49 protein-coding genes, 1 tRNA gene and 2 pseudogenes (2 of these 52 cut by a window edge) are annotated in these 56723 nt (G+C 72.5%); 31 read left to right on the top strand and 21 right to left on the bottom strand.

Going from position 1 to position 56723, the window contains the following annotated elements; genetic code table 11:
* Positions 1 to 511 carry the 3' portion of a M14 family metallocarboxypeptidase gene (locus tag ACLJT4_RS10910; RefSeq protein ID WP_411122085.1) on the top strand. Its footprint begins 845 nt before the window's first position, so 511 of the gene's 1356 nt are visible here — the last part of the coding sequence; the start codon falls outside the window, past its left edge; it ends in the stop codon at positions 509 to 511.
* Here the strand turns inward: ACLJT4_RS10910 and ACLJT4_RS10905 are convergent.
* Positions 478 to 1539, bottom strand: a complete 1062-nt coding sequence (locus ACLJT4_RS10905; protein WP_411122084.1) for an FAD-dependent oxidoreductase — start codon at positions 1537 to 1539, stop codon at positions 478 to 480. The two genes, ACLJT4_RS10910 and ACLJT4_RS10905, sit on opposite strands and share 34 nt — an antisense overlap.
* Before the next feature lie 370 nt (positions 1540 to 1909).
* Here ACLJT4_RS10905 and ACLJT4_RS10900 point away from each other — a divergent pair, with 370 nt between their 5' ends.
* The gene (locus ACLJT4_RS10900) at positions 1910 to 3868 is read left to right on the top strand and encodes an FUSC family protein (RefSeq protein ID WP_411122083.1); all 1959 of its coding nucleotides are present in this window, start codon (positions 1910 to 1912) and stop codon (positions 3866 to 3868) included.
* Between the two features lie 21 nt (positions 3869 to 3889).
* Here ACLJT4_RS10900 and ACLJT4_RS10895 read toward each other — a convergent pair whose 3' ends face one another.
* The 3 genes from ACLJT4_RS10895 to ACLJT4_RS10885 form a co-directional block, all read right to left on the bottom strand.
* Positions 3890 to 5095: a Cmx/CmrA family chloramphenicol efflux MFS transporter gene (locus tag ACLJT4_RS10895; RefSeq protein WP_411122082.1), complete on the bottom strand. Its 1206-nt coding sequence runs from the start codon at positions 5093 to 5095 to the stop codon at positions 3890 to 3892.
* Positions 5096 to 5560: 465 nt separating this feature from the next.
* Positions 5561 to 7999 (bottom strand): Tex family protein, encoded by a 2439-nt coding sequence (locus tag ACLJT4_RS10890; protein WP_411122081.1) that lies wholly within the window; start codon positions 7997 to 7999, stop codon positions 5561 to 5563.
* Between the two features lie 141 nt (positions 8000 to 8140).
* The gene (locus tag ACLJT4_RS10885) at positions 8141 to 9007 is read right to left on the bottom strand and encodes an SCO6745 family protein (RefSeq protein WP_411122080.1); all 867 of its coding nucleotides are present in this window, start codon (positions 9005 to 9007) and stop codon (positions 8141 to 8143) included.
* Positions 9008 to 9140: 133 nt separating this feature from the next.
* On the opposite strand from ACLJT4_RS10885, the gene ACLJT4_RS10880 reads away from it, so the two are divergent.
* A complete protein-coding gene (locus ACLJT4_RS10880; RefSeq protein WP_411122079.1) occupies positions 9141 to 10100 on the top strand; it encodes a GlxA family transcriptional regulator in 960 nt (319 codons plus the stop codon).
* A 95-nt stretch (positions 10101 to 10195) separates the two neighbouring features.
* Entirely contained in the window at positions 10196 to 10867 is a 672-nt protein-coding gene (locus tag ACLJT4_RS10875; RefSeq protein ID WP_411122078.1) for a DJ-1/PfpI family protein, read from the top strand.
* 34 nt (positions 10868 to 10901) lie between these two features.
* Here ACLJT4_RS10875 and ACLJT4_RS10870 read toward each other — a convergent pair whose 3' ends face one another.
* Positions 10902 to 11672, bottom strand: coding sequence for an enoyl-CoA hydratase/isomerase family protein (locus tag ACLJT4_RS10870; protein ID WP_411122077.1), 771 nt, complete (start codon positions 11670 to 11672; stop codon positions 10902 to 10904).
* A gap of 54 nt (positions 11673 to 11726) precedes the next feature.
* On the opposite strand from ACLJT4_RS10870, the pseudogene ACLJT4_RS10865 reads away from it, so the two are divergent.
* A pseudogene (locus ACLJT4_RS10865) lies at positions 11727 to 12269 on the top strand (ATP-binding cassette domain-containing protein); the annotation flags it as partial.
* A gap of 472 nt (positions 12270 to 12741) precedes the next feature.
* On the opposite strand, the gene ACLJT4_RS10860 reads toward ACLJT4_RS10865, so the two are convergent.
* From ACLJT4_RS10860 to ACLJT4_RS10830, 7 genes are all read right to left on the bottom strand, one after another.
* Positions 12742 to 13650: a radical SAM protein gene (locus ACLJT4_RS10860; RefSeq protein ID WP_411122076.1), complete on the bottom strand. Its 909-nt coding sequence runs from the start codon at positions 13648 to 13650 to the stop codon at positions 12742 to 12744.
* Between the two features lie 523 nt (positions 13651 to 14173).
* Positions 14174 to 14380 (bottom strand): hypothetical protein, encoded by a 207-nt coding sequence (locus ACLJT4_RS10855; protein ID WP_411122075.1) that lies wholly within the window; start codon positions 14378 to 14380, stop codon positions 14174 to 14176.
* A gap of 96 nt (positions 14381 to 14476) precedes the next feature.
* Complete coding sequence (locus tag ACLJT4_RS10850) at positions 14477 to 15652, bottom strand: helix-turn-helix transcriptional regulator (protein ID WP_411122074.1); 1176 nt, start codon at positions 15650 to 15652, stop codon at positions 14477 to 14479.
* Between the two features lie 1387 nt (positions 15653 to 17039).
* On the bottom strand, positions 17040 to 17915 hold the full coding sequence (locus ACLJT4_RS10845; RefSeq protein WP_411122073.1) for a P22 phage major capsid protein family protein: 876 nt from the start codon (positions 17913 to 17915) through the stop codon (positions 17040 to 17042).
* 24 nt (positions 17916 to 17939) lie between these two features.
* Positions 17940 to 18338: a hypothetical protein gene (locus ACLJT4_RS10840; protein WP_411122072.1), complete on the bottom strand. Its 399-nt coding sequence runs from the start codon at positions 18336 to 18338 to the stop codon at positions 17940 to 17942.
* Complete coding sequence (locus ACLJT4_RS10835) at positions 18338 to 18700, bottom strand: helix-turn-helix domain-containing protein (RefSeq protein ID WP_411122071.1); 363 nt, start codon at positions 18698 to 18700, stop codon at positions 18338 to 18340. The genes ACLJT4_RS10840 and ACLJT4_RS10835 overlap by 1 nt, the downstream gene beginning before the upstream one ends.
* An 877-nt stretch (positions 18701 to 19577) precedes the next feature.
* The gene (locus ACLJT4_RS10830; RefSeq protein WP_411122070.1) at positions 19578 to 21176 is read right to left on the bottom strand and encodes a recombinase family protein; all 1599 of its coding nucleotides are present in this window, start codon (positions 21174 to 21176) and stop codon (positions 19578 to 19580) included.
* A 133-nt stretch (positions 21177 to 21309) separates the two neighbouring features.
* Here ACLJT4_RS10830 and ACLJT4_RS10825 point away from each other — a divergent pair.
* From ACLJT4_RS10825 to ACLJT4_RS10810, 4 genes and pseudogenes are all read left to right on the top strand, one after another.
* Positions 21310 to 22425: pseudogene (locus ACLJT4_RS10825) on the top strand (ATP-binding cassette domain-containing protein); the annotation flags it as partial.
* 81 nt (positions 22426 to 22506) lie between these two features.
* A tRNA-Met gene (locus tag ACLJT4_RS10820) sits at positions 22507 to 22580 on the top strand.
* Between the two features lie 139 nt (positions 22581 to 22719).
* Entirely contained in the window at positions 22720 to 23307 is a 588-nt protein-coding gene (locus ACLJT4_RS10815; protein ID WP_233656493.1) for an HdeD family acid-resistance protein, read from the top strand.
* Positions 23308 to 23508: 201 nt separating this feature from the next.
* On the top strand, positions 23509 to 24000 hold the full coding sequence (locus ACLJT4_RS10810) for an ATP-binding protein (protein WP_411122069.1): 492 nt from the start codon (positions 23509 to 23511) through the stop codon (positions 23998 to 24000).
* Here ACLJT4_RS10810 and idi read toward each other — a convergent pair.
* Positions 23975 to 24586 carry an isopentenyl-diphosphate Delta-isomerase gene (gene idi, locus ACLJT4_RS10805; RefSeq protein WP_411122068.1) on the bottom strand — a complete coding sequence of 204 codons (612 nt, stop codon included), beginning with the start codon at positions 24584 to 24586 and terminating at the stop codon, positions 23975 to 23977. The genes ACLJT4_RS10810 and idi overlap by 26 nt on opposite strands.
* A gap of 375 nt (positions 24587 to 24961) precedes the next feature.
* Between idi and ACLJT4_RS10800 the strand changes: the two genes are divergently transcribed.
* From ACLJT4_RS10800 to ACLJT4_RS10730, 15 genes are all read left to right on the top strand, one after another.
* Positions 24962 to 26782, top strand: a complete 1821-nt coding sequence (locus ACLJT4_RS10800) for a DUF5941 domain-containing protein (protein ID WP_411122356.1) — start codon at positions 24962 to 24964, stop codon at positions 26780 to 26782.
* Positions 26779 to 27537 (top strand): sugar phosphate nucleotidyltransferase, encoded by a 759-nt coding sequence (locus ACLJT4_RS10795; protein WP_411122067.1) that lies wholly within the window; start codon positions 26779 to 26781, stop codon positions 27535 to 27537. The genes ACLJT4_RS10800 and ACLJT4_RS10795 overlap by 4 nt, the downstream gene beginning before the upstream one ends.
* A complete protein-coding gene (locus ACLJT4_RS10790; protein WP_016574760.1) occupies positions 27525 to 28586 on the top strand; it encodes an iron-containing alcohol dehydrogenase family protein in 1062 nt (353 codons plus the stop codon). The genes ACLJT4_RS10795 and ACLJT4_RS10790 overlap by 13 nt, the downstream gene beginning before the upstream one ends.
* Positions 28564 to 29343, top strand: a complete 780-nt coding sequence (locus ACLJT4_RS10785) for a CDP-alcohol phosphatidyltransferase family protein (RefSeq protein ID WP_275461876.1) — start codon at positions 28564 to 28566, stop codon at positions 29341 to 29343. The genes ACLJT4_RS10790 and ACLJT4_RS10785 overlap by 23 nt, the downstream gene beginning before the upstream one ends.
* A 14-nt stretch (positions 29344 to 29357) precedes the next feature.
* Positions 29358 to 30248, top strand: coding sequence for a glycosyltransferase family 2 protein (locus ACLJT4_RS10780; RefSeq protein WP_411122355.1), 891 nt, complete (start codon positions 29358 to 29360; stop codon positions 30246 to 30248).
* Positions 30249 to 30327: 79 nt separating this feature from the next.
* Positions 30328 to 31257, top strand: a complete 930-nt coding sequence (locus ACLJT4_RS10775; RefSeq protein ID WP_016574763.1) for an ABC transporter permease — start codon at positions 30328 to 30330, stop codon at positions 31255 to 31257.
* Positions 31258 to 31261: 4 nt separating this feature from the next.
* Positions 31262 to 32053, top strand: a complete 792-nt coding sequence (locus tag ACLJT4_RS10770; protein WP_037634092.1) for an ABC transporter ATP-binding protein — start codon at positions 31262 to 31264, stop codon at positions 32051 to 32053.
* A 449-nt stretch (positions 32054 to 32502) separates the two neighbouring features.
* Positions 32503 to 33369: a squalene synthase HpnC gene (hpnC, locus tag ACLJT4_RS10765; protein WP_411122066.1), complete on the top strand. Its 867-nt coding sequence runs from the start codon at positions 32503 to 32505 to the stop codon at positions 33367 to 33369.
* Positions 33366 to 34322 (top strand): presqualene diphosphate synthase HpnD, encoded by a 957-nt coding sequence (hpnD, locus tag ACLJT4_RS10760; RefSeq protein ID WP_411122065.1) that lies wholly within the window; start codon positions 33366 to 33368, stop codon positions 34320 to 34322. Before hpnC ends, hpnD begins: the two co-directional genes overlap by 4 nt.
* Before the next feature lie 100 nt (positions 34323 to 34422).
* Positions 34423 to 35892 carry a hydroxysqualene dehydroxylase HpnE gene (gene hpnE, locus ACLJT4_RS10755; protein WP_411122064.1) on the top strand — a complete coding sequence of 490 codons (1470 nt, stop codon included), beginning with the start codon at positions 34423 to 34425 and terminating at the stop codon, positions 35890 to 35892.
* Entirely contained in the window at positions 35889 to 37004 is a 1116-nt protein-coding gene (locus tag ACLJT4_RS10750; RefSeq protein WP_411122063.1) for a polyprenyl synthetase family protein, read from the top strand. Before hpnE ends, ACLJT4_RS10750 begins: the two co-directional genes overlap by 4 nt.
* Positions 37005 to 37110: 106 nt before the next feature.
* Entirely contained in the window at positions 37111 to 39150 is a 2040-nt protein-coding gene (gene shc, locus ACLJT4_RS10745) for a squalene--hopene cyclase (RefSeq protein ID WP_411122062.1), read from the top strand.
* Entirely contained in the window at positions 39150 to 39806 is a 657-nt protein-coding gene (locus ACLJT4_RS10740; protein ID WP_411122061.1) for a 1-hydroxy-2-methyl-2-butenyl 4-diphosphate reductase, read from the top strand. Before shc ends, ACLJT4_RS10740 begins: the two co-directional genes overlap by 1 nt.
* A 5-nt stretch (positions 39807 to 39811) precedes the next feature.
* A complete protein-coding gene (gene hpnH / locus ACLJT4_RS10735) occupies positions 39812 to 40837 on the top strand; it encodes an adenosyl-hopene transferase HpnH (RefSeq protein ID WP_016571011.1) in 1026 nt (341 codons plus the stop codon).
* Positions 40838 to 40931: 94 nt separating this feature from the next.
* Complete coding sequence (locus tag ACLJT4_RS10730; protein ID WP_411122060.1) at positions 40932 to 42311, top strand: aspartate aminotransferase family protein; 1380 nt, start codon at positions 40932 to 40934, stop codon at positions 42309 to 42311.
* A 63-nt stretch (positions 42312 to 42374) separates the two neighbouring features.
* Here the strand turns inward: ACLJT4_RS10730 and ACLJT4_RS10725 are convergent, their stop codons facing one another.
* Positions 42375 to 43184 (bottom strand): tyrosine-protein phosphatase, encoded by an 810-nt coding sequence (locus ACLJT4_RS10725; protein ID WP_411122059.1) that lies wholly within the window; start codon positions 43182 to 43184, stop codon positions 42375 to 42377.
* A gap of 274 nt (positions 43185 to 43458) precedes the next feature.
* Here ACLJT4_RS10725 and ACLJT4_RS10720 point away from each other — a divergent pair, with 274 nt between their 5' ends.
* The gene (locus ACLJT4_RS10720) at positions 43459 to 44259 is read left to right on the top strand and encodes an SGNH/GDSL hydrolase family protein (RefSeq protein ID WP_233656501.1); all 801 of its coding nucleotides are present in this window, start codon (positions 43459 to 43461) and stop codon (positions 44257 to 44259) included.
* A 48-nt stretch (positions 44260 to 44307) separates the two neighbouring features.
* On the opposite strand, the gene ACLJT4_RS10715 is transcribed toward ACLJT4_RS10720, so the two are convergent.
* Entirely contained in the window at positions 44308 to 44769 is a 462-nt protein-coding gene (locus tag ACLJT4_RS10715) for an ATP-binding protein (RefSeq protein ID WP_411122058.1), read from the bottom strand.
* A gap of 136 nt (positions 44770 to 44905) precedes the next feature.
* Here ACLJT4_RS10715 and ACLJT4_RS10710 point away from each other — a divergent pair, with 136 nt between their 5' ends.
* The 3 genes from ACLJT4_RS10710 to ACLJT4_RS10700 are packed head-to-tail and all read left to right on the top strand — an operon-like array spanning position 44906 to position 46956.
* Positions 44906 to 45772 carry a helix-turn-helix domain-containing protein gene (locus ACLJT4_RS10710; protein WP_038523381.1) on the top strand — a complete coding sequence of 289 codons (867 nt, stop codon included), beginning with the start codon at positions 44906 to 44908 and terminating at the stop codon, positions 45770 to 45772.
* A gap of 7 nt (positions 45773 to 45779) precedes the next feature.
* Positions 45780 to 46043 (top strand): DUF397 domain-containing protein, encoded by a 264-nt coding sequence (locus ACLJT4_RS10705; RefSeq protein ID WP_016571016.1) that lies wholly within the window; start codon positions 45780 to 45782, stop codon positions 46041 to 46043.
* 10 nt (positions 46044 to 46053) lie between these two features.
* Positions 46054 to 46956, top strand: coding sequence for an SAM-dependent methyltransferase (locus tag ACLJT4_RS10700; protein WP_411122057.1), 903 nt, complete (start codon positions 46054 to 46056; stop codon positions 46954 to 46956).
* On the opposite strand, the gene ACLJT4_RS10695 is transcribed toward ACLJT4_RS10700, so the two are convergent.
* From ACLJT4_RS10695 to ACLJT4_RS10675, 5 genes are all read right to left on the bottom strand, one after another.
* Positions 46929 to 47873 carry an STM4011 family radical SAM protein gene (locus ACLJT4_RS10695; protein ID WP_411122056.1) on the bottom strand — a complete coding sequence of 315 codons (945 nt, stop codon included), beginning with the start codon at positions 47871 to 47873 and terminating at the stop codon, positions 46929 to 46931. The two genes, ACLJT4_RS10700 and ACLJT4_RS10695, sit on opposite strands and share 28 nt — an antisense overlap.
* 11 nt (positions 47874 to 47884) lie before the next feature.
* On the bottom strand, positions 47885 to 49285 hold the full coding sequence (locus tag ACLJT4_RS10690; RefSeq protein WP_411122055.1) for an STM4012 family radical SAM protein: 1401 nt from the start codon (positions 49283 to 49285) through the stop codon (positions 47885 to 47887).
* Positions 49282 to 50088, bottom strand: a complete 807-nt coding sequence (locus tag ACLJT4_RS10685; RefSeq protein WP_275467506.1) for an STM4013/SEN3800 family hydrolase — start codon at positions 50086 to 50088, stop codon at positions 49282 to 49284. The genes ACLJT4_RS10690 and ACLJT4_RS10685 overlap by 4 nt, the downstream gene beginning before the upstream one ends.
* Positions 50089 to 50149: 61 nt before the next feature.
* Positions 50150 to 51307: an STM4014 family protein gene (locus ACLJT4_RS10680; protein ID WP_411122054.1), complete on the bottom strand. Its 1158-nt coding sequence runs from the start codon at positions 51305 to 51307 to the stop codon at positions 50150 to 50152.
* A gap of 109 nt (positions 51308 to 51416) precedes the next feature.
* On the bottom strand, positions 51417 to 52376 hold the full coding sequence (locus tag ACLJT4_RS10675; protein ID WP_411122053.1) for an STM4015 family protein: 960 nt from the start codon (positions 52374 to 52376) through the stop codon (positions 51417 to 51419).
* A gap of 192 nt (positions 52377 to 52568) precedes the next feature.
* On the opposite strand from ACLJT4_RS10675, the gene ACLJT4_RS10670 reads away from it, so the two are divergent.
* Together ACLJT4_RS10670 and ACLJT4_RS10665 are read left to right on the top strand one after the other, a co-directional pair.
* Positions 52569 to 52895, top strand: coding sequence for a hypothetical protein (locus tag ACLJT4_RS10670; RefSeq protein WP_411122052.1), 327 nt, complete (start codon positions 52569 to 52571; stop codon positions 52893 to 52895).
* Between the two features lie 101 nt (positions 52896 to 52996).
* Positions 52997 to 54079, top strand: coding sequence for a DUF6745 domain-containing protein (locus ACLJT4_RS10665; RefSeq protein WP_411122051.1), 1083 nt, complete (start codon positions 52997 to 52999; stop codon positions 54077 to 54079).
* On the opposite strand, the gene ACLJT4_RS10660 is transcribed toward ACLJT4_RS10665, so the two are convergent.
* A complete protein-coding gene (locus ACLJT4_RS10660) occupies positions 54055 to 54966 on the bottom strand; it encodes a carbohydrate kinase family protein (RefSeq protein WP_411122050.1) in 912 nt (303 codons plus the stop codon). The genes ACLJT4_RS10665 and ACLJT4_RS10660 overlap by 25 nt on opposite strands.
* Positions 54967 to 55510: 544 nt before the next feature.
* Between ACLJT4_RS10660 and ACLJT4_RS10655 the strand changes: the two genes are divergently transcribed.
* Positions 55511 to 56723, top strand: partial view of an NAD(P)/FAD-dependent oxidoreductase gene (locus ACLJT4_RS10655; RefSeq protein ID WP_411122049.1) — the 5' portion only. It continues 194 nt past the right edge of the window; only the first 1213 of its 1407 coding nucleotides appear in the window; the start codon lies at positions 55511 to 55513; its stop codon lies off the right edge, out of view.

The following is a 56723-nucleotide window of genomic DNA, read 5'->3' as shown; positions in this document are numbered from 1 at the left end:
CCTGCGCAACACCGTCGGGATCAAGGGGTCCGTCGGGCTCCTCGTGGAGACCCGCGTCGACCCGCTCCCGGGCCGTCCGAGCCGCGCCGCGAACACCGCCGACGGGACCGACCCGGCGCGCACCCACCGCCGCCGGGTGGACTCCCAACTCGCCGGCCTGAAAGGGCTGTTCGCCTTCGTGGACCGGCACCGCGCACGGATCGCGGCGGCCACCGCGGCGGCCCGCACCGCCGGCCTGGCCGACCGCGGCCCGATCTACCTCGGCGGCGCCGACAACGACCCCCCGACCGCGGACCGCATCCTGACCCGCCCGCCGCGCGCCTACCGCCTGGCCCCGGCACCGTTCGCCCGGGTCGCACCGGTCCTGGCGGCGCACGGCGTGCACTGGCGGCGGGACGGCGACGGCGGCGCCACCGTCCCGCTGCGCCAGTCACTGCGCGCGCTGGTCCCGCTGCTGCTGGACGCGCGCGCCGACCATCACGTCGCGGTCGGCACCCCGGTCGACCCCTGAGCCGGCGCGACCTCGGCCCGCACCAGGCGCAGCACCTCGTCCGCGCACCCCCAGGAGACGGTCACCCCCGCACCCCCGTGCCCGTAGTTGTGCACGCACACCGTCCCGTCCGGCAGCCGCTCGGCCGCCAGCCGCACCGCCGGACGGGCCGGCCGTAGCCCCACCCGGTGCGCCAGCACGCGGGCCCGCGCCACCTCGGGGAAGTACCGGGCGCACCGCGCCACGATCGCCGCCGCCACCGCCGGGTCCGGCTCCCGCGACCAGGCCCCCTCCCGCGCCGTGCCGCCCAGCACGAGCCCGAAGGGCTGCGGCAGCACGTAGGCGGTGTCCTCCGCGCCCGCGTCGGCCGCGGTGAACCACTCCGTGACGCCCGGATTCTCCACGATCACCAACTGCCCCTGGACCGGGTGCACCGACGCGTCCGGGACCAACTCCCGGGCCCCGAGCCCGGAGCAGTTCACCACCGCCCGGACGCCGTCGGCCGCCTCCGCCAGGGACGCCACCGCACCCGTCACCACCGCCCCGCCGGCCGCCACCAGCCGCCGTTCCAGATGGCCCAGGTGCACCGGCATGTCCACCAGCGGCGTACGGGCCCGCCACCCCGCGGCACACCCCGCGGGCAACTCCCCGGCGCGGGCCCGCCGCAGCCCGGGCAGTGCGGCATACCAGGCGTCGAGCCCCGCCTCCGGGCCCGCGTCGCCGCCGTCCGCCGCGGGCGCGCTCGCGAACGTGCCCGTCACCAGCCGGGCCCCGGTCTCCGCCGGCCGCCCGGCCAGTTCGCCGAGCACCTCCAACGAGCGCAGCGACCAGCGCACCGCCTCGTCGTATGGCTGGATCCGGTACGGCCAGCACAGGCCGCCGGCCACCGCCGAGGTGGTGTCGCCGGCTGTGTCCCGGGCCACCACCCGCACCCGGTACCCGGCCTCCGCCAGCACGACCGCCGAGGTCAGGCCGATCACCCCGCCGCCGACCACGCATATCTCCGGGGCCGTCGCCCCGCCCGTCGCCACTGATCGCCGTTCCGTCATCTCCGCGCCCTCCTGGGGTCCCGTCGCCTGCTGTCCGTGGTCCCGCCGAGTGCCGGGGCCGTGGTCGGCCCCTCCCTCCTTCCCCGTCCACCCGGCGCCCTGGGTTTCGACGCCTGATCGGCCCGCCGTCCTGCGAACCCATCACGGCCTACCCTCCTCCACCTGTGATCTTGTCCACTTATGATCTTCGCGTAACCCTGCGGAAGCGCTCCGGACAGAACCGGACCGTAGGCTGGAGGGGCCCCCGGTGGACCGGCACCCGCCCCACCGGCCGGGCCCGGCACCGTCGGCCGATGACGCCCCTCGGATCCGCCCGCGACCCCCCGGGGCCGCGCCCCGCATCCCGCTCCGCCATCGCCCGAGGAGACCCATGCCCCGCCACCGGCGCGCCGTCCCCGCCTGGCTCGCCCACCCCTTCCGCTGGCAGCGGCTGCCCGTGCCCTGGGCGGCGGTGGCCCGGGGCGCGCTCTGCGCGGGACCGCTCCTGGCCGCGGGGATCGCCACCGGCCACCCGGCCCCCGGCGTGCTCGTCGCCCTCGGCTCGATGCTGGCGGGCGTCAACGACCGCCCCGGCACCCGGCGCACCGGCGTCGTCCACATCGGCCTGCCCGCGCTGGCCGCGGCCCTCGGCATGCTGACGGGCGCCTCGCTGCGGGCCGCCGGCGCCGGCTGGTGGGTGGTGCCGGCGCTCGCCGCGGTCGGCTTCGTCTCCGGCGCGGGCAGCGTGGCCGGGCCGGTGCGCTCCACCGCCGCCATGCAGATGCTCGCCGCCACGGTCCTCGGCGCGGGCATGCCGCTGCCCGGCGCGCCCTGGGCCAAGGCCCTCGCCGTCCTCGCCGGCTGCCTGTGGCTGCTGCTGCTCCGCCTCGTCCTGCGCACGCCGCGCCCGGCGGGCGGACCGCTGCACGGGGAACGGGCCGCGGTCGCCACCGTCTTCGACGCGCTCGCCGACGCCCTGGAGGCGGTCGGCGGCCCGGGCGCGGAGCCCGCCCGCCGCCGGCTCACCGCGGCCCTGGACCGCGCCGACGAGGCGCTGCGGCTGCGCCGGCTCACCGACCGGTTGCTGCGCCGCCCGCCCCGCCCCGAGGAACTCCTGCTGGCCGAGCGCTTCGCCGCGGCCACCGCGCTCTGCGAGGCCAGCGTCGCGCTGCTGTGGGAGGCACGACCGCTGCCGCCGCGGGTCGCCGCGAGCCCCCGCCGCTTCGCCGCGGCGCTGCGCACCGGCCGACCGCCCGGCCGGCTCGCCGCACCGGAGCACAGCTCCGCCGCCCGCGGCGCCTTCGACCACGCCCTCCTGGACGCCGCCGTCGCCTTCGACCGGGACCGGCCGCTGCCCCGGCCCGCAGCGGGCCCCGACACCCCACCGGAACGCGCCGGCGGCACCCGCGGCGCACTCGGCCCGGCGGGCCGGGACTACGGCCTCCGGGTCGCCCTGTGCATCGGCGCCAGCACCGCGGCGGCGCTGGCGCTGCGCGCCGACCACTGGTACTGGCTGCCGGCCACCGTCACCTTCCTCGTCAAGCCCGACCTGGGGCCGTTGTTCTCCCGCACCGCCAACCGCTTCGCCGGCACCGCCGCCGGGGTGCTGGTCTTCGCGGTGGCCGGGACACTGCTCTCCGGGAGCTGGTGGCCGGCCCTGACGGCCGGTGCGGGCGGGGCGCTGCTGCCGTTCGCCACCCGGCACTTCGCGCTGCAGACCGGGGCGATCACCGTGATGGTGCTCTCGTTCGTGCACGTCGGCGGCGCACCGCAGGCCGCCCCCGAGCGGATCGTGGACACCTCCCTCGCATGCGCGATCGTGCTCGTCGTCGGCCATCTGCCGCGCCTCGCCGATCCGCGCCGCCGGGTCGGCCCGCGGGTCACCGAGGCGCTGCGCAGCACCGAACGCTTCCTGCGCTACGTCCTCGAACCCCGGCCGGCGGCCCCCGCCGACCCCACGGCCGTGGCCGTCCGGCGGCTGGCGCTGCGCCGGGCCGCCTACCGGACGTTGGCGCAGGCCCGGGCCGCAGCGGAGACCGCCGCCGCGGAGTTCCGGCCGTCCAGGGAGCCCGGCCCCGACTGGCTGACCGTGGTCACCGCCGTGGAACGCATCGTCGACGCCGCCACCGCCTGCGCCGTCCGCCTCGACCGCGGCGCCCGGCGCCCGGGCCCGGCGGAGGCCGAGCGCCTCTGCCGGGCGCTCGCCGACACGGCCGACGCGGTGGAGGCGCCCGGCCGCCGCCCGCCGGGCACCCCGCCGCCGGCCCTGCGACCGGTCCCGGACTGTGCGACCCTCACCGACGTCGCCGCCGAACTGGAGCGCCTGCGGGAGTACGCGGCCGTCCGGTGACGCGGGGCGCGCCGGCGCCCGTCACGCGGACGGCGCCGGCACCTGACCGGCACCGCCGGCCGCCCGCCGCCGCATCCCTTCCGCCGCACCGCCGACCAGCAGTGCCACGGCCACCAGCAGCGCGCTCACCCACAGCGGCGCGCGGTAGCCGAAGCCCGCGGCGAGCGCGAGACCGCCCCACCAAGGGCCGACCGCGGCGCCCACGTTGAGCGCGGCGGTCGCGAACCCGCCGCCCAGCGTGGGCGCTTCGACCGCCGCGTAGAGCACCTGCGCGATCAGCGTGGAGCCGACCGCGAACGACAGGGTCCCCTGGACGAGCACCCACCCGACGGTGGCCACCGCGTTCGAGGCCGTCAGCGCGAACGCCGCCCAGCCGACGAGCAGCGCCGCGCCCCCGACGGCCAGCACCGCCCGGGGCCGCCGGTCGGCCAGCCGCCCGCCCGCCGTGACACCGGCGAACGACCCGATCCCGAACAGCGCCAACACCACCGGCACCCCGGCAGCGCCGAACCCGGTGACGCCCGTGACCAGCGGTGCCAGATAGGTGAAGGTGCAGAACGTGGCGCCGTTGACCAGCGCTGCCAGCAGCAACGCCACCCACAGCCGCGGCCGTTGCAGCGCCCGCACCTCGGCCCGGACCCCGGGAGTTCCGGGCGTCCCGCCGGCCGCGCCGTCGCCCGTCGGCCCGGCCGGCACCGACCGCACGAGGGTGAGGACGGCCGGCACCGACACCGCGGCCACCGCCCAGAACGCCGAGCGCCAACCCCACTCCTGCCCCAGCACGGCGCCGGCCGGCACGCCCGCGATGCAGGCCAGCGTCGTGCCGCCCAACAGCACGGAGGTGGCCCGGCCCTTGGCGTCGGGCGCGACCATCGCGGCGGCCGTCGCCAGCGCCACGGCCAGGAACCCGGCATTGGCCAGCGCCGCCACCACCCGGGTGGCCAGCAGCACCGCGAAGCTCGTGGTGACCGCGCCCACGACGTGGACCAGCAGGAAGGCGACCAGGAAGACCAGCAGGGCGCGCCGCCGCGGCCAGCGCCGGCTCAACAGCGCCATCAGGGGCGCCCCGACGATCATCCCGGCCGCGAACGCCGAGGTCAGCGCCCCCGCGGCCGGAACGGACACCTGGAAATCGGCGGCGATGTCCGGGATCAGCCCGGACAGCATGAATTCGGACGTGCCCTGCGCGAACACCGCGAGCGCAAGCACGTAGAGGGCGAAGGGCATCAGAAATCTCCGCAACCACACCGTGGACCGGCACGGCCGAGGAACACCGTCGGCGGGACCGACGGCGCCCGGCGGGACCGGTCGAGGAAGCGGCAGCCCCGGCTACCGCATGGACAAGACCTGCCTCAACGGGCGGTCCGGTGGCGGGAGGAGACCTCGACGTGACGGCGCGGGAACGCGCAGCGGCGCGACGGCGGCCCGAGGGCGGCGTCGCGGCCGGGGAACGGCAGTGCGAGGAGCCACCGGGCGGCGCCCGGTGGCTAGCGTCTTGAGGACTCGGGGCTGGTCACGCTCCGCAGGCTAACCGCGCCCGGCCGGCCCCGTCCACGGATTAATCGCGCCGCGGCGACCACCGGCCCGGCGCGCGAGCGCCCCGCCCGGTTCGGTCCGGGCGGGGCGCTCACCGCGGTGGGTCGGGGCGGGCGGCGGCGCCCTCCGCCCCGACCCACCGTCAGTCCGTTGCGCTCAACGGCCGTCCTTGCCGCCCAACAGCCCGGCCCGCCGCAGCGCGTCCGCCATCGCGTCGTTGACCGGCCCGGCCTCCCGGCCCCCGCCGCGCCGCTCGCCGCCCCGCTGGCCGCCGCCCTGCCGCGGCCGCGGCGCACCGCCCCGGCCGCCCTCGCGCGGGCCCCGACCGCCGCCACCGCCGCCACCGCCGCCGCGCCGCTCGCCGCCACCGGCCGGCGCGGCCTTGCCCGGCTCGTCGTCCAGCCGCAGGGTCAGCGAGATCCGCTTGCGCGGGATGTCGACGTCGAGCACCTTGACCCGGACGATGTCACCCGGCTTCACCACGTCCCGCGGGTCCTTGACGAAGGTCTTCGACATCGCCGAGACGTGCACCAGGCCGTCCTGGTGGACGCCCACGTCCACGAACGCCCCGAAGGCGGCGACGTTGGTCACCACGCCCTCCAGGAGCATCCCCGGCGCCAGGTCGCCGATCTTCTCCACGCCGTCCTTGAAGGTCGCGGTCTTGAACTCCGGCCGCGGGTCACGGCCCGGCTTCTCCAGCTCCTGGAGGATGTCGGAGACCGTCGGCAGGCCGAAGGAGTCGTCGACGAAGTCCGCCGGGCGCAGGGCGCGCAGCACGGTGGTGTTGCCGATCAGCGACCCGACCTCGCTCTGCGCCGCCTGCACGATCCGGCGCACCACCGGGTACGCCTCCGGGTGCACGCTGGAGGCGTCCAGCGGGTCGTCGCCGCCCCGGATCCGCAGGAAGCCCGCGCACTGCTCGTACGCCTTGGGGCCCAGTCGCGGCACGTCCTTGAGGGCCTTGCGGGAGCGGAACGGGCCGTTGCCGTCACGGTGGTTCACGATGTTCTCGGCCAGGCCCGAGCTGATGCCGGAGACCCGGGCCAGCAGCGGCGCGGAGGCGGTGTTGACGTCCACGCCGACGCCGTTCACGCAGTCCTCGACCACCGCGTCGAGCGAGCGCGACAGCTTGGCCTCGGACAGGTCGTGCTGGTACTGGCCGACCCCGATCGACTTGGGGTCGATCTTGACGAGTTCGGCCAGCGGGTCCTGCAGGCGCCGCGCGATGGAGACCGCGCCGCGCAGCGACACGTCCAGGTCGGGCAGCTCCTGCGAGGCGAACGCGGAGGCGGAGTACACCGAGGCGCCGGCCTCGGACACCATGACCTTCGTCAGCTTCAACTCCGGCTGCGCGGCGATCAGTTCGGTGGCCAGCTTGTCGGTTTCGCGGGAGGCGGTGCCGTTGCCGATCGCGATCAGCTCGACGTCGTGCTCCCGGGCCAGCCGCGCCAGGGTGGCCAGCGCCGCGTCCCACTTCTGCTGCGGCACGTGCGGGTAGATCGTCTCGGTCGCCGCCACCTTGCCGGTCGCCTCGATCACGGCCACCTTCACGCCGGTGCGGAAACCGGGGTCCAGGCCCATCGTCGCGCGCGTCCCGGCGGGCGCCGCCAGCAGCAGGTCCCGCAGGTTCGCGGCGAACACCCGGACCGCCTCGTCCTCGGCGGCCTGCCGCAGTCGCAGCCGCAGGTCGATTCCCAGGTGCACCTGCACACGGGTGCGCCAGGCCCAGCGGACCGTGTCCTTGAGCCACGTGTCGGCCGGCCGGCCGCGGTCGACGATCCCGAAGCGGTGCGCGATGGACCGCTCGTAGGCGCTGGGGCCCTCACCGGCCTCGGCCGGGTCCTCGGGCTCCAGGGTGAGGTCGAGGACGTCCTCCTTCTCGCCGCGCAGCATCGCCAGCACCCGGTGGGAGGGCAGCTCGGTGAACGGCTCGGCGAACGCGAAGTAGTCGGCGAACTTGGCGCCCTCCTCCTCCTCCTTGCCCGCGCGCACCTTCGCCGCGACCCGGCCGCGTGACCACATCCGCTCGCGCAACTCGCCGATCAGGTCCGCGTCCTCGCTGAACCGCTCGGTGAGGATCGCCCGCGCGCCCTCCAGGGCCGCCGCGGGGTCGGCGACGCCCTTGTCCGCGGACACGAAGGCGGCGGCGGCCGCGGCCGGTTCGACGGACGGGTCCGTCAGCAGCCCGTCGGCCAGCGGTTCCAGCCCCGCCTCCCGCGCGATCTGTGCCTTGGTGCGCCGCTTCGGCTTGAACGGCAGGTAGATGTCCTCCAGCCGGGCCTTGGACTCGGCCCCGCGGATCTGCGCCTCCAGCGCGGCGTCCAGCTTGCCCTGCGACCGCACGGACTCCAGGACGGCGGTCCGCCGCTCCTCCAGCTCCCGCAGGTAGCGCAGCCGCTCCTCCAAGGAGCGCAGCTGGGCGTCGTCCAGCGTCTCGGTCGCTTCCTTGCGGTAGCGCGCGATGAACGGGACGGTCGAGCCGCCGTCGAGCAGTTCGACCGCGGCCTTCACCTGCCGCTCCTTGACGCCGAGCTCGTCGGCGATGCGCGCTTCGATGGACCCGAGGGTCCCGATGGGCCCAGTGGCTGCCGTCACGTTGATCCTGCCCGCCTTCCAGCGACTTTCCTGAGCCTGCATTGTGCCGCCCCGTGGTCCGCACTGTCGCACCGCCCGGCCGGGAACGCCGGGGTGTGAGAAGACGCACCCACCGCCGGCGCCCCCGTTCCGGGCGAGCGGCTAGTCCCTGGCGAACAGCGTCTGGGGGAACGCCCCGGATTCCATCAGGCGCGCGGTGAAGCCGGCCGCGAGTTCGGTCAACCGGGCCACGCCCGCCGCCCCCAGGTGCTCGTACGGCGCCCGGTCGAGCCGGTCCGTGGTCCGCTCCAGTTCCTTGCGCAGCGCCGTGCCGGCCTCGGTGAGTTCGTCGGCGTCGACCAGCAGTCCGCGTCCGCGCAGCCGCTCCTGTGCGGCCGTCAGCTCCTCGGGTGTCCAGCCGCGGGTTGCCAGGATGCCGCGGTAGCTCATGCCGTGCCCGCTGGCGGCGTGTGAGACCAGGGCCTCCGTCGGGTCCAGCTCGGCGTCGAGCAGCGCCACCAGGTGGCCGTCGCCGCGGTGTTCGCGCAGCAGCGACGCGGCGTGCCAGTAGGCGAGGTGCGGGGTCTCGGGTACCGGGAGGTCGGCGTGGGCGGAGTACAACGGCCGGGCGTGCCGGGTGCAGCCCTCGGCGGCGGTCAGCGCGAGCTTCGCCGCCTCCGCCATCTCCGGGGAGTCCACCGCGTCGCCGAGGAGCCGGCGCAGGGCGGCGTCCACCGCCCGCAGCCTGGCGTCCAGCACGGCCTGCGGCGTGGTGACCGTCCAGACCTGGGGCACGTGCTGGGCGATCAGTTCGTGCTTGAAGGAGTAGAAGGTCGCGGCGATCGTTCCGGCGCCCACCGCGCCGAGCGGCGCGCTCCGGACGGCGAAGTACCCGGCGCGGCCCTCGACTCCCAACTCGGAGAGTTCCGCGGTGAGTTCCGGGGCGAAGTAGTGCGCCGAGTGGAAGGGGTTGAGGGCGTTCTGGCAGTGCCGGCCGGCCCGTTCGGGCAGTGCGCTGGAAGTCGTCATGCGAGCAGGTTACCGACCCGTCGGTATGGCGCCACCCTCGCGGGCGCCCCGAGTGCACCCCGCTCCCCGCATGGCAGGAAAGGTGGGAAACCCGTCATTGCCGCCATCGTGCCGCGCCACCAGGATGGAGGGCATGGAACAGCGCGACGTGCTGGTCGTCCTCTTCGACGGCGTGCAGAGCCTCGACGTGAGCGGCCCGGTCGAGGTCTTCAGCGGAGCCTGCCGCGGCGTCCCCGGCGCCTACCGCATCCGCACCGCCGGCCTGACCGGCGCCCCGGTCCGCACCACCAGCGGCCTGACCCTCGTCCCGGACCTCGCCCTCGACGCCGCCGAGCCCCCGCACACCCTCCTGCTCCCGGGCGGCGAGGCCACCGACCTGCCCGACCCGCGGCTGGTGGACTGGCTGCGCACGCACGCCCCCCGCGCCCAGCGGAAGGTCTCGGTCTGCAGCGGCGCCTTCCTGCTGGCCGCGGCCGGACTGCTGGACGGACGTCGGGCCACCACCCACTGGAGCCTGTGCGCCGACCTCGCCGCCCGCCATCCCGCGGTCCGCGTCGACCCCGAACCGATCTACGTGCGCGACGGCGACGTGGCGACCTCCGCCGGCGTCACCGCCGGCATCGACCTGGCGCTGGCCCTGGTCGAGGAGGACCTCGGCCGCGACCTGGCCCTGTCCATCGCCCGCCACCTGGTCGTCTTCCTGCGCCGACCGGGCAACCAGACGCAGTTCAGCGCCCAGCTCGCCGCGCAGACCGCGGAACGCCGGCCGCTGCGCGACGTCCAACAGTGGATCACCGAACACCCGGCGGCGGACCTCTGCGTCGAGGCGCTGGCCGACCGCGCCGGACTCTCCCCGCGGCACTTCGCCCGCGCCTTCCGCGACGAGACCGGGATGACGCCCGGCCGCTACGTCGACCGGGTCCGCCTGGAGGCGGCCCGCCGGCGCCTGGAGGACACCGCCGACGGCGTCGAGCAGATCTCCCGGCAGTGCGGCTACGGCACCACCGAGGCGATGCGCCGCGCCTTCGTCCGGGTCCTCGACACCTCCCCGGCCGAGTACCGCCGCCGCTTCCGGCCGGCCCGGCTGCCCTGACCGGCCCCGGACCCGCCACCACCGACCACTCTGACCGCCCCGACCGCCCCGACCATCACGGCACACCGCACCACCGAACCAGGAACGAGGTCCCCGTGCAGATCGCCATCCTCCTCTACGACCGCTTCACCGCCCTCGACGCCATCGGCCCCTACGAGACCCTCGGGCTCGTCCCGGACGCCGAAGTGGTGTTCGTCGCGGAACACCCCGGCGTCCACCGCAGCGACAAGGGCTCCCTCAACCTGGTCGCGGAGGCCGCCCTCGGCGACGTCACCGCGCCGGACGTGCTCGTCGTCCCCGGCGGCCCCGGGCAGGCCGCGCTCATGGCGGACGGTCCGCTGCACGACTGGATCCGGGCCGTGGACGCCGGCACCACCTGGACCACCTCGGTCTGCACCGGCTCACTGCTCCTCGCCGCCGCCGGCCTCCTGCGGGGCCGCCGGGCCACCTCCCACTGGCTCGCGCTGGACCTGCTCCCCACCTACGGCGCCGAACCCACGGGGGAGCGGGTGGTCTTCGACGGCAAGTACGTCACCGCCGCCGGCGTCTCCTCCGGCATCGACATGGGGCTCACCCTGGCCGGCCGGATCGCCGGCGACTTCGTCGCCCAGACGATCCAGCTCGGCATCGAGTACGACCCGCAGCCGCCCTACGACGCGGGCGCCCCGGAGAAGGCACCGGCCGACGTCGTCGCCGCCCTGCGGGAGCACGGCGACGTCATCCTGGCCGGGAAGCGGTGGCGGGACGCCGGCACCGCAGTGAACTGACGGAGCGTCAAGAACTACGGCCGGCGGACGCCGCTCAGCCCTCGGGCCACCTGAACCGCGGCGCCCTGCGCTCCAGGAAGGCGGCGGCGCCCTCCGCGGTGTCGCCGCTCTCCCGCGCCTGCGCTGCCCAGAACGCCCCGCGCGCCTCCGCCTCCTCGGGCGCCACGTCCCAGGTCCCGTTGGCCAGCTCCTTCGCCGCGCTCTGGGTCAACAGCGACCGGCTCGCCAGGACGGCGGTGAACTCCGCGACCCGCTTGTCCAGCTCACCCTCGGCCACCACCTCGTCCACCAGCCCGGTCCGCAGCGCCCGCGCACAGTCGATCAACTCGCCGGAGAACAGAAGGTACTTGGCGCCCGAGAGCCCCACCAACCGGACCAGTCGCCGGGTCGCCGACGCCGGATAGGCCACCCCCAGTTTCGCGGGCGTCACCCCGAACAGCGCGCCCTCCTCCGCGAACCGCAGGTCGCAGGCGGCCGCCAACTGGGCACCGCCGCCCACGCAGTAACCCCGTATCGCCGCCACCGTCGGCCGCGGAAAGGCCGCCAACGCCTCCTCCGCCGCCACCGCCAGCCCCTGCGAAGCCCCCGACGGATCCCGCAACGAGCCGATGTCCGCCCCCGCGCAGAACGTCCCGCCGTCCCCGGTCAGCACCAACGCCCGCACCGCGCGGTCCGCCGCGAGCCGCGCCAGCAGCGGCGGCAGCTCCCGCCACATCGCGACGGTCATCGCGTTGCGCTTGCCCGTGTTGCTGATCGTGACGGTCGCCGTACCGCCGCTGACACGCGTCTTCAGACCCGGTTCCATGCCCGGATAGTAGAGCGACCGCCGGGCGCCCGGCCGGATACGATCGGCGGCCTGATGTCAGCAACCCTCGTCGCCAAAGACCTCGCCGCCGGCCACGGCGAGCGCGTCCTGTTCTCCGGTCTCGATCTGGTCGTCGCCCCCGGCGACGTGATCGGCCTCGTCGGCGCCAACGGCGCCGGCAAGTCCACCCTGCTGCGCCTGCTGGCCGGACTGGCCACCCCCGAGCAGGGCGGCCTCGCCCTCAGCCCGCCGACCGCCACCGTCGGCCACCTCCCGCAGGAGCCGGAGCGGCGCGCCGGAGAGTCGGTGCGCGCCTTCCTCGCCCGCCGCACCGGCGTGGCCGACGCCCAGCGCGCCCTGGACGCCACCACCGAGGCCCTCGCCGAGGGACGCCCCGGCGCCGACGACGCCTACGCCACCGCCCTGGAGCGCTGGCTCGCCCTCGGCGCCGCCGACCTCGACGAGCGCGCCGAGGAGACCGCCGCACAGCTGGGCCTGGCGATCAGCCTCGACCAGCCGATGACCACCCTCTCCGGCGGCCAGGCCGCCCGCGCCTCGCTCGCCTCGCTGCTGCTCTCCCGCTACGACGTCTTCCTGTCTTAGTCGGCCCGTACAGGATACGGAAGCCCTGGTCAGCGACGCGAGAGAGCCCCGGCCAGTGCTCGGGGGAAGCGCCAACCGGGGCCGGGGGAAGGGTCCTGCGGGCTACACGCGGGCGCTCTGGTCCCGCAGCTCAGCTAGCCGACGCTGGTACAGGGGGCCGACAGTGTGAGCGCCCCTCTCCCTGCTCGGGGTCGCCTGCTCAATCAGGTGGTGAGCCGCTGCCTTGAGGTGGGCCGACCATGCCAACACGTGCTGTTGCGCGGTCCGCCCGCACTGCTGAGGCTCGCCAGGGAGGCACAGCGGGAGATCGTCCCCGAGCTTGTTCGCGGCGTGCCGAACGTACCGGGCGATGGTCGCCCATTGCTCCTCGGTCCGCTGTACGGCGCTGGCGTTGCCTTCCACGCCCCACGGGCCGAAGTCGTCGCCGTGATCGTGCATGTGCGCGCTCCCTGGTGGTCTCAGCGGGTCAAGCAGGTGTGCCGATCGTAGTCGCCTCCGCGACGGCGTCGGCCTCCCTCGGGTCGCAGTGCCCCACGGACGGGACGCAGGGGCCGCACGGCCCGCACATGGGGAGGAACTGCGGCGGGGTGCACGACTGCGCCCCCGGCCCGTGCACAACCGCGATATCGGCCGTCACGCGGGCCATCTGCTCGCCGCCCCAGATCTCCGCCAACGGAGCCTGGAGCACGTTCCCGAGGGTCAGGAAGCGCCCCAGCACGCACGGCCAGACGCCGCCGTCCGGCCCGATGGCGCACTTCTCGTGGGCGCAGTGCCCGCACAGGTCCGTGACCGTCGGAGCGGCCCCCTCACTGGCCCGGCCGAACGCCCGCGTACGGTCCCCGCCGACCTGCTCCACCCCGAGGTTCAGGAGGTCTTGTAGCCCCTCGCGGGCCCGCTGGTCCGGCCGCACGGTGACGACCCCTCCGCGCAGCGGGATACCTAGGTCGAGCGCCTTCGTGATGTTCGCGCGGGTGCGCTTGTGCGACCCCCGGAGCCTGGTCACCTCGTCGTGCTGCTCGGCCGTGTCGGAGTAGTACGACGTGGCGAGCTTGACCCCGCACGCCTTGAACGTCTCCCACAGCGGCTCGCGGACATGGGTCAGGTTCGAGAACACCTCAATACCCAGCCCCGCCCCGTGCGCGTGCTCGATCAGTTCGGGCAGGTGTGGGTACAACGTCGGCTCTCCGCCGATGAATTGGACGTCCAGCGCGCCGATGTCGGCGAGTTGGTCGATCACGTGCAACCAGTCCTCAACGGTCATAGTGCCGTGAGTCCCCTTGGGTGACGAGTCGGCGTAGCAGTGATCACAGAACTCGTTGCAGAGTCCCGTGATCTCTAACCACGCGAATTTCAGTCGGTTCAGGGCAGCGCTCATCGCAACTCCTTGCGACTATAGGTGCGTTGGACCCCGACCCGGCGCACTCGACCAAGGGTGATCACCGGAACGGGGGTTGACCCCTCCCTCGGCATCCCGACCGTCCAAGCAGGGAAACGCCGAGGGAGGGAGTAGGACCCGCTCCCCGGAACGGACCTCACATCAGCGACGGGGAGCGGGAGTTCAAGGGCGGTCGGGCATCACGGCCCACAGTGCGAGGAATGCCCAGATGATCAGCCACAGCATCGCGGCAGCCAGCTTCACGCCGCCACCTCCGGGCCGTGGTCGGGGTGGCGGGCCAACTCCTCGTTACGGGCCCGGCATCCGTCCCGGTTGCCCGCAGCGCGGTCGTGACCACGCGCCCGCCGCTCGCGCCGACAGCGAGGACAGTTCGCGTCACCAGTGGCGGACGGTATGCCCCACGTCCACCAGCCGTCAGACTCCTCGGGCGGCTCGTCCAGCGTCACCAACTCGGGGGCCGGTAAGGGCGTCGGGGGGCGCCGTTGAAGTCTCGCGGGGGCGCTCACCGTGACTGCCCAACGGGCGTCATCAGCACGAAGGCTTTCGCCCGCTCCCTTTCGGTCGGCTCCCTCAACTCCGAGGGATCAGCGGGCCACTCCGGACCACCCTGGGGCGGGCGGAGCCACACCGCCCCGCCCCGGTCGATCTCGTCCACGACGCCGACCTCGCCGGTCGTCGCCATTACCTTGATCGTCTTGCCGGGCTCCATGGCTCGCCGTCCCCTCGAATCAGGCTGGTCTAGGAAGACCGTCTGACTCTCAAGGCCCGGCAGCAATAGGGAATTTCACTCGGCGTGAACGGGAAGTCACATTTCCGCAGGTAGGTGGACTGCCTCTGCCAGCGTCCGAATCTCAGGCGTCAACGTGCGGCGACGCTTCACCACGCGCCCCAGGATGTCGCGGGCAAACCGCTGGTTCGGCAGCCACTCAGGCGAGTTGCGGTGAACCTCGGCCAGCTTGGCCACCGCCGCACCGTAATTCCGAAGCTCCACATAGGCGTTGCTCACGTCCAAGAGGTGACGGTTCCAGTTGTTAGAGGTTGGCCGCAGGCCGCCAGGGGGTACCTCCCCAGCGAGCCGCAGCACCTCGTCCGGCCGGTTGACGACTGACGCGTTCTCACCTCGCTTGATGGCCACGGTTACCGGGCCGAACGTCCGCAGGAAGTCGCCGTCCGGCGCGTGCTCCCGCCCCAGGACAACAGCGGCTCCGTGGGCGAGCCGTAGCGCGTCCTCGGCGTCACCGGGCCGCCCGTCGCGGACACTCGCCGCTGACACGCGCAGCAAAGCCCAGCCCCACGCCGACAGTTCGTCGGGGGTCGCCCGGGACATGCGGGGCTCCAGATCATCAGCCCACTTCACGGCCAGCTCTCGGGCCTCGCCCAACTTGCCCTGGCGCAGCAGCAGCCAACACAGCGTGTTCACCGTGGCTGCCCCCTCCAACTTGTCGCCGGAGTCGTCCAGCGCGCGATGCAAGGCCGTCTCCGCCGCCTCGAACTGCCGCGTCTGGACCATCAGCCACCCCGCGAGCTGCAAGAGCCGCACGCGGACGCGACGGCCTTCCGCGCCCAGGGCGTCAGCCTCGCGCAGCAGCGGAGGGAGGTACACCGCCAGCTCCGCGAAGCGGTCCCCGGCGAACATGGGCGTAGCGTCCCGTACGAGGGTCTCCACGCCGCGAACGGTCGGCTCCTGGCCCAACTCCCCAGGTTCAGCCGGTGGCCCCATGAGCGTGCCTCTCACGGCCGCCCAGCGGTCCACGGTCGCGCCGTCCGCGTCCGTTTCGTGGACCTGCCCGGCTTGGAGGAACGTCGTCGTCGTGCGCATTGGCACGGCGAGCTTGCGCAGCGTCTCCAGCTTCGTCCGGACCCGGTCGTTCTCGACGTCCTCGACGGTCCGCTTTGAGATGCGGGCCGCCTTCGCCAACTCTGCTTGCGTCAGGCCCGTCCGCTTGCGTGCGGCCCGTACGCGCTCCCCGACAGTGCTCATATCCGCAGGGTACGACCAAGTCCAGCCCGGCCGCAGTAGAGGCAGGTGGAGACCGTGGCCGGGCAACGAAAAGAGGCCCCCGGGACCGGCCGTCAGGCCAGCCACGGGGGCGGGTACTTCACTCGGCCACGCGCTGCGCGCGGGCCCTTCGTCGTCGGTGGCGCGGGTAGGGGCGGACCCATATCCCGCGAGCGTCCTGCACCGCGCCGATCTGTGCCGGGTGGAGGCAATTACGGTCACCCATGGGGCCGACGCGGTGGCGGTCGGCTGTGCGGGTGCCGCCGAACGTCTCGCAGCACACCGGGCAGTGCTCGGGCTTCGCGCCGGTCCAGCTCTTGCCGCACGGGGGATGCGTCGTGGTCGTCGCCATCGGATGTGATCCTCTTTCAAGAGTTTGTCCGCCTAGGGGATTTGAGGCGTCGTCAGTGGCAAGTGAGCCTCGGGCCGGCTGCCGGGCTGGCAGGCCGTCAGATGCCGAAGGCGGCTACGGCAAAGGGGAGTTGTACGAGGTGGAGCCCTACGCGTGCGCGTCGCGCGCTCGCGCCCGCCCGTGTGTGCGCGCGTGCAGACAGCGAGCGAGGGCTCGTCGGCGATGAAACGGCAGGTCAGCGCCGCTACAGAGGGCGACGGAGGGGCCCAGGTGAAAAGTCCCAGACCCGTACAGGGAGGGGGCTGCTATTGGGCCCCGGGTAGGGCTGATCCCCGGGAGGGGTCACCCCCCAGGTCACCCGTCACGCTAAGTCAACTAGCTGCGCCTCACGCTCACTCGCTGCGCACGCTGCGCGGCGCGTCCAACCTGCGTGTGACGCATCATCAATTCAACGCACGCAGCGAGTGAGCGGCGAGCGAATCGGATTCGCAACGCCTTTGAGCGAGCACACTTCACGCGCACACATAAGCCTCGCGCAGCTCGGAGAGTTCAGCGCGTGCGCGGGACGTGAGTTCCAGTGTCTGGTTCAACTCAGCGGCGACGCGCGCAAGAGCGCGTGCGTCCTCGCGGGCGTCACGCCCCAGCGCTGCGCCACCCATTGCCAGAGCCTCAGCGGCGCGGGCCACATGCCGACAGCGAGCCCCGCAGTAAGGGCGGTAGTTCCCGCCCCCATTCGGCCGCGCCTGCCCTCCTCGCGGACAACCATCTCGACGGCACAGCGAGCGCTGACGCCGCGCCACACGCTCACCGGGCCCCTGACCCTGGCCGGGCGGAGTATCCCCCGTCATCGGGTACCCACCCCCTTCACGGGCCCCCCATTCGGGGCCCGGTCGGTATACCGGGGGTGGCGCTCGGCCTCCCCCTGGAGCCTCGCCGCCCACATGTCATGAACGAACAGCGAGGCAGTCAGTGCAGCCGCAGCCAGCCATACGACAAGTGCCGTGTAGGCGGCGGCCATTACGCTGCGGCCTTCAGTGCAACCATGCGGTTGGTATCGAGCGGAGTAGCGCCGACAAAGGTCTTCATCAGGGAAACGGTCTTCTGCTGGTCCATGACGAACTGACGGGCCGCCATAAGCGCGAAGCCGTTGTGGGTCATCGCTGCGGCGTCGGTACCGGCAGGAGCACCCGGGGCGCGGACGGCGAGCGCCACGGCCTCCTCGGTGAACGCGACCGCGCCGCCAGTGATGAACGGCGAGACGACAACCTCAAAGCCCAGCACGCGGCCGAGAGTTCCGTTCGTGATGACCTGCGCGTCACCGGCAAAGCTGGCGTTCTGGAGGCTCTCCAGACCGAGGAACGCTTCCTTCAGCTCGGGGCCGATCGCCAGAATTCGTCCCTCTTCCGGGATCTCACGCTTCGTCATCTCGGCGGAGGCCTTGGCCAGCGCGGCCAGCGGCTTGGCCTTGCTAATCGCCTCGGCCTTGGGGAACTTGGACTTGGAGCCGTCCGAGGCAATTGCCTCGTTCAGCACACCAGCCACGGCCTTCTCGCAGTGCTTGGCGACACCAGAAGCCTGGGGCTGGAGAACCTGACGGCCGAAGTCCCGAATGCCGAAGTTGAGCTGACGGTCGTTCAGCTTGACCGCATTGTAAGCCTCGTCGGTCAGCTTGACCTTGAAGTCGAGTTCGTTGATGTCGCTGTACTTAGTTCCTTCGTCGTCAAGAACCTTCGCGTCAATGACCTGCGGGAGGGTAACAGTGACTTCGTCGCCGACACCGCCATTGAACGAGGTTTCAGCGTCTCGGAAAACCTTGTTGCCAAGTACCGAGTTGGCCTCAAGCAGGCCAATCGAAGTGGCAACGATCTTGTCAATTTCAATCTTGTGAGCCACGGTTGGGCCCCTTTCCATGGTTGGTTACTTCGGGAACTGCTTGCGGATTGCCGCAGCGAGCCTTCGGGGGTCGAGCTGGGGTTCACCCTCGGGCACAGAGCCCTTGCCGGTCTTCACCGTGGGCTCTGGCCGGGCGGCAAGCCCCTGCGGCGCAGGCTTCGCCGCGCCCTGGGAAATCAGCACCGCCAACTTGGCGGCGTTCGCGCTCAGCTCATCGACCGTCGCCCCAGCGAGGATCGAGACGGCCTCTTCGGAAAGGCCGTTGGCCATTCCGGCGCGGAGCCGGGCCAGCTCCAGCGAATCGCCGGTGAGAGGCTTTACCTCCTCGCCCTCTGGGGCGTTGGGGGTGGCCGTCTCTGCGGCCTTGCTCTCCTCGCTGGGCTCCTGCTTGACGTTGCCGTCCTGCGCGGCCTCAGCGGCCATCAGGTGGCCTTACCGGTGTCTCGCTGAACTCGGCGGATACCGGAGACGAGTTCGTCAACGCGGACGGCCTGCACAGCATCGGCGTGCGTGCTGATGACTCGCGCCGTCGGGTCCTTCCTGCGGGTCATCTCCGCGCGGAACAGCGCGGGGAGTTCGCCAGCCTCCTCGGCCTGGCGAACTAGCGAACTGGAAGAGATCCGGAGCGCATTCGCAATGCGTACGAACGTGTCCACGGTGGGGGTTCGGTCGCCGTTCTCGTAACGGTAAACAGACGCGGGAGAGATTCCCGCACGGTCGGCGAGCTGATCAACAGTGAGATTCAGCTTGATCCGCCGAGCACGAGCCTTGTCGGCGTCGTACATAAGGCACCTCCTTGGTGCGGTAGTTAGGGCCTCTCCAAATGGAGAGGCAGAAGGTAAATGGAGAGGGCCGCCACGTCAGCAGTGAAGCGACGTAGCGGCCTTCCTGAGGGCGCTCTTGCGCAGCGCTTCGACCATTTCAGCGCGAGACGGGCGAGGTTGAACACCTACCGACGGCAGGAAGCTAATTCCCCCTAACCGTTGCTGACGGCTCACCAGGGGTCTCTGTGCTTATGCGTCGGCGCGCACCGACCTGCCAGCGTCCACGGCAGTCCGCGAGCGAGGGCCCAGCCAGCCACCGGGTTATCCACACAAGGGAGTTGAAAGGGGTGGCACCCCGCCGGGCCTCGGGCCACCGGGAGAGATCGGTGCGGGCCCAAGCGGGATGCCACATGGCAACCACTCGCGCGCACACGCGCGAGAGTCTGCAAAGGGATTAAGTGGGAGTTGGGTACACGCCCCAGGTGCAGCAGAGGGGCGGCAGCTCGTGGGCAGGGGTGTAGGAGTGTAGGAAATCAGCTACATCCGGCAATTGCTTAGAGGCTCCATAGTCATTGCGGGATGAGGGGTATTTCCTACACTCCTACACCCTCAACTAGAAAACAGCAGGTCAGAGAGTCGGTCGCTGTCTTGTCGCCTTCTCGCTGGTGTAGTTGGGTGTCACGCAACCGCCGTCGCCCGCTTCACGGCCCGGTGCTCCCGCTGACGGCACGTCGCCCCGCAGAAGAGCTTGGGCCGACCGCCGGTCTTCGGCTGCTCTACGTCCCCCCCCCCCACAAGCGAGGCATTCCCTTGGGGCTTTGGACAGCACCCTGGAACGCCAAAAGGGGCCGCCCCGGGGGCTCACCCCAGAACGGCCCCTGTCGGCGGGCAGACGGCCTTACGCGGCCACCTGGTACGCCTTCGTCGCTGGTACCTTGCGGCGCTTCTTCGGCGCTCCCACCCAATGAGCGGTGAGCCGCTTCTCAAGTGGGGTCTTGTCGCCGGGGTGTTTGGCCGGGGCGACGGTGACCCCCTCCAGTGCGCAGCGCAACAACATGCGCTGGTCTGCCAGGGGCGCAGCGGCGAACGCCTCGGCCAACATGACGCCGTCGTGCAGGAGCGACATGTCAGCCTCGTGGGCCAACTGCCGTGCCTCTGCGTCGAGAGCGGCGATCATCTCCGCCAACTCCCCAGACAGACGGTCGTACTTGTCGACGTCCACGGTCCCCTTCACGAAGTGGGCCGTATCGAGTGCGTCGGCTCGCGTCTGCGCGTCGTCCAGCTCGGCCGCGACCTCCTTGCGCCGCTCGTCCTTCTCCGGGTCCTGGTAGGTCAGCCAGCGGCGCGCGATCTCGACAAGGACCGGGTCCCCTGCGGGGAGAGTGGTCACCCGGTGGTGCCACATGCTGACGACGGTGTCGTCGGCCCGCTCCACGAGCGTGTGAATGCCCAGGCACGCGGCCTTGCCGATGTCGGCGTTGTTGCTGCACGAATACTTGCGGCCCGCTCCCCGCATCCGGCCGTCACAGCGACCGCACTTGAACAGCCCCGACAGCAGCGATTGAGCGGCGGGCTTGCCGTGCCCGCTGTGCGTGCGCCGCTCGCCGATGATGGCCAGCGCCCGAAGACGCTCGCCGGGGGAGACGACACCCTTTCCGACCTTCACGGCCTTGCCGTTCACTCGGTACGGCTCGCGGGTCTGCCGGTACTTCCCCGTCCGCTGTCCGGCCTTGTCCAACACCGGTTCCAGGTCGGGTTGGAGGCCCGCCCACGCCGGGGAGCTGATCAGCTTCATGATGTACGAGCCGCGCCAGAGCTTGCCGGAACGGGTGCGCAGCCCTTCGGAGTTCAGAAGCTCCGCGATGTCGAACGGGGTGACGCGGTCCAGCAGCGCGAGAGCGATGCGGCGCGCGGTCGGGTACTCGTCGGCGCGGTGGATCAGCTTGCGCGTCTCCGGGTCGGCGGTCAGCCCGTACGGGGCGACACCACGCCACAGCCCATCGCGCTTCGCTGCGTGGATGCCGACCCCCGTACGGGTGGCGATGTCCTTCGCTTCCTCGCGGGCCCGCTCCGAGAGGATCGCGAACACGATCCGGTGTCCGGGCATCGCGGAATCCAAACCGTCCTGGTCAGCGACCAGCCGCGCCCCCTGCCTCTCGAAGTCGTCCAGGAGGGTCCCCACGTGCCCCATCCCGAGCCGCGAGAGGCGGTCGAGCTTGAAGACGTACAGGTTGCCCGTCGTGCCGCTCAGAACGGCGTCTACGGCTTCAAGGAACACGTCTCGGCGGACGTACCGCTTGCTCGCTGACTTCTGCTCCACCCAGACGTGCCGGACGCGCTTCCCGTCGCGGTGCGCTCGCTCGCGCAGGCGGCGGGCGTGCTCGGCGAGCGTCTTTAGGTTCTCGCCCTTCTTGCTCCGGCGGATGAACAGGTCAGCGAGATCCCGGGCAGGGAGCCCGGCTATGTCGGGGTCGGGCGCGGCCCACTCGTATTGCATGGCGTCGGTCCTCGGTCGTACTCACGCGGTCCCATGCGTTAAGTGGGAGCGGGGGTACAACCCCGTCTCCGCATGTGACCGAGAGAGGGAATCCCCGCAGGTCACAGCCCCTGTTGCGGCTGACCCTGAGAGGTTCCTCCTCGACGAGCCCACCAACGACCTCGACCTGGACGGCCTGGACCGCCTGGAGTCCTTCGTCACCGGCCTGCGCGCCGGCACCGTCCTGGTCAGCCACGACCGCGAGTTCCTGGCCCGCACCGTCACCCAGGTCGTCGAACTCGACCTCGCCCAGCAACAGGTCAACACCTACGGCGGCGGCTACACCGCCTACCTGGAGGAGCGCGACCGGGCCCGGCGGCACGCCCGCGAACGCTACGAGGAGTACGCCGACACCAAATCGACCCTGGAGACCCGCGCGCACACCCAGCGCAACTGGATGGAGAAGGGCGTCCGCAACGCCCGCCGCAAGGCCCCCGACAACGACAAGATCGCCCGCAGGGGCCGGGTCGAGGCCACCGAGAAGCAGGCCGCCAAGGCCAAGCAGACCCAGCGCATGATCGAGCGGCTGGAGGTCGTCGAGGAGCCCCGCAAGGAGTGGGAGCTGCGGATGGAGATCGCCGCGGCGCCCCGGGCCGGCGCGGTCGTCGCCACCCTCCGGCAGGCCGCGGTCCGCCGTGGCGACTTCTCCCTCGGCCCGGTGGACCTCCAGATCGACTGGGCGGACCGGGTCGCCATCACGGGCCCCAACGGCGCCGGCAAGTCCACCCTGCTCGCCGCCCTCCTGGGCCGGCTGCCGCTGGACTCCGGCGCGGCCTCGCTCGGCCCCGGCGTGGTGGTCGGCGAGATCGACCAGGCCCGCGGCCAGCTCTTCCGGGGCAGCGGCGAGACCTCCCTGATGGACGCCTTCCGGGCCGCCGTCCCGGACCTGGCGCCCGCCGACGTGCGCACCTTGCTCGCCAAGTTCGGCCTCAAGGCCGGCCACGTGCTGCGCCCGGCGGGCACCCTCTCGCCCGGGGAGCGCACCCGGGCGGCGCTCGCCCTCCTCCAGGGCCGCGGGGTCAACCTCCTGGTCCTGGACGAGCCGACCAACCACCTCGACCTCCCCGCCATCGAGCAGCTGGAGTCCGCGCTCGCCTCGTACCCGGGCACCCTGCTGCTCGTCACCCACGACCGCCGGATGCTGACGGCGGTGCACACCACGCGCCGGATCGAGGTCGACGGCGGCCGGATCACCGACCGCTCGGTGTGACCGGGACCGATGCGGCCGGGCACCCGCTCCGGCTTTCGATTTGTCTCCGTGGCCGGCACCCCGTAAGCTCATCCGAGTCGACGCGGGGTGGAGCAGCTCGGTAGCTCGCTGGGCTCATAACCCAGAGGTCGCAGGTTCAAATCCTGTCCCCGCTACTCAGAAGGACAGCAGGCCCGGTGCACACGCACCGGGCCTGCTGCCGTGTGTGCCCGAGGACGTCCGCGCTCCCTCTGCCGCCTCCCGCAATCCGGGGTATACCGGGAAAAACGGTCCCTGAGCGAGGAGGCGGCGACGATGAGCGGCAGGTCCAGGTCTTCCCGGCGCAGTCCGACGGCCCGGCTGGGGCGCAGCTTCGGGCTGCTCGCGGTCCTCGGCGTCATCCTCGTGCTGGCCGGCATCGTCGGGTTGATCTACGTGGGCGTGGCCACGCTCACCACGATGCTGCTCTTCGGCTGGTTGCTGCTGATCGGCGGCCTGGTGGGGCTGGCGCACGCCGTCCAGTCCCGGGGGTCGAGCTACTTCTGGCTCGCGGTGATCGTCGCGGCGCTGAACATCGCGGCCGGGGTGGTCGTCATCCGGCTGCCGGACGCGACCGCCGCCGCGCTGACCATGTTCGCCGCCCTGCTCTTCCTGACCGGTGGCCTGTTCCGCCTGGCGGGTGCGGTGGTGGTGCGCGGGGCGCAGTTCGGCTGGACCCTGCTCCAGGGGGTGATCGGCATCCTGCTGGGCGTCCTGGTGCTCGCCAACTGGCCGCAGAGCAGCCTCTACGTCATCGGCTGCTTCTTCTCGCTGGAGCTGCTCTTCGACGGGTTGGGCCTGCTCGCCATGGGGATCGGCGGCCGTCGCGTGGTCGGTATGGTCGAGGACAGCCGGGTGGCTTGATCTTTGCCCTGACCGCGCCGGTTCCGGTGAGGGGCCGGCGGTCGGCCCGGAGTTCCCTGTCAAAACGTGGATTCAAGACGACGGGATGCATCACGAGGGAGATCAATTCCGACAGAATCGACCAAAAGGCGTCGATAGACGCTGACTTGTGTTCAGGAGCCCGGCCCGGACCAGCGCATTCTCAACACTCGTCATGTGAGGATGCCTTCCGGACCCCCTGCCGAACCCCCCGAGGAGCTGACCTCCCCGCTCGCCTACGAAGGTGTCTGGCGGTTCACCGCCCCGGCACTGGAGTCGTCGGTGCCCCAGGCACGGCACGCGGTGCGGGACCTCCTCGTCGAACAGCGCGTACCCGTCGCCGACGACATTCTCGACGGGCTCCTGCTGATCGTCTCCGAGCTGGTCACCAACGCCGTGCGGCACGCCGCGCTGCTCTCCCCGCAGATCGCCGTCCAGCTCACCATCGGCGCCAACTGGCTCCGCATCGCGGTCGAGGACGACCATCCCTACCGCCCCAAGGCCCTGGAGGCGGACGAGGGTGACGTCGGCGGCCGCGGCCTGTGGCTGGTCAAGGTGCTCACCGCGGAGGTGGGCGGGAAGTGCGACGTGACGCACACCGTGGGCGGCGGCAAGGCCATCTGGGCCGAGCTGCCGCTGGCGCCGCTCGCTACCAGCCCGCCGACTGTCCGGTGAGCTCGTGGACCGCCGGCCGCGCCGCGTCCAGCACGGTCATGAACCACGCGGAGAACGGGACCTGCGCGTGCCGCTCGGCGAGCTCGTCCGGCGTCACGAACGCGACCTCGGAGATCTCCTCCGGGTCCGGCGCCGGCTCGGACCGCAGCAGCCCGACGAACAGGTGGTTGTACTCCTGCTCCACCAGGCCGGAGGCCGGGTCGGGGTGGTTGTAGCGCACCGTTCCGGCCTCGGCCAGCAGCGCGGGCGCCGCGCCCAGCTCCTCCGCGGTCCGCCGGGCCGCCGCCGCGAACGGCGTCTCGCCGGGGTACGGATGGCCGCAGCAGGTGTTGGACCACACGCCGGGGGAGTGGTACTTCGACAGCGCCCGGCGCTGGAGCAGCAGTCGCCCCTTCTCGTCGAAGAGGAAGACCGAGAACGCCCGATGCAGCTGCCCGGGCGGCTGGTGGGCGGCGAGCTTCTCCGCGGTGCCGATCGTCGTGCCGTCCTCGTCGACCAGTTCCAGCATGATCGGCTCGGCGGCGCCGTCCGGCGCACCCACCGCCGAGGTCCCGGCGGTCTGTCCGTTGGCAGGTGTGATCGGCATGCGCATCCTTCTCGTCGGTCGTCGCGCTCAAGTCTGCCCCACCAGACCGCCGGCAGTGGCAGAGCACCGTGCCGGGTGCCGACCGGCGTCGGGCGTCCGGTAACCATGACCAGCCCCCGCATAACCGGCACCGGGGCCGGCGGCCAGTTGTTCCGGCGAGGCCCGATCCACCATGATGATCGCGGCAGGCGCAGCCGTCGCTCACCCGATCGGGTGGTGAATGCGTGGTGAACGGCCGCATCCCGCGATCGGATAGCCTCTGCCGACGTGCCTCCCGGCCCCCAGGGCCAGGTGTGCCGCACCCGCCGCCCGGGTAGTTCGTGTCGAATGCGGACCGACCGGCGCTGCTCGTCAGCATCCAAGGAGTGAGTTCGTCTGTCGACCGCCATCCTCACCGGTCCGCCGGTCGCCGGGTCGTCGCTCGAGGCCGACCTGCGCGCACTGGGTTTTGACGTCCGCACGGCCAGTGACTCCGCCGGCACCACCGAGCTGCTCGCCGAGGCGCCGGCCCAGGAGCGGATCGCCGTGGTGGACCCCCGCTTTGTCGGCCACCTGCACGCCCTCCGGCTCGCCCTGACCGACCCGCGCTTCCCGGCCGCCGCGGTGCCCGGCGCACTCACCGTGCAGCCCGCGGCCCGCGCCGCGCTGGACCGGGCCGCCGGCCGCATCCCCGTCGGGGCCGGCACCGCGCACCTGACGGACGTGCTCACCGACACCCTGACCGAGGCGCTCGACCGCGCCGACGTCGGACTGCACCGCGTCGAGCCGGGCAGCCTGGTGGCGACCCTCGCGCTGACCCCCGCCCAGCGGGAGGAGGCCCGGGAAGCCGTCGCCGCCGTCGACGAAGAGGCGGTCCGCCTGCGCACCGCAGTGAAGTCCCGCGACGGCTTCTTCACCACCTTCTTCATCAGCCCGTACTCCCGGTACCTCGCCCGCTGGTGCGCCCGCCGCGGCCTCACCCCGAACCAGGTCACCACGGCCTCGCTGATCACCGCGCTGATCGCGGCCGGCTGCGCGGCCACCGGAACCCGCGGCGGCTTCGTCGCCGCCGGCGTGCTGCTCCTGCTCTCCTTCGTCCTGGACTGCACCGACGGGCAGCTCGCCCGCTACTCGCTCCAGTACTCGACGCTGGGCGCCTGGCTGGACGCCACCTTCGACCGCGCCAAGGAGTACGCGTACTACGCCGGACTCGCCCTCGGCGCGGCCCGGGGCGGCGACGACGTCTGGGCGCTGGCGCTCGGCGCGATGATCCTCCAGACCTGCCGCCACGTCGTCGACTTCGCCTTCAACGAGGGCAGCGAGTTCGAGGGCGGGGCCGGTGGCGCCGGCCCGGCCGTGGGCCTGTCCGACCGGCTCGACCGGGTCGGCTGGACCGTCTGGGCACGCCGGATGATCGTGCTGCCGATCGGCGAGCGCTGGGCCATGATCGCCGTCCTGACCGCGCTCACCACTCCCCGCATCGTCTTCTACGCCCTGCTGGTCGGCTGCGCGCTGGCCGCCTGCTACACCACGGCCGGCCGGGTGCTGCGTTCGCGCACCCGCCGGGCCCGCCGCACCGACCGGGCCGCCCGCGCGCTCGCCGACCTCGCCGACTACGGTCCGCTGGTCGAGCTGCTGGCCGGCGGCGGCCGGGGCCGGGCCCGCACCGGTTCCCTGCTCGCACCCGCTATGGCGTTTCTCTCGTCCGCGGTGCTGCTGGTGTGGGTGATCTCCCAGCCGGACCCCGCCTCCTGGCTCACCGTCGGCGTCGCGGTCTGCTCCGCGCTGCTCGCCGCCGCGGCACTGGCCCGCCCGCTCAAGGGCGCCCTGGACTGGCTCGTCCCGCCCTTCTTCCGGGCCGGCGAATACCTCGTCGTCCTGGTGCTGGCCGCCCGCGCGGACGCCCACGGGGCGCTGCCCGCGGCGTTCGGGCTGGTCGCGGCGGTCGCCTACCATCACTACGACACGGTCTACCGCATCCGCGGTGGCGCCGGGGCCCCACCGCGGTGGCTGGTCCGGGCGACCGGCGGGTACGAAGGGCGGATCCTCGTGGTCACCGTCCTCGCCGCCCTGCTGCCCGCCACAGGTTTCACGATCGCGCTCACGGCACTCGCTGGGGTCCTGGCGCTGCTGGTGCTCGCCGAGAGCATCCGCTTCTGGGTGGCCGCGCACAATCACGGTGCACCCGCCGTACACGATGAAGGAGAACCCGCATGATCGGCCTCGTGCTGGCCGCCGGCGCCGGACGGCGTCTGCGCCCCTACACCGACACCCTGCCCAAGGCTCTGGTGCCGGTGGGCCCTGAAGGGGACGGAGAGGCGACGACCATCCTCGACCTGACCCTCGGCAACTTCGCCGAGATCGGTCTGACCGAGGTCGCGATCATCGTCGGCTACCGCAAGGAGGCCGTGTACGAGCGCCGGGAGGCGCTGGAGCAGAAGTACGGCCTGAAGATCACCCTGATCGACAACGACAAGGCCGAGGAGTGGAACAACGCCTACTCCCTGTGGTGCGCCCGTGACGTGATCGCGGCCCACGACTCGGTGATCCTCGCCAACGGCGACACCGTGCACCCGGTCTCCGTCGAGAAGACCCTGCTCGCCGCCCGCGGCAACGGCCAGAAGATCATCCTCGCGCTGGACGCCGTCAAGCAGCTCGCCGACGAGGAGATGAAGGTCGTCGCGGACCCGGCCAAGGGCGTCCAGAAGATCACCAAGCTGATGGACCCGGCCACCGCGACCGGCGAGTACATCGGCGTCACCCTCATCGAGGGCGCGGCCGCCGCCGAGCTGGCCGACGCCCTGAAGACCACCTTCGAGCGGGACCCGGACCTCTACTACGAGGACGGCTACCAGGAGCTGGTCAACCGCGGCTTCAAGGTCGACGTGGCGCCGATCGGCGACGTCAAGTGGGTCGAGATCGACAACCACGACGACCTCGCGAAGGGCCGTGAGATCGCATGCCAGTACTGACCCGCCTCATTCCGTCCCCGGTCGTCGTCGACATCAGCGCCGGCGCCCTGGACGACCTGGCGGGTCTGCTGGCCGACCAGCGCATCTCGGCCTCCGGCAAGCTCGCCATCGCGATCAGCGGCGGCTCGGGGGCCCGGCTGCGCCGGCGACTGGCCCCCGCCCTGCCGGGCGCCGAGTGGTACGAGGTCGGCGGCGGAACCCTGGACGAAGCGATCAAGCTCGCGGACGCCATGAAGAAGGGGCACTACGACGCGGTCGTGGGCCTGGGCGGCGGCAAGATCATCGACTGTGCGAAGTTCGCCGCGGCGCGCATCGGCCTGCCGCTGGTGGCGGTCGCGACCAACCTGTCGCACGACGGGCTGTGCTCGCCGGTCGCCACCCTCGACAACGACGCGGGCCGCGGTTCGTACGGCGTGCCCAACCCGATCGCCGTGGTGATCGACCTCGACATCATCCGCGAGGCCCCGGTCCGCTTCGTCCGCTCCGGCATCGGAGACGCGATCTCCAACATCTCCGCGGTGGCGGACTGGGAACTGTCGCACCGGGAGACCGGTGAGGCCATCGACGGGCTGGCCGCGGCCATGGCCCGGCAGGCCGGCGAGGCCGTGCTGCGCCACCCCGGGAGCGTCAGCGACGACGCCTTCCTCCAGGTGCTGGCGGAGGGCCTGGTCCTGACCGGTATCTCGATGTCGGTGGCCGGCGACAGCCGACCCGCCTCCGGCGCCTGTCACGAGATCAACCACGCCTTCGACATCCTCTTCCCCAAGCGGGCGGCGAGCCACGGCGAGCAGTGCGGCCTGGGCGCCGCCTTCGCCACCCACCTGCGCGGCGACCGGGAGACGGCGGGGTTGATGGTCGAGGTGCTCCAGCGCCACGGCCTGCCGGTCACGCCCGGCGAAATGGGCTTCACCGACGCGGAGTTCGTGCAGGCCGTCGAGTTCGCCCCGAAGACCCGTCCGGGCCGCTACACGATCCTGGAGCACCTGGACCTGTCCACCGATCAGATCAGGGACGCATACGCCGACTATGCCGAAACCATCAGTAGCTGAGCTCCGCCCGGTCGTTCACCCCGAGGGCGTGAAGGACCGGCGCAGCGGAGAGCACTGGGCCGGCCGCCTCTACATGCGGGAAATCTCGCTGCGCTGCGACCGGTACCTGGTCAACACCCGGGTCACGCCCAACCAGCTGACCTACCTGATGACCGTCTTCGGTGTGCTCGCGGCCCCGGCGCTGCTGGTGCCGGGGATCTGGGGCGCCGTGCTGGGCGTGGTGATGGTCCAGCTCTACCTGCTGCTCGACTGCATCGACGGCGAGGTGGCGCGCTGGAAGAAGCAGTTCTCGCTCGGTGGCGTCTACCTGGACCGGGTCGGTGCCTACCTGTGCGACGCCGCGGTGCTCGTCGGCTTCGGCCTGCGCGCCGCGGACCTGTGGGGTCCCGGGCGGATCGACTGGCTCTGGGCGTTCCTCGGCACCCTGGCCGCCCTCGGCGCGATCCTGATCAAGGCGGAGACCGACCTCGTCGGCGTCGCCCGCCACCAGGGCGGACTGCCGCCGGTCAAGGAGGCCGCGGCCGAGCCGCGTTCGTCCGGGCTGGCGCTGGCCCGCAAGGCGGCGGCGGCGCTGAAGTTCCACCGGCTGGTCCTCGGCATCGAGGCGTCCCTGCTGATCCTGGTCCTGGCGATCGTGGACGCGGTCCGCGGTGACCTGTTCTTCTCGCGGCTCGGTGTCGCGGTGCTGGCCGGCATCGCGCTCCTGCAGACGCTGCTGCACCTCGTGTCCATCCTCGCCTCCAGCAGGCTCAAGTGACCGCGGCGTCCGGAATGCGGCTCGGTGCGGTTGTCCTGACCATGGGCAACCGCCCCGAGGAGCTGCGCGCACTGCTGGACTCCGTCGCCCGGCAGGACGGCGACCCGATCGAGGTGGTGGTGGTCGGCAACGGCGCACCGCTGCCGGAACTGGCCGTGCCCGGACTGGTCGTGCGGACCGTCGAGCTGCCGGAGAACGTCGGCATCCCGGCCGGCCGCAACGTCGGCATCGAGGCGTTCAAGGCCGACGGCACCGACGGCTACCGCGTCGACGCCCTCCTCTTCCTCGACGACGACGGGCTGCTGCCCGGGGCGGACACCGCCCGGCTGTGCCGCGAGGCGTTCGCCGCGGATCCGGCGCTGGGCATCATCAGCTTCCGGATCGCCGACCCGGACACCGGGCTGACGCAGCGCCGGCACGTCCCGCGGCTGCGCGCCTCCGACCCCATGCGGTCCTCGCGGGTGACCACCTTCCTCGGTGGCGCCAACGCGGTCCGCACGGCGGTGTTCACCCAGGTCGGCGGCCTGCCCGACGACTTCTTCTACGCCCATGAGGAGACCGACCTGGCCTGGCGCGCGCTGGACGCGGGCTGGTTGGTCGACTACCGGGCGGACCTGGTCCTGCACCACCCCACCACGGCCCCGGCCCGGCACGCGGTCTACCACCGGATGGTGGCCCGCAACCGGGTCTGGCTGGCCCGTCGCAACCTTCCCGCTCCGCTGGTTCCGGTCTACCTCGGTGTCTGGCTCCTGCTCACGCTCGCCCGCCGGCCGTCGCTGCCGGGACTCCGGGCCTGGCTGGGCGGCTTCAAGGAGGGCTGGGCCACCGCGTGCGGTCCCAGGCGTCCCATGAAGTGGGCTACCGTTTGGCGACTGACCCGGTTGGGCCGCCCTCCCATCATCTGACAAGCTCGTATCTGAGAGCATCAGGCGCGAACCGGGGCGTCGTCCCCGGGAGCGCACCTTGAGGACGAAAGTGTCAACTGTGAGCGAGACTACGCACGACAGTGCGGTCGCCATGAGTGCCCCGCCATCCGCCGACGAAGGACTCACCCCCGTCCAGCGGGCGGAGAAGTACGGACTGGCGCAGAGCGGTGCCCGACCCAGCCTGGCGGAGTACGTCAGCCAGCTGTGGGCCCGCCGGCATTTCATTTCCGCCTTCGCCAGCGCCAAGCTGACGGCGCAGTTCAGCCAGGCGAAGTTGGGCCAGGTCTGGCAGGTGGCGACCCCCCTGCTGAACGCGCTCGTCTACTACCTCATCTTCGGTCTGCTGATCGGCACCCGGAAGGGCGTCCCGGACTACGTCCCGTTCCTGGTGACCGGCGTCTTCATCTTCACCTTCACGCAGAGCTCCGTGATGGCCGGTACGCGGGCGATCTCGGGCAACCTCGGGCTGGTGCGTGCGCTGCACTTCCCGCGGGCCTGCCTGCCGATCTCGTTCTGCCTCATGCAGCTCCAGCAACTGCTGTTCTCCATGGGCGTGCTGGTGGTCATCCTGCTCGCCTTCGGGCAGCTGCCCACGTGGTCGTGGCTGCTGGTGCTCCCCGCGCTGGTGCTCCAGTTCGTGTTCAACACCGGCCTCGCGATGATCATGGCCCGGCTCGGCAGCAAGACGCCGGACCTGGCGCAGTTGATGCCCTTCATCATGCGGACGTGGATGTACGCGTCAGGTGTCATGTTCAGCATCAGCGTGATCCTCCAGGGCAAGCACGTCCCGCACTGGGTCGAGGTGCTGCTCTACGCCAACCCCGCCGCGGTCTACATCGACCTGATCCGGTTCGCGCTGATCGACAGTTTCAAGGCCAGCCAGCTCCCGCCGCACGTGTGGGCGTTCGCGCTGGGCTGGGCGGTGCTGGCGGGCGTCGCGGGCTTCGTGTACTTCTGGAAGGCTGAGGAGCGGTACGGACGTGGCTGAGCAGATGGACGGCGTCCAGCCGACGGAGGCGGCGCAGGAGCGGGTCCCGACCGTGATCGCGGACGAGCTGCACATCGTCTACCGGGTCTACGGCACCGGTACGGGCAAGGGCAGCGCGACGGCGGCACTCAACCGCATCATCCGGCGCCGGCCGTCGGTGGGCGTGCGCGAGGTGCACGCGGTGAAGGGCGTCTCCTTCACCGCCTACAAGGGCGAGTCGATCGGCCTGATCGGTTCGAACGGCTCCGGCAAGTCGACCCTCCTCAAGGCCGTCGCGGGTCTGCTGCCCGCCGAGCGCGGCAAGGTCTACACCCACGGTCAGCCCTCGCTGCTGGGCGTGAACGCGGCCCTGATGAACGACCTGACCGGCGAGAAGAACGTCGTCCTGGGCGGTCTGGCGATGGGCATGTCCCGCGAGCAGATCCGCGAGCGCTACGACGAGATCGTCGACTTCTCCGGCATCAACGAGAAGGGCGACTTCATCTCGCTGCCGATGCGCACCTATTCGTCCGGCATGGCGGCCCGCCTGCGGTTCTCCATCGCGGCGGCCAAGGACCACGACGTGCTGCTGATCGACGAGGCGCTGGCCACCGGCGACCGCGCGTTCCAGAAGCGCTCCGAGGCCCGGATCCGCGAGCTGCGCAAGGACGCGGGCACGGTCTTCCTGGTCAGCCACAACAACAAGTCCATCCGCGACACCTGTGACCGGGTGCTGTGGTTGGAACGGGGCGAACTGCTGATGGACGGCCCGACCGACGAGGTCATCAAGGCGTACGAGAAGGAGACGGGCAAATAGCCCAACCTTCGCAGGAGGCCCCCGCGCACGGTCATGGCGGGGGCCTCCGATCGTGAAGGAATGGTCAACTCTGTGGGATCCGGGAACAGTTGCTGCCCGGACTACGTTGATCGGATCGTTGCCCGAGGCTCCAGTACCCACTCGGACGCGGTCTGGATACACGGCGTAAGCTGTACGGGTACTGAACGGCACAAGTGGTGCAAGTCGGGCAATGTTCACCCGGGCGAGCGACAGGAGCTCGATCGGAGCGCGTCGCTAGCTGCGGCGTGTCCGAAATGGGATGTTTTGGCTTGGCGGTGTAGAACGGGAGACGTGACGGCAATGGCTACTGGTTCGCTCCGGCTCCACAACACGCCGGGTAGCCCCCGGTGAGCCGAGGAGACGAGCAGGCGCGTCGCGCCTTCCTCCGGAGGGTGGCGGTGAGTGGCGGGAGGGACCACACGCGCACCGTGCTCGATCAGGCCGCGCACGAGAACTTCCCGGTCGCGCCGTTCTTCCTGCCCCGCGCCTGGCGCGCCGACCTGATGGCCCTCTACGGCTTCGCCCGCCTCGTCGACGACATCGGCGACGGCGATCTGGCCCCCGGTGGTGGCGACGCCGTCCTCCTCGGCCTGGACCGCGTCCAGTACGACGACCGCCCGGCGCTGCTCGACGCCCTCGAAGCGGACCTGCACCGGGTCTTCAGCGACCGCGCGCCGGGGCCCAAGCACCCGCTGATGCGGCGGCTCGGTCCGACCGTGCGGCGCTGCGGGCTGACCCCCGACCCCTTCCTCGGCCTCATCGAGGCCAACCGCCAGGACCAGCGGATCAGCCGCTACGCCACCTACGGCGACCTGGCCGCCTACTGCGAGCTGTCCGCCAACCCCGTCGGCCGGCTCGTGCTCGGCGTCACCGGCACCTCCAGTCCGGAGCGCGTCCGGCTCTCCGACGCCATCTGCACCGCACTCCAGCTCGTCGAGCACATCCAGGACGTGACCGAGGACCTCGGCCGGGACCGGATCTACCTCCCCGACGAGGACCTGAAGCGCTTCGGCGTCACCGAGGAGGACCTGGCCGCGCCGTCCGGCGGCCCCTCGGTGCGCGCGCTGATCGCCTTCCAGGCGGAGCGCGCCGGCGAACTGCTGGACGAGGGCGCCCCGCTGGTGGGGAGCGTGTCCGGCCGGCTGAAGCTGCTGTTGGCCGGCTTCGTCGCCGGCGGGCGCGCCGCGCTCCAGGCGGTCGCCGCCGCCGATCACGACGTACTCCCTGGACCGCCCAAGCCCACCAAGCTCAGCCTGCTGCGCGAGGTCGGGGCGACACTGCGACGAGAGGGGTGAGTCGGACCGTGGAGGCCACCACACAGATGTCCGCGCCGGTGCTCGCTGCGTACCGCTACTGCGAGACGGTCACCGGGCAGCAGGCGCGCAACTTCGCGTACGGGATCCGGCTGCTGCCGGCCGAGAAGCGGCAGGCGATGTCGGCGCTCTACGCCTTCTCCCGCCGGGTCGACGACATCGGCGACGGTGCCCTGGCGCCCGAGGCCAAGGGGCGTCGGCTGGAGGACACCCGCGCTCTGCTCGCCCGCATCAAGGACGGCCGGATCGCGGAGGACGACACCGACCCGGTGGCCGTCGCGCTCGCCGACACCGCCCGGCGCTTCCCCATCCCGCTCGGCGCGCTGGACGAGCTGATCGACGGGGTGCTGGCGGACGTCCGCGGCGAGACCTACGAGACCTGGGACGAGCTGAAGGTCTACTGCCGTTGCGTGGCCGGGGCGATCGGCCGGATCTCCCTCGGTGTCTTCGGCACGGTACCGGGCGCACTCGATGCCGAACGCGCCCCCGAGTACGCCGATACGCTCGGGCTCGCGCTCCAACTGACCAATATCCTCAGGGATGTTCGCGAGGACGCGGGCAACGGACGGACGTACCTCCCGGCCGAGGACCTCGCCAAGTTCGGTTGTTCGGAGGGGTTCCAGGGCGCGGTGCCACCGCCCGGTGCCGACTTCACCGGCTTGGTGCAGTTCGAGGTCCGGCGGGCCCGTGCACTCTTCGCCGAGGGCTTCCGGCTGCTGCCGATGCTCGACCGGCGCAGCGGCGCCTGCGTGGCGGCCATGGCCGGTATCTACCACCGGCTGTTGACGCGGATCGCCGACGACCCGGCGGCCGTGCTGCGCGGCCGGGTCTCGCTGCCCGGACGGGAGAAGGCGTTCGTCGCGGTGCGCGGGCTCTCCGGGCTCGACGCTCGGGCGATCGGCCGCCGGCAGGCCGAGAGCAGGAGGCGTGGATGAGGTGCCGGACCGCGTACACCGACCCCGGTCCGGCGTCGGCGCGGCGGGCAACCCTTCGCCGGACATCGGCGTCCATGGAAGGTGTGAGGGGGGAGAGCACATGACAGTGGGAGCCACGCTGCCCGGGCGCGCCTCGTCCCGCCCTTCCGGCCGTCCCGAAGGGGCGGCCGCGGTGGTCATCGGGGGCGGACTGGCGGGCACCACCGCGGCGCTGGCCCTGGCCGACGCCGGCCTGCGGGTCACGTTGGTGGAGGGCCGGCCGCGCCTCGGCGGGCTGGTCTTCTCGTTCCGCCGCGACTCCGCCGTCGGTCCGCTGACCGTCGACAACGGCCAACACGTCTACCTGCGCTGCTGCACCGCCTACGGCGACCACCTGGAGCGGCTCGGCGCGGGCCGGCTGGCGCCCCTCCAGGACCGGATGGACGTCCCGGTGCTGGACGCCGGGCACGCCGGCGGCCGGCTGCGGCTCGGCCGGCTGCGCCGCACCGGCCTGCCGGTCCCGCTCCACCTGGCCAAGAGCCTTGCGCTGTACCCGCACCTCTCGCCGGCCGAACGCGCCGGCGTGGTCCGCGCCACCCTCGCGCTCGGGCGGCTGGACCCGGCCGACCCGGCGCTGGACGCCACCGACTTCGGCAGCTGGCTGGGTCGCCACGGGCAGAGCCCGCGCGCCGTCGAAGCGCTGTGGGACCTGGTCGGCGTCGCGACCCTCAACGCCACCGCCGGCGACGCCTCGCTGGGCCTGGCCGCCAAGGTCTTCAAGACCGGGCTGCTCTCCGCCCCCGGTGCCGCCGACATCGGCTGGGCGCGGGCGCCGCTCGGCGACCTCCACGACACCCACGCGGCCGCCGCGTTGGGCAAGGCCGGCGTCCGGGTCGCGCTGCGCACCCGGGCGGCCGCGGTCACCCGCGACGACGCCGGCTGGCAGGTCGCGGTGGAGAACGGCCCGCACGGCCGGGAGACGCTCACCGCGGACACCGTCGTCCTCGCCGTGCCGCAGCGCGAGGCGCACGCCCTGCTGCCCGACGGCGCCCTGCCCGCCAAGGAGCGGCTGTTGGAGATCGGCACCGCACCGATCCTCAACGTCCACGTCATCTACGACCGCAAGGTGCTGCGCCGCCCGTTCTTCGCCGCGATCGGGTCCCCGGTCCAGTGGGTCTTCGACCGCACCGAAGCCTCCGGGCTGGCCCGCACCGCCGGCCACGAACGCAGCCAGTACCTCGCCCTGTCGCAGTCGGCCGCGCAGGCGGAGATCGACCAGCCGGTCGCCGCGCTCCGCGCCCGCTACCTCCCCGAGTTGGAGCGGCTGCTGCCGGCCGCCCGGGGCGCCCGGATCCTCGATTTCTTCGTCACCCGCGAGCGCACCGCGACCTTCGCGCCCGCACCGGGCGTCGGCCGGCTCCGCCCCGCTGCCCGCACCCAAGTCCCCGGCCTGTACCTGGCCGGCGCGTGGACCGCCACCGGGTGGCCCGCGACCATGGAGAGCGCCGTCCGCAGCGGCACCGCCGCCGCCCGCGAGGCACTCACCGAACTCGGCGTCCCCCAGGGCCAGTTGCCTCAGGAGGCGGCATGACCAGGCGTACGGGCGCTCGCACGAGCACCAGCATCGGAAACAGAGGAGAAACCGTGGCTTCCCCGGCTATCGACACCGCGAGCGTCACCGCGCTGCTGGAGCGCGGGCGGACACTCGCCACTCCCGTGCTGCGTGCCGCCGTGGCCAGGCTCGCCCCTCCCATGGACACCGTCGCCGCCTACCACTTCGGTTGGATCGACGCGGAGGGCAACCCCAGCGCGGGTGACAGCGGCAAGGCGGTGCGTCCCGCTCTCGCCCTGCTGTCCGCCGAGGTCGCGGGCGCCGCGCCGGAGGTCGGGGTGCCCGGTGCGGTCGCCGTCGAGCTCGTGCACAACTTCTCCCTGCTGCACGACGACCTGATGGACGGTGACGAGCAGCGCCGGCACCGCGACACGGTCTGGAAGGTGCACGGTCCCGCGCAGGCCATCCTGGTCGGCGACGCGCTGTTCGCGCTCGCCAACGAAATACTGCTGGAGCTCGGCACGGTCGACGCCGGCCGGGCCACCCGCCGCCTGACGCTGGCCACCCGCAAGCTGATCGACGGTCAGGCGCAGGACATCTCCTACGAGCACCGCGAGCGGGTCACCGTCGAGGAGTGCCTGGAGATGGAGGGCAACAAGACCGGTGCCCTGCTCGCCTGTGCGGTCTCCATCGGTGCGGTCCTCGGCGGCGCCGACGACCGCACCGCGGACATCCTGGAGCGGTACGGCTACCACCTCGGCCTCGCCTTCCAGGCCGTCGACGACCTGCTGGGCATCTGGGGCGACCCGGAGGCCACCGGCAAGCAGACCTGGAGCGACCTGCGCCAGCGCAAGAAGTCGCTGCCGGTCGTCGCCGCGCTCGCGGCCGGTGGGCCCGCCTCCGAGCGGCTCGCCCGGATCCTGGCCGCCGACGCCAAGAAGAGCGAGACCGAGATCGCCGACTTCACCGAGGAGGAGTTCGCCTCCCGCGCGGCGTTGATCGAGGAGGCCGGCGGTCGAGAGTGGACCTCCGAGGAGGCCCGCCGCCAGCACGCCACCGCCATCGCCGCACTGGACGAGATCGACATGCCGGAACACCTCCGCGGGCAGCTCGTCGCGCTCGCGGACTTCGTCGTCGTACGAGAGAGATGATGACCATCAACACGCTATAGATCGCAGTCGCCGGCCGACGCCGTCCGGGCGTCGGCCGACGGAATCCCTGAGCACGCATTGACAGTTCACTGCAGAAGGGGAAGCCATGACAGCGACGACCGACGGCAGCACCGGGGCCCTGCCGTCCCGGGGCTCCTCGGCCACCGATGCCGCCGACGAGACCGCACCCGCCGGCCCGGCCGGCAGACCGACCCCCGCCGTGCTCACGGTCACGGCGGACGCCGCGCGGGAAGCGACCACCCGCGCCACCGACTACCTGCTCTCTCTCCAGGACCCCGCCGGCTGGTGGAAGGGCGACCTCGAAACCAACGTCACGATGGACGCCGAGGATCTGATGCTCCGCCAGTTCCTGGGCATCCAGGACCCGGAGCTCACCGAGGCCACCGCCCGCCACGTCCGCGGCGAGCAGCGCCCGGACGGCACCTGGCCCACGTTCTACGGCGGGCCCGGCGAACTCTCCACCACCATCGAGGCGTACGTGGCGCTCCGGCTGGCCGGGGACGCGCCGGACGCCCCGCACATGGCGACCGCTGCGGCCTGGATCCGCGAACAGGGCGGAATCGCCGCCTCCCGCGTCTTCACCCGCATCTGGCTCGCCCTCTTCGGCTGGTGGAAGTGGGACGACCTGCCCGAGCTCCCGCCGGAACTCATCTACTTCCCCAAGTGGTTCCCGCTCAGCATCTACGCGTTCGGCTGTTGGGCCCGCCAGACGATCGTCCCGCTGACCGTCGTCTCGGCCAAGCGCCCGGTCCGCCCGGCGCCGTTCGCCCTGGACGAGCTGCACGTCGACCCCCGCAACCCCAACCCGCCGCGGCCGATGGCCCCCGCCGCGAGCTGGGACGGGCTCTTCCAGCGCCTGGACAGGGCGCTGCACCTCTACCACAAGGTCGCGCTGCGCCGGCCGCGGGCCGCCGCGCTGCGCTCGGCCGGCCGTTGGATCGTCGAGCGGCAGGAGAACGACGGGTGTTGGGGCGGCATCCAGCCCCCGGCCGTCTACTCCGTCATCGCCCTGCACCTGCTCGGCTACGACCTCGACCATCCCGTGTTGCGGGCCGGTCTGGACTCCCTGGAGCGGTTCGCGGTCCGGCGCGCGGACGGGGCCCGCATGATCGAGGCGTGCCAGTCGCCGGTGTGGGACACCTGCCTGGCCACCATCGCCCTGGCCGATGCGGGCGTGCCCGCCGACCACCCGCAGTTGGTCCAGGCCGTCGAGTGGATGCTCGGCGAGCAGATCGACCGCCCGGGTGACTGGTCCGTGCGCCGTCCACAACTGCCGTCCGGGGGCTGGGCGTTCGAGTTCCACAACGACAACTACCCGGACATCGACGACACCGCCGAGGTGGTCCTGGCGCTCCGTCGGGTGCGGCACCCCGACCCGCAGCGGGTCGCGGCCGCCGTCGACCGGGCGGTGCGGTGGAACCTCGGGATGCAGTCGAAGAACGGGGCCTGGGGCGCCTTCGACGCCGACAACACCAGCCCGTTCCCCAACCGGTTGCCGTTCTGCGACTTCGGTGAGGTGATCGACCCGCCGTCGGCCGACGTCACCGCACACGTCGTCGAGATGCTCGCCGAGGTCGGGCGGGTCCACGACCCGCGCACCCGCCGCGGCCTCGCCTGGCTGCTGGCCGAACAGGAGCCCAGCGGTGCCTGGTTCGGGCGCTGGGGCACCAACTACGTCTACGGCACCGGCTCGGTGCTGCCCGCGCTCACCGCCGCCGGCATCCCCGCCTCCCACCCCGCCGTCCGCCGTGCCGTCGGTTGGCTGGAGCGGGTGCAGAACGACGACGGCGGCTGGGGTGAGGACCAGCGCTCCTACCAGGACAAGGAACGGTGGGCCGGCCGCGGCGCCTCCACCGCCTCGCAGACCGCCTGGGCGCTGATGGCGCTGCTCGCGGCCGGCGAGCGGGACGGCGAGGCGGTCCGCCGCGGGGTGCGCTGGCTGGTGGAGAACCAACTGCCGGACGGTTCCTGGGACGAGCCGTACTTCACCGGAACCGGCTTCCCGTGGGACTTCTCCATCAACTACCACCTGTACCGCCAGGTCTTCCCCGTGACCGCCCTCGGCCGCTACGTCCACGGCGGACCGGGCACCGGCGGGACGGCCGGGGCACTGGTGGGGGACTGATGCCGAGACGGCCCGTGCCGGATGCGGATCCGCCGCTGCTGGTCGCCTGTGCGCTCGGCATCGAACGGTTCGCGCTGCGGGGCGGTGACCGCGGGGCGGCGCGTTCGCCCGCGGTCACCCTCCGTACCGGCATGGGACCCCAGGCGGCGGAGCGGGCCCTGGCCGCTGCCCTGGGTGCGGGGTCGGTCACCGCGGGTTCGCCCGTGGTGGCCAGCGGATTCTGTGCCGGACTGGCACCGGGGATGCGCCCCGGAGACGTGATCGTCGCCGCGGCCACCCGGGACCACCGGCCCGGCTTCCCCGACGTGCCGTGCCGTGACAACGGCCCGCTGGTGGACTCCCTGCGGGCGCGCGGCCTGCGGGTGCACACCGGACTGCTGCGCGGCTGCGACCACGTCGTGCGGGGTGCCGAGCGGGCCGCGCTGCACTCCGAGGGCGCGCTCGCGGTGGACATGGAGTCCGCCGCGACGCTCCGGACCGCGGTGCACTGCGGCGCCCGCGCGGTCGCGGCCGTGCGGGTGGTCGTGGACGCTCCGGAACACGAACTCGTGCGGATCGGAACGGTGCGCGGCGGGATATCCGCCTTCCGCGTGCTGCGTTCGGTATTTCCTGTTTTCTTTGAATGGCACCGTTCTTTGCCGCTCCCCAGGAGGTGAGCCAGATGGCCATGCCGCTCCGTCAATCCATCCGGGTCGGGACCTATCTGTTTGAACAGAAAGTGCTGCGCAAGCGGGAGAAGTTTCCGCTGATCGTCGAACTGGAACCGCTCTTCGCCTGCAACCTCAAATGCGAGGGGTGCGGGAAGATCCAGCACCCGGCCGGGGTCCTCAAACAGCGGATGCCGGTGGCCCAGGCAGTGGGAGCGGTGCTGGAATCCGGTGCCCCGATGGTCTCCATCGCCGGCGGCGAGCCCCTGATGCACCCTCAGATCGATGAGATCGTGCGACAGCTGGTGGCCCGTCGCAAGTACGTCTTCCTGTGCACCAACGCGATGTTGCTGCGGAAGAAGATGGACAAGTTCAAGCCCTCGCCCTATTTCGCCTTCGCGGTGCACATCGACGGGATGCGGGAGCGGCACGACGAATCCGTCGCGAAGGAGGGCGTGTTCGACGAGGCGGTGGCGGCCATCAAGGAGGCCAAGCGCCGGGGCTTCCGGGTCACCACCAATTCCACCTTCTTCAACACCGACACCCCGCAGACCATCATCGAGGTCCTCAACTTCCTCAACGACGACCTGCAGGTCGACGAGATGATGCTGTCGCCGGCCTACGCCTACGAGAAGGCCCCCGACCAGGAGCACTTCCTGGGCGTGGAGCAGACCCGGGAGCTGTTCCGGAAGACGTTCGCCGGTGGCAACCGGCAGCGTTGGCGGCTCAACCACAGTCCGCTGTTCCTGGACTTCCTGGAGGGCAAGGCGGACTTCCCCTGCACGGCCTGGGCGATCCCCAACTACTCGCTCTTCGGCTGGCAGCGCCCCTGCTACCTGATGAGCGACGGTTACGTGCCCACGTACCGGGAGCTGATCGAGGAGACCGACTGGGAGAAGTACGGCCGCGGCAAGGACCCCCGGTGCGCCAACTGCATGGCGCACTGCGGCTACGAGCCGACCGCCGTCCTGGCCACCATGGGCTCGCTGAAGGAGTCCCTGAGGGCGGCCAGGGAGACCGTCGCCGGGAACCGCGGCTGACGCGACGTGCGGAGATCCGGCGGCACCGGGGCGTTCCGGTGCCGCCGGTCCGGCTGGGGGCGGCACCGAGCGCCGCCCGTGAGGAGAGGACCCCGTGACCGGATTCGACCTGACCGAGCTGCTCGCCGAACGCGGCGCCGAACGCTACGCACTGCACAGCCGCCACCTCAACCACCAGCTGCCGCGGATGCTGCACACCATCGGCTTCGACAAGGTCTACGAACGGGCCGAGGGCGCCTACTTCTACGACGCCGACGGCCGCGACTACCTCGACATGCTCGCCGGATTCGGCGTGATGGGCCTGGGCCGGCACCACCCCGTCGTCCGCAAGGCCCTGCACGACGTGCTCGACGCCCAACTCGCCGACCTCACCCGCTTCGACTGCCCGCCGCTGCCGGGGCTGCTGGCCGAGAAGCTGCTGGCCCACGCCCCCCACCTGGACCGGGTCTTCTTCGGCAACAGCGGCACCGAGGCCGTCGAGACCGCCCTGAAGTTCGCCCGCTACGCCACCGGCCGGCCCCGAGTCCTCTACTGCACCCACGCCTTCCACGGCCTGACCACCGGCTCGCTCTCGGTCAACGGCGAGGACGGCTTCCGCGACGGCTTCGCGCCCCTGCTGCCGGACACCGCCGTCGAGATGGGCGACCTGGCGGCGTTGGAACGGGAGCTGCGGCGCGGCGACGTTGCGGGCTTCGTCGTCGAACCCGTCCAGGGCAAGGGTGTCATCGCCGCCCCGCCCGGATTCCTGCGCGCCGCCCAGGAGTTGCTGCACCGCCACAAGGCCCTGCTGATCGCCGACGAGGTGCAGACCGGTCTGGGCCGGACCGGCGACTTCTTCGCCTACCAGCACGAGGCGGGGGTGGAGCCGGACCTGGTGTGCGTCGCCAAGGCGCTCTCCGGCGGCTACGTCCCGGTGGGCGCCACCCTGGGCAAGGACTGGATCTTCAAGAAGGTCTACTCGTCCATGGACCGGGTGCTGGTGCACTCCGCCAGTTTCGGCGCCAACGCCCAGGCGATGGCGGCCGGGCTGGCGGTGCTCGCGGTGATGGAGGACGAGGAGACCGTCGCCAACGCCCGGCACACCGGGGAGCTGCTGCGCTCCCGGCTGGCCGCGCTCGTCGACCGGTACGAGTTGCTGCACGAGGTGCGCGGCCGCGGCCTGATGATCGGCATCGAGTTCGGGAAGCCCACGTCCCTGGGGCTGCGCAGCCGTTGGACGATGCTGCAGGCCGCGCGCAAGGGATTGTTCGCGCAGATGGTGGTGGTGCCGTTGCTCCAGCGCCACCGGATCCTGACGCAGGTCTCCGGCGACCACCTGGAGGTCATCAAGCTGATTCCGCCGTTGATCATCGGCGAACGCGAGGTGGACCGCTTCGTCGAGGCGTTCACCGCCGTCATGGACGACGCCCACAACGGCGGCCTGCTCTGGGACTTCGGGCGGACCCTGGTCAAACAGGCGGTCGCCAACCGCTGACCGCGCGGCGTGGGGCGGGCCGTCCCGTGGGGGCGGCCCGCCGGCGCGCCAGTCGGTCGGAGGTCAGTCCGTCAGCAGCCGGTCGCGGAGCTGCTCGCGGGTGGCCGGCGAGAGCTTCAGGCCGTCGGCGAGGTAGGTCTCGGTCGAGCCCCAGGTCTCCGCGATCGCGTCGAAGGCGGCCGTGAGGTAGTCGATGTCCGCGCCGAACAGCGGCGAGAGCAGCTCCATGACCTCCGGCGACATGCCGGCCGCGGAGTGGTCGGAGCGGCGGACCTTGTAGCGCCGGCTGGGGTCGTTGGACTTGAGGTAGTCGGCCTCGATGGCGTCCCGCTCGACACCGACGGCGAGCAGGGTGATCGCGATGGACAGCCCCGCGCGGTCCTTTCCGGCGGCGCAGTGCATCAGCGCCGGCACGCTGTCCTCGGCGAGGGCGTGCAGCACCCGGCTGTGGTCCTCGGTGCGGGTGGTGATGATCTCGCGGTAGGTGCGGGCCATGCGGTCCGCGGCCTTGCCGTCACCGAGCACGACCCGGAGCTGGTCCAGCTCGCCGTCCCGTACCATCGTCCAGAATTCCGCCCCGTCCGCGGGGTCGGTGAGCGGAATGTTGACGTTCCGCACCCCGGGCAGCGCCACGTCGGGGCCTTCGAGCTTGATGTCGGAGGCGTTGCGGAAGTCGAAGATGGTGTGCAGCCCGAGGCCGGCGAGGAACGCGGCGTCCGCCTCGGTGGCGTGGGCCAGGTGGCCACTGCGGAAGAGTCGGCCCTGCCGGATGCGACGCCCGTCGACCGTCGGCAGCCCGCCCACGTCGCGGAAGTTGCGCACCTCGGCGAGCTCGGGCTGGGACTGGGGGACCTGCGGCGTCTGCTGCGTCACGGGCGCTCCTCGGGATCGGTCGCCGACGCTGCTCGTCGACGAGGCGGGGCTTCTTCGACGATACGACATGGATGCCGCAGGCAATCAGGTGGCGAGGGCGCGCGACATCGTCGAAACGGCGCGCATCATCCCCCATGTGTGGCGCCTGAGCAGCATTCCGTGACCGATCGTTATTCCGACTTGGACAGAATTTGACCTGGTGGCATTAATCACCTCCCGTCAACCCCTGGTTACGGTGGCGTAGGTCACTTAGGAAGGTGAAGTATGTCCTGACGTGGCAGACGATTCGAAGAACAGCAGCAAGGGCGCGATACGCGCCGTCGGGTCGTACGCAGCCGTCGGGGACAGCTTTACCGAGGGGGTCGGGGATCCCGGTCCGGACGGGGCGTACATCGGTTGGGCGGACCGGCTGGCGGTCCTCCTCGCCGACCAGCGGGACGAGGGGGACTTCCGCTACGCGAACCTCGCCGTGCGCGGGCGGCTCCTGGATCGGATCATCGAGGAGCAGGTGCCCCGGGCGCGGGAGCTCGCCCCCGAGCTGGTGACGTTCTGTGCCGGCGGGAACGACATCCTGCGGCCGGGTTCGGACCCGGACGCGGTGGCCGAGCGCTACGAGGCGGCCGTGGTCGCGCTGCGCGAGACGGTGCCGACGGTGCTGCTGTGCACCGGTTTCGACACCCGGGGGATGCCGGTCCTCAAGCACCTGCGGGGCAAGATCGCCACGTACACCGCCCACGTGCGGGCCATCGCCGACCGGCACGACTGCCCCGTGCTCGACCTGTGGTCGCTGAAGTCCGTCCAGGACCGGCGGGCCTGGAGCGAGGACCGGCTGCACCTGTCGGCCGACGGGCACACCCGGGTCGCGCTGCGCGCCGGGCAGGTGCTGGGCCTCGCGGTGCCGGCCGATCCGGACCAGGCGTGGCCGCCGGAGACCGAGCGGACCGCCGCCGAGGCGCGGCGCGACAACATCCACTGGGCGCGCGAGCACCTGGTGCCGTGGATCGGTCGCCGTCTGCGCGGCGTCTCGTCCGGCGACGACGTCGAGCCCAAGCGGCCGGACCTGCTGCCGCTGTAGCCCTTCATCTGTGCAAGGCCCCGTGTCGCCCCGTGGCGGCGCGGGGCCTCAGTGCGTCGCGGTGCGGTAGGGCAGGTCCGCCCACACCACCTGTCCCCGGCCCCCGTCGTCGGGCCGGGTGCCCCAGCTCTCGGAGAGCGCGCCGACCAGGAACAGTCCGCGCCCGCCCTCCTGGTCGAGGGTGCCGGGTTGGGCGTGCGGCGCGGTCAGGCCCGGCCCGCCCTCGTCGGTGATCTCTATCCGTATGTGCGCGCCGACGACCGCGATCTCGCAGCCGACCTTCTCGCTGTCGGTGTGCCGCACCGCGTTGGTGAAGAGCTCGGTGACCACCAACTCCACGTCGTCGCGCACCTGTTGGGCGGCGCCCCACTCGCGCAGCAGCGAGCTGACGCGCTGGCGCGCCTCGGGCACGGAGGTGCGCCGCGCCGGCAGGTGGAACGCGTCCTGAGGGGACTGGGCGAGGAATCCGCCGCATCGCCCTAACGACGGAGCGTTTTTGTAGGAAGCCACGACATAACTATGTGCGATGTTGCTCACCGTTGGCAAGGATCAGTCTGTAATTTGCAGAATTGAAAGTGCAGTCTGTTCGAGGTGATGACGGCATGACACACTGCTGAGCACTGAAGCTGGTTGGAGGGGATCGGACGTGGCGGACCCACGGTCTGCAGGTGCACCGACCGTCCTACGGGTGGTGCTCGGCAAACGACTGCAGGACCTGCGGGAGAGGGCGGGGCTCTCCTTCGAACGGGCCGCGGCCGCGCTGGACGTGACGCACGCCACGATACGACGCATGGAGAAGGCCGAAGTCGGCCTCAAGATCCCCTACGTCGAGAAGCTGTTGGCGACCTACGGGGTCACCGACCAGAAGGAGATCGACGGCTTCGTCTCGCTGGCCCGCGAGGCCAACCGCCCCGGTTGGTGGCACCGCTTCCGCGACGTCCTGCCCGAGTGGTTCAGCGCCTTCGTCAGCCTGGAGAGCGAAGCCAACCTCATCCGCTCCTACCAACCGCACTACGTCCCCGGCCTCTTGCAGACCGAGGAGTACGCCGCCGTCGTGCTGCGCGCCGGGATGCCGCACGCCTCCCCGGCCGACGTCGACCGCATCGTGGCCCTGCGCATGGAGCGGCAGGCGCTGTTGACCCGCGAGAACGCCCCGATGCTGTGGTCGGTCATGGACGAGACCGTGCTGAGACGGCTCATCGGCGGACCCAAAGTGATGCGGGACCAGATCGCGCGGCTGATGGAGGCCACCTCGATGCCGAACGTCCGGCTCCAGGTGATGCCCTTCGCCGCGGGCCCGCACCCCGCCATGTACGGGCCGTTCCACATCTTCCGCTTCCCGATCCCGGAGCTCCCGGACATCGCGTACGCGGAAAGCCTCGTCGGAGCCGTGTACTTCGACCAGCGCAACGACGTCTCGCAGTACCTGGAGGCCCTGGACCGGATGTGTGCGCAGGCCGCGCCGGCACACACCACCGAGGCCATTCTGGGTGGCTTTCGCAAGGAGATCTGAACCCCCCATGGATCGCATACGTATCTACAACGGCATGCCCGCCAACGAACTGGGCAGCGACGGCTGGCACAAGCCGTGGAGCGGCGGAAACGGCGGAGAGTGCGTCGAGGCCATGCGCCTACGGGACGGCCGGGTCGCGCTGCGCCAGTCCACCGACCCGGACGGTCCCGCCTTGATCTACACCCACCGCGAGATGGTCAGTTTCATCGAGGGCGCGAAGGCCGGCCACGCCGACTTCCTGCTCTCCGCCGCGCCGTGCTCGGCGCACTGAGGGAGGAGCCATGACCGACCAGCACGGCCTTCCCGCGACGGACGCCGACGTTCCGGAGATCGGCCCGTACGCGCCCGGCCCGGACCACCTGGGCTTCGCCGCCGAGGAGATCGACACCAGCCGGCCGCATCCGGCCCGGATGTACGACTACTTCCTCGACGGCTGGGACAACTACGAGGTCGACCGGGTCGCCGCCGACCGCGTCATCGAACTCCACCCGCAGGTGCGCGACAGCGTCCGCGCCAACGGGGCCTTCCGCCAGCGCGCGGTCCGCGCCGTGGTGGCGGCCGGGGTGCGGCAGTTCCTCGTCCTCGGCATCGGCATCCCCACCTCGCCCAACGCCCACGAGGTGGCCCGGCAGGCCGCACCCGAGACCCGGGTGGTGTACGTGGACAGCGACCCGATCGTCGCGACCCACGCCCGGGCCCGACTCGCCAACGCGCCCGGGACCGCCTTCGCCCTCGGTGACCTCCGTGACCCCAAGGCCGTCCTGGACGACCCGGTGGTCCGCGAACTGATCGACTTCGAGCGGCCCGTGGGCCTGCTCATCGGCGGCGTGATCGACTTCCTCGGGGACGAGGACCAACCCGCCGCGCTGCTCGCCGCGTTCGGCGGCGCGCTGCCGGCCGGCAGCCACCTCATCCTCTCGCACGGCACGTACGAACCCTACGAGGGCTACGCGCAAGGCCGCATCGACGAGGCGGCCCGGGCCCACGTGGAAGAGGTCTACAAGAGCGCCACCACCCCGCTCGCGCTGCGCACCAAGGACGAGATCGCGGCCCTCCTCGGACCGTTCGCCCCGTTGGAACCGGGCGTCGTCCGCGTACCACTGTGGCGACCCGACGGCGCCGTGCCCGGACCGATGCAGCTCAACGACACCATCTTCTACGGAGTGGTGGGCCGCAAGGACTGAAAAACCGGCGGCACTCCGGCGCGGTCGGACACCGGCGCCCCCGCAGTGCGGGGACGCACCGGAGTGGGGGTCCGACCGGGTGCAGGGATCCGTTCCAGCACACCACCGGCGAAGACGTCGTACAGCGGCAGCGTCTCCAGGTGGACGTAGCCGATGTGGCAGTCGCAGACGGCCAGCGGGCAGGGGCGCGGGCGGAGCGCCGCGCGGTAGCTCCCGTCGTAGAGGTTGCCCAACTCCGCCCGGACGAAATGGCACCGCCGGACCGTGCCGTCACCGTCCACCGACACCACCGACTCGCCCGTCCGGCACGGGAGTCCGGCGCTGCGGTGCGGATGGCGGCTGTACGGGAAGAGCGGATCGAGCGCCGTCCACGCGGCGGCCTCGGCGTCGGTGTACGCGCGACCCTCCGCGGCGTTGACCCAGAGGTAGACCCCCTCGGGAAGGTCGGCGCGCAGCCTGCGGGCCACGTCGAGATGCTCGGGGAAGCCCACCACACCCACGCTGAAGCGCACGCCCCGACCGGCCAACTCCTCGGTCTTCGCCAGGAAACGGTCGTACGGCGTCTGCCCCGGGTGGAAGGTGCACCACAGGGCGAGCGCATCGAGATCGGCGTCGGCGAGCCACTCCGTGCGGCAACTGAGGTTGGTCTGGATGGCCACCCGCCGCACGTGCGGCAGCCGGCTCAACTCGACCAGGGCGCGCCGGTACCAGGAGCGCACCAGGCCCTCGCCCCACGGGGTGAACAGCACGGACAGCCGGTCGTCCGTCTGCCGCGTGGCCCAGGCCACGAAGCGGTTCAGCGCCACCCGGTCGGCGCGCAGCTGCTCCCGGCTGTCCCGCCGCTTGGCGAACGGGCAGTAGGGGCAGTCGTAGTCGCAGGACGCCAGCGGCCCGCGGTACAGCAGCGTCAAGTCCATCGCGCGGCCCGTCACTTGAGGTCGTAGGCGGCCATCCGGGACCGGACGCCGGGGGAGAAGAGCATCGGGCCGAGCGCGTCGGAGTGCGCCAGCCCCTCGGGGGACAGCCGCAGCAGGTCCGGGCCGGCGGTCCCGTCCAGCCAGCCGCGCGCGGCGAACGCCGCCAGCTCCGCCGGGAAGTCATCCGACGGCGCGGTGCCGAAGCGCGTCCGGTACTCCGCCACCGGCATGCCGGCCGCCTGGAGGACGGACTGCAACAGGTGCCGGCGGCGCGGCTCGTCGCCGGTCATCCGCCAGCCGAACTCGACGCGCGAGAAGTCCTCGACGGTACGGGTGGCGTAGTCGTCGATGAGCGAGCGGATCCGCGACATCCCGACCGCGTAGTCGAAGGAGTAGTGCAGCGCCGCGGTGTAGGAACGGGCACCGCAGCCCAGGCCGATCATGCCGTCGGTCTGGCAGGCGTGGTCGCCGTCCGGGCCCGGGGCGACCGCGGCGGTCGGCGACGGCCCCGCTCCGGTGGCCGGGCGGCGGAACATCCGCATGGAGACCTGCTCGTAGCCCGCGGCGAGCAGGTGGTCCCGGCCGTGGCGGTACAACCGCAGCCGTCGGGCGTCCCACTCCGGGTCGGGCCCGGCGCTCTCCTTGCGGCCCAGTCCGGTCAGCGGTCGCACGTACAGCGGGTAGAGGTAGAGCTCCTCGGGGCGCCAGCGCAGCGCGGCGTCCAGCGAACGCCGCCAACTGTGCTCGGTCTGCCCGTCGATCCCGTAGATCAGGTCGATGTTGAGGACCGGAACGCCCGACTGCCGGATCCGGTCCAGCGCCGCCGTCACCTCCGCCGGGTCCTGCGGGCGGACCGCCGCGCGGGCCTCGGACGCGACGAAGCTCTGGACGCCGATGCTGATCCTGGTCGCCCCGCGCTCGGCGAGCACCGCCAGGCGGTCCGCGGTGGCGGTCGACGGCGACGTCTCCACCGACAGCGGCACCGCCCGCAGGTCCGCCCCCATCCGCAGCTCCGCGATGTCGCACAGCCGCGCTAGCTCCCCGGCGGTCAGGAACGTCGGGGTGCCGCCGCCGAACGCCGCGGACGCGAAACGGGCGTCCGGGCCGAGCGCGGCGCGGACGGCCGTCGCCTGCCGCTCCAGCGCGTCCAGGTACGCCGTGGTCAGCTCACCCGGGGCGCCGATCCGGGTGAAGAGGTTGCAGAAGCCGCACCGCACCTCGCAGAACGGCACGTGCAGGTAGAGCGAGAGCGCCTGCGGCGGCTCGGCCGCCCACAGCTCGCGCAGCGCCGGGCGGTCCGGCAACCGGCGGTACGCGGTCTTGTGGGGGTAGGCGTAGACGTAGCTCTCGTAGGGGGAGACGGGTGCCGCGGCGGGCGCCGGGGACAGCAGGGGCAGTGGGGTGCGGGTCATCGGGCGGCCTCGATCGTGAACTGGGCGTAGGGGACGGTCCACACGGCCTCGTGGCCGAGGCGGTGGCCGGTGTAGCCGTCGTCGCCGTACGTCGTGCCGTGGTCGGAGCAGACGATGGCGAAGCACGGCCGGCGGCCGGCGGCCGCGGCGAAGAGCCGGCCGATGTGCCGGTCGACGTACTCCAGGGCGGCGGCGTGGGTGGCCCGACTGTCGCCGGCCTCGCGGGTGGCGCCCGGCAGGTGGAACCAGTTCGGTTGGTGCAGCGCCGAGACGTTCACGAACAGGAAGAGCCGCTGCTCGGCCGGCAGCCCGGCGACGACCTCCTCCGCCCGGCGCACCTGGGCCTCGAACGAGGTGGGCGAGGCGACGCCGAACTCCGGCTCCCAGTGCGCTTCCTGGAACAGTCCGGGAAGCACCGACCCGAGCGCGGCCTGTCGGTTGAAGAACCCGACCCCGCCGATGCACACCGTGCGGTAGCCCACCGCGGCCAGCCCGGAGACGAGGTCGGGCGCGTCGAACACCCAGGTTCGCGGTGCGGTGGTCTCGCTCCCCGCGAACCGCGCCGCGAACAGCCGCGGATGCCGCCCGGGCGACGCCGGTGTCGGCAGGAAACCGGCGAAGATCGCCTGATGGGACGCGTAGGTGAAGCTGCCGGGGGCGTGCCGGCGCTCCCACCGGCCACCGGGCAGGTGCCGGGCCAGGTGGGGGATCCGGCCGGCCGCGGCGAGCTCCTGGGCCACGTCGTAGCGCAGCGTGTCGAGGGTGACCAGCAGCAGGTCGTGACTGCCCACGATCTCGGTCATGTCCGGTGCGGCGGACGGCGCCTCGGGGGCGGTCGCCGCGTCCGGGGAGCGGGGGGCGGTGTCAGGGGCGTGCACGAGACGTTCCGTTCTTTCCATGCGTACGGCATACGGCGGCGACCTGCGCACCGTAGGTGTCCAGGCCCTCGGCTCCGCTGCCGGGCAGGCCGGTCAGCCGGGGCAGCAGGTCCCCGAAGGCATTCACCTCTCCCACCGCGAACCGCCGCCAGCCCACCGCCGGCAGCAGGTCCACACCCACGCACAGGGTGCGCGGGAAGCAGGCGGCGGCCGCCTCGCAGACCGCGAGGGCGTCGGACCAGCGGGCCCCCGACGCCTCGATCGCGGCCCGCGCCGCTGCGAGGTCGCCGCGCGTCCCGCCCAGGTGGAGGTTGGTCATCGGGGAACGGCTGGTCCGCACCACGGCGTGGGTCGCCCGGCCGGCCACGACCACCACCCGCAGGTCGGCCGCCCGGCCGTGCTGGGCCGCCTTGGGGTACCACCGCTCGATGTGCAGGCCGTCCGGAGCCAACGCGTCCACGAGGGCCGCGATCTGCGGTTCGCGATCGTAGCGGCGCACCCGCAGGGAGTTGAACAGCCGCCCGTCCGCGGCGAGTTCGGCCGAGGTGGTGGCGCGCAGCCGCCCGCGGCCGTCGCCCTCCAGGGCCACCACCCCGGACGCCGAGGAGCCATGCGCCGGCTTGAGGAAGGCCCGCCGCAGACCGGCCGACTCCAACAGCGACCGGACCTCGGCCCACCCCCCGACGGCCGGCGCGGCCGGGCCCGACGTGGGGGACGCCGGCACCGGTACGCCGGCGGCCCGCAGCACCCCGTGGCACCGCCGCTTGTCGAACAGCACCGCCAACTCGCCCGGATCGTCGAGCAGGACGGCTCCGCCCACCGCGGCGGCCCGGGCGATGGTGCGCACCGCCTCGACGAAGCGGCCGTACCACCGCGCGGTGCCCTCGACCGAGGTCGGATCGGCCGCCCCCCGCAGCAACCTCTCGACGTCGGCGTTCTCCCCCGGCGAGTCGATCCGCACGACCTCCCCCGGGGCGAACTCCGCGCCCCCGCGCAGCACCTCCGCCCAGGCCAGCAGCCGGGGCGCGGGCAGCCCCGCGGCGCGGACCGCGTCGACGAAGAGCGTCACCCGACGGTTCTCGGGGTTGCCGACCACGGCGAAGCGGGGCGGGCCCGTCGTGGCGGGCCGGTCGGCGGTGTCCATGGGACCTCCGGGCGGTGGGTGCGGCGGGCCCTGGACGGGCCGGGCCGGCGGTGGTGCGGCAGGCCCGTGGGCCGGCGCGATCCGTGGCGGTGCGGGGCGGCGCCGCGGACTACTCGGTCACCGCGGCGTACCGCCAGACCTGGTCCTCGTCCTGCTCCGCCTGCTCGCTGCTGCCTATGAGCACCTCGACGCCCTGCTGCGCCAGCGTCGTCCGCAGCCGGTCGGCCATCGCGGCGGTCAGGAAGTGGTGCTGCAGGTCGAGCTTCTTGAGGTGGGTGAGCGGCTGGCCGACGAGCAGGGCCTCCGCGCCGCCGTCGGTCAGCGTGCCCATCGACAGATCCAGGCTCTCCAGGCCCGCCACGACCGGAGCCGCGGCTACGGCGGTGGCGATCTCGTCCTGTATCTCGCTGTTCTGCAGGCCCAGGTGACGCAGCCGGGGGAAGCGGGCGCCCGACAGCACTCCGGCCAGGTCGTCGATCTCGTAGTCACCGCCGTACTCCGGCACGCCCAGCCAGAGGACCAGCGACTCCAGCGCGGGGAAGTCGCTCGCGCAGATCCCGCGGACCGCGTCCGCCGGCAGGCCACCGGACTCGAACCGCAGCTCCCGCAGCGACGCGTGGCGCACGGCCGGGAACTCCAGCTCCGAGCCGCCGCGGACGGTGAGCACCTCCAGCGCGGGGAACGCGGTGAGCAGTGGCGACACGTCGGACTGCTGGATCCAGGAGATCTCCGACTGCTCCTGGGCGATGTCCCCGAGGAAGACCGCCCGCAGGCTGGTGAGGCGGTCCTTGGCGGCCACGACGGCCGAGACGACGATCGCGGAGCTCTCGTCGTACGCCTCGCCCCACTGACCGATGACCAGGGCGCGCACGCCGGACAGGTCCACCGTCGAGGTGAAGCGCTGCCAGAGCTCGTCGAAGCTGTCGAAGCCGCCGTCGTCGTACGGATCGAAGGCGAGCCGCCACGCGACCGCCCCGGCCGCGGGGAGTGCGGTCGGGGCGTCGGCGGGCTCCGGGAGCGTGAAGACGGGAAGCCCGCCGAACTCTTCGCTGAACTCGTGAACGGTCATGCCGACATTCCTATCAACCGGCACTGACAACGCCGCCTGAGCCCCTACCCTCCCGGCCTGGCACACAGGGCGTTTTCGCAGCTCAGCGCCGATTGTCAGACCCACCCCGTAACGTTTTCGACAGCTCGCGGAGGGCGGCCGGAGCGCCGCCCCGCGGGTCGGGCACCGGGCCGGACGAGGGGAGCAACGGGCGTGTACCGACAGGGAGATGTGCTGATCGTGCCGGTCGCGGAAGGGGCGCTGCCGGAGCATGTGCGAGGGCTGGCGGACGAACCACGCGACGCCCGCGGACGGATGGTGCTGGCGCTCGGCGAAGTCACCGGCCATGCGCATGCGGTGGTCGGCCCCGGGGTGCTCAGGCGGGTGGCCGGGGCCTGGGGCCCGATGCTGCTGCACGTGCCGGACGGCGGCCGGGTGGTCCACGAGGAACACGCTGCGATATCGCTCCCGAAGGGCTGGTACCGCGTGGTCCGCCAGCGGGAGTACGTGCCGGGCTCGGTGCGGCTGGTGGCGGACTAGGGCTTGCCGGGGCGCGGTCCGTGCCCCGTGCGGGACGGGGGCGGGCGGAAGACGCGACGGCCGGGGCGACCGGAAAGAGTGGGGAGAGCGGGGAGTTGGACGTGACAGGGGTGGCAGCGGTGACGGAGGAAGGCGAGCTGCTGGAGGCGGCCGAGGGGGCGCCGGCGACGGAGGCAGCGGAGGGGCTGGCGCAGTGGCGCCGGGTCGTGGCCGCCACCGGCGCCGCGGATCGGGTCGCGGCCGAGGCCGGGTTGCGGCTGGCCTACCGGCTGGCCGGACTCGACGAGCCGGAGCGGGTGGAGTGGGTGCGGTCGCCCCGGGAGGCGGTGGCCCGGGTGCTCGCGGCGCCGGCCGGTGAGTGGGGCGCGAGCGTGCGCGACGCCGTCCGCACCCTGCCCTGGGCGACCGAACGGGACGCCCTGCACGCCGCGATGGGGCGGGCGGCGTGGAGCGAGCGCTGGCAGCACACCGGCGGACGCCTGTGGGACACCACCCGGACGCTGACCGGGCGGATAGCGACCGGAGTCGTCGCCGAGCTGGGCCAGGGACCGGCAGAGCAGGCCGCGGTGCGGTTGGCGCTGCTGGACGCGGTGCACGGCCAGCACGACGCGCCGTGGCTGGCCGCGTTCGGCGCCGCCGGCGGACGGCTGGCCGGGCTCGCCGCACTGGCTCGCAACGCCGGCTGGTGGTGGCCGTACGAGAAGGTCGCGCTCATCGCCGAACGGCCGAGCGCACTGCACCGGGACGAGGCCGGGCGGTTGGACCGCGCCGACGGTCCGGCGCTGGCCTTCCCCGACGGCTTCGCGCTGCACGCCTGGCGGGGAATGCCGGTCCCGGCCGCGTTCCTGGCGGAGCTCACCGCCCTGACCCCGGAGCGGATCCGTGCGGAGGAGAACGCCGAACTCCGGCGCGTCATGCTGGAGTTCTACGGCTACGACCGCTATCTGGCGGAGTCCGGCGCGCGGCCGGTCGACCGCGACGAGACCGGCGTGCTGTGGCGCATCGACCTGCCCGACGACGAGCCGGTGGTCATGGTCGAGGTGGTCAACTCCACGCCCGAACCGGACGGCACCCACCGCACGTACTGGCTGCGGGTGCCGCCGCGGACGCGGACCGCACGGCAAGGCGTCGCCTGGACCTTCGGCATGGCGGAGGAGGGCTACACCCCGGTGCTGGAGACCTGAGCCTCTACGGCGGGGACCGGGGGCGGCGGCGGGCTGGCGGAGGCCAGGAGGTCGTCGGGTCGGGCCAGCGCGGTGTGGGTGCCCGCCGCCGTGCAGGCGTGGGCACCGGCGACGGCGCCGAGCCTGGCGCACTCCTCCAGGTCCCGGCCGGACAGCCGGCCGTAGAGGAAGCCGCAGGTGAAGGCGTCGCCGGCGCCGTTGCTGTCCACGACCGGGGTGGGTGGCACGGCGGCCGGCACCAGCCGCGGGGTGCGGTCCTCGGGCGTCAGGAGGTAGGCGCCGCCCGCGCCGGCGGTGGCGATCACGGCCTTGGCCCGGCCCTCGCGGATGATTTCCCGCATGATCTGGCCGATCCGCTCGCCGGCCCCCGCCGTGCTGAGGAAGACCAGGTCCGAGTGGAACGCGAACGCGCGGTGGTGCTCCGTCAGGCCGTCCCAGTCGTGCAGGTCCGTGGAGACGGGGACGCCCAGCGCCTCGATGTCGTCGAAGAGGTGGCGGGCGAAGTGGCTGATCGACAGGTGGACGTGCCGGGTGCGGCGCAGGAGGGGGAGGTAGTGCTCGGGCGGCATCCGCAGGTCGAGCGGGTCGCGCGCGTCGTAGAAGGACATCCGGCGGCCGTCGGGCGAGACGAGGTTGACCGCCCGGCGGGTACCGTGCGGGGAGATCAGCGGGCGGAAGTCGACCCCGCTGCCGGCCAGCCGCTCGCGGACCAGCGCGCCCGGTGGGTCGTCGCCGAGGAAGTCCACGAAACCGGTGGTGAGGCCCAGTGCCGCGCAGCCGAGCGCGACACCGGTGCCGGTGTGTCCGGCCCATTCGCGGACGGGCGGCACCGCATGGCTGTCGGCGGACGGGACGGGCAGTGCGCCGACCCGCACGATGGTGTCCACGCCCGATCCGCCGACGACGAGTACGTCATATGGCTCAGATACCTGCTGGAAGGTCACAAGCGTCCCTGAATCCCTTGCTGGTGAGACGAGTCCCGTGCTGGTGGGAGCGGCCGCGGCCGCGGTGCGCCCGCCGTCGGGAGTCTAGACGCACAGTCGCCTCATATCGGGATGTTAGGGACCGGTGTGACGCGAGGGAGGAGGGGCACCCGGGAAGCCGTCGCCCGGGCCCGGAAGAGGGGCCGGAGGCGGTGTCCCAGGGGCGTCCGTGCGACGGGCCGGACGGCTCCGACCGCACGTCAGGACGGAGGCCCCCGAGCGTCTCCGGAAGCCCGGTCCGGGTGACGACGGAGACGCGCTGGGGAGCCGAGGCGGCGGCGGGAGCGCGGCGCGCACCGGCCGGCAGCGGGGGGAAGGGGAGCACGTGAGACCAGTGGGGGAGCGCGCGTTGGATCGTTGACACGGCCGTGCCGGGCGCTGAGGCTGAGGCGCACGGGTGATCGGGTCCCGCGACCGGGTCCCGTCGGCGGGGAGAAGGGGTACGCGCATGGCGGAGCACACCGGGCACGGGCGGAGCGCGGTCGTGATCGGTGGTGGACTCGCCGGGATGCTCGCGGTCACCGCGCTGCGGGGGCACTACGACGTGGTCACGGTCGTCGAACGGGACCGCTACCCCGCCGACCGGAGCTTCCGCAAGGGCGTCCCGCAAGCCCGCCACCTGCACATCCTCCTCAGCGGCGGACAGCGAGCCCTGGAGCGGCTGCTGCCCGGCACCCTCGCCGCGCTCACCGAGGCCGGGGCCCGCCGTCTCTACCTGCCGCGCGATCTGCTCACCCGTACGCCCACCGGCTGGCAGCGCCGGTTCGACGAGTGCCGGCATCCCACGCTGAGCGTCACCCGACCGGTCCTGGACGCCGTCGTCCGCGAACGGGCGTTGCGCGCCGCGGCGGCCGGCCCGGCCACCCGGGTCGAGGTGCTGGAGGCGACCGAGGCCGTCGGCCTCACCGGCGACGCCCGGCGGGTCACCGGCGTCACCGTCCGGGCCCGCAACGGCGACCGCAGCGCCGCCACCCGGGTGCTCCCCGCCGACCTGGTCGTCGACGCCTCCGGCCGGGGCTCCCGCACGCCCCGGTGGTACGCCGCACTCGGCCGGGAGGCGCCGCAGGAGGTGACCGTGGACTCCGGCCTCGCCTACGCCACCCGGATGTACCGCCCCGCCGCCGGGGGCGACGAGCCGGACGCCGGCGTCAACGTGCCCGGTTGGCCTGGGTGCCCGCGGGGCGCCGCCTACGTCCCCGTGGAGGGCGGCAACTGGCTGCTGACGCTGTCGGGGGTGCGCGGCCACCACCCGCCGACCGACGACGCGGAGTTCGCCGCGTTCAGCGCCACCATCGGCGACCCGTACGTCCACGAACTGCTCGCCCGCGCCGAACCGGTCTCGCCGGTGCACGGCTTCCGCGACACCTGCAACCGGCGCCGGCACTACGAGCGCCCCGGTGCCGTCCCGGACGGCTTCCTGGTCCTCGGCGACGCGAACTGCACCTTCAACCCGGTGTACGGGCAGGGCATGTCGGTGGCCGCGCTCGGCGCGGTGGCCCTGCGGGACACCCTCGACGCGGCTGGTGGGCCGGGGCCCGGGGTCCTCGCCCGGGCCCAGCGGGCGGTCGGCCGGGCTGCGGAACCGGCCTGGATGGCGGCGGTCGGCGCGGACCGTCCCTACGTCCGCGGCAACGCTGCCAAGGCGGGACTCGGCGAGCGGT

It is taken from the genome of Streptomyces sp. x-19 (genome assembly GCF_046549115.1).
Classification (GTDB): Bacteria; Actinomycetota; Actinomycetes; order Streptomycetales; family Streptomycetaceae; genus Streptomyces; species Streptomyces albulus_C.
Note: the sequence above shows the minus strand (reverse complement) of the source record. Positions and strands in the feature narration are given on the sequence as shown.

Bases quoted from the DNA above. Each gene is read 5' to 3' on its own strand.
- ACLJT4_RS10905 (WP_411122084.1), bottom strand. From the start codon at position 1,539: ATGACGGAACGGCGATCAGTGGCGACGGGCGGGGCGACGGCCCCGGAG.
- ACLJT4_RS10900 (WP_411122083.1), top strand. From the start codon at position 1,910: ATGCCCCGCCACCGGCGCGCCGTCCCCGCCTGGCTCGCCCACCCCTTC.
- ACLJT4_RS10895 (WP_411122082.1), bottom strand. From the start codon at position 5,095: ATGCCCTTCGCCCTCTACGTGCTTGCGCTCGCGGTGTTCGCGCAGGGC.
- ACLJT4_RS10885 (WP_411122080.1), bottom strand. From the start codon at position 9,007: ATGACGACTTCCAGCGCACTGCCCGAACGGGCCGGCCGGCACTGCCAG.
- ACLJT4_RS10880 (WP_411122079.1), top strand. From the start codon at position 9,141: ATGGAACAGCGCGACGTGCTGGTCGTCCTCTTCGACGGCGTGCAGAGC.
- ACLJT4_RS10870 (WP_411122077.1), bottom strand. From the start codon at position 11,672: ATGGAACCGGGTCTGAAGACGCGTGTCAGCGGCGGTACGGCGACCGTC.
- ACLJT4_RS10860 (WP_411122076.1), bottom strand. From the start codon at position 13,650: ATGAGCGCTGCCCTGAACCGACTGAAATTCGCGTGGTTAGAGATCACG.
- ACLJT4_RS10855 (WP_411122075.1), bottom strand. From the start codon at position 14,380: ATGGAGCCCGGCAAGACGATCAAGGTAATGGCGACGACCGGCGAGGTC.
- ACLJT4_RS10850 (WP_411122074.1), bottom strand. From the start codon at position 15,652: ATGAGCACTGTCGGGGAGCGCGTACGGGCCGCACGCAAGCGGACGGGC.
- ACLJT4_RS10840 (WP_411122072.1), bottom strand. From the start codon at position 18,338: ATGGCCGCTGAGGCCGCGCAGGACGGCAACGTCAAGCAGGAGCCCAGC.
- ACLJT4_RS10835 (WP_411122071.1), bottom strand. From the start codon at position 18,700: ATGTACGACGCCGACAAGGCTCGTGCTCGGCGGATCAAGCTGAATCTC.
- ACLJT4_RS10830 (WP_411122070.1), bottom strand. From the start codon at position 21,176: ATGCAATACGAGTGGGCCGCGCCCGACCCCGACATAGCCGGGCTCCCT.
- ACLJT4_RS10815 (WP_233656493.1), top strand. From the start codon at position 22,720: ATGAGCGGCAGGTCCAGGTCTTCCCGGCGCAGTCCGACGGCCCGGCTG.
- ACLJT4_RS10810 (WP_411122069.1), top strand. From the start codon at position 23,509: ATGCCTTCCGGACCCCCTGCCGAACCCCCCGAGGAGCTGACCTCCCCG.
- idi (WP_411122068.1), bottom strand. From the start codon at position 24,586: ATGCCGATCACACCTGCCAACGGACAGACCGCCGGGACCTCGGCGGTG.
- ACLJT4_RS10795 (WP_411122067.1), top strand. From the start codon at position 26,779: ATGATCGGCCTCGTGCTGGCCGCCGGCGCCGGACGGCGTCTGCGCCCC.
- ACLJT4_RS10790 (WP_016574760.1), top strand. From the start codon at position 27,525: ATGCCAGTACTGACCCGCCTCATTCCGTCCCCGGTCGTCGTCGACATC.
- ACLJT4_RS10785 (WP_275461876.1), top strand. From the start codon at position 28,564: ATGCCGAAACCATCAGTAGCTGAGCTCCGCCCGGTCGTTCACCCCGAG.
- ACLJT4_RS10780 (WP_411122355.1), top strand. From the start codon at position 29,358: ATGCGGCTCGGTGCGGTTGTCCTGACCATGGGCAACCGCCCCGAGGAG.
- ACLJT4_RS10770 (WP_037634092.1), top strand. From the start codon at position 31,262: ATGGACGGCGTCCAGCCGACGGAGGCGGCGCAGGAGCGGGTCCCGACC.
- hpnE (WP_411122064.1), top strand. From the start codon at position 34,423: ATGACAGTGGGAGCCACGCTGCCCGGGCGCGCCTCGTCCCGCCCTTCC.
- ACLJT4_RS10750 (WP_411122063.1), top strand. From the start codon at position 35,889: ATGACCAGGCGTACGGGCGCTCGCACGAGCACCAGCATCGGAAACAGA.
- shc (WP_411122062.1), top strand. From the start codon at position 37,111: ATGACAGCGACGACCGACGGCAGCACCGGGGCCCTGCCGTCCCGGGGC.
- ACLJT4_RS10740 (WP_411122061.1), top strand. From the start codon at position 39,150: ATGCCGAGACGGCCCGTGCCGGATGCGGATCCGCCGCTGCTGGTCGCC.
- hpnH (WP_016571011.1), top strand. From the start codon at position 39,812: ATGGCCATGCCGCTCCGTCAATCCATCCGGGTCGGGACCTATCTGTTT.
- ACLJT4_RS10705 (WP_016571016.1), top strand. From the start codon at position 45,780: ATGGATCGCATACGTATCTACAACGGCATGCCCGCCAACGAACTGGGC.
- ACLJT4_RS10700 (WP_411122057.1), top strand. From the start codon at position 46,054: ATGACCGACCAGCACGGCCTTCCCGCGACGGACGCCGACGTTCCGGAG.
- ACLJT4_RS10695 (WP_411122056.1), bottom strand. From the start codon at position 47,873: ATGGACTTGACGCTGCTGTACCGCGGGCCGCTGGCGTCCTGCGACTAC.
- ACLJT4_RS10690 (WP_411122055.1), bottom strand. From the start codon at position 49,285: ATGACCCGCACCCCACTGCCCCTGCTGTCCCCGGCGCCCGCCGCGGCA.
- ACLJT4_RS10685 (WP_275467506.1), bottom strand. From the start codon at position 50,088: ATGACCGAGATCGTGGGCAGTCACGACCTGCTGCTGGTCACCCTCGAC.
- ACLJT4_RS10680 (WP_411122054.1), bottom strand. From the start codon at position 51,307: ATGGACACCGCCGACCGGCCCGCCACGACGGGCCCGCCCCGCTTCGCC.
- ACLJT4_RS10675 (WP_411122053.1), bottom strand. From the start codon at position 52,376: ATGACCGTTCACGAGTTCAGCGAAGAGTTCGGCGGGCTTCCCGTCTTC.